58 protein-coding genes, 3 pseudogenes and 1 riboswitch (2 of these 62 cut by a window edge) are annotated in these 56,381 nt (G+C 58.3%); of the genes and pseudogenes, 56 read left to right on the top strand and 5 right to left on the bottom strand.

The genetic code is table 11. The annotated features are described in order from the left end of the window. Both RWM61_RS02680 and cobA read left to right on the top strand, forming a co-directional pair. Positions 1 to 162: the final stretch of a uroporphyrinogen-III synthase gene (locus RWM61_RS02680; RefSeq protein ID WP_313997096.1), read on the top strand. The gene continues 741 nt to the left of window position 1, outside the view; only the last 162 of its 903 coding nucleotides appear in the window; its start codon lies beyond the left edge, outside the window; it ends in the stop codon at positions 160 to 162. Between the two features lie 115 nt (positions 163 to 277). Then, positions 278 to 1,042: a uroporphyrinogen-III C-methyltransferase gene (gene cobA, locus RWM61_RS02675; protein WP_313997094.1), complete on the top strand. Its 765-nt coding sequence runs from the start codon at positions 278 to 280 to the stop codon at positions 1,040 to 1,042. 145 nt (positions 1,043 to 1,187) lie between these two features. Here cobA and RWM61_RS02670 read toward each other — a convergent pair whose 3' ends face one another. Continuing rightward, positions 1,188 to 1,391 (bottom strand): DUF2071 domain-containing protein, encoded by a 204-nt coding sequence (locus RWM61_RS02670; RefSeq protein ID WP_313997139.1) that lies wholly within the window; start codon positions 1,389 to 1,391, stop codon positions 1,188 to 1,190. A gap of 93 nt (positions 1,392 to 1,484) precedes the next feature. On the opposite strand from RWM61_RS02670, the pseudogene RWM61_RS20195 reads away from it, so the two are divergent. From RWM61_RS20195 to trxA, 9 genes and pseudogenes are all read left to right on the top strand, one after another. Beyond that, positions 1,485 to 1,638: pseudogene (locus RWM61_RS20195) on the top strand (helix-turn-helix domain-containing protein); the annotation flags it as partial. A 431-nt stretch (positions 1,639 to 2,069) separates the two neighbouring features. After that, a complete protein-coding gene (locus RWM61_RS02660; protein ID WP_313997090.1) occupies positions 2,070 to 2,828 on the top strand; it encodes an SMR family transporter in 759 nt (252 codons plus the stop codon). A gap of 7 nt (positions 2,829 to 2,835) precedes the next feature. Further along, complete coding sequence (locus tag RWM61_RS02655) at positions 2,836 to 3,159, top strand: multidrug efflux SMR transporter (protein WP_313997088.1); 324 nt, start codon at positions 2,836 to 2,838, stop codon at positions 3,157 to 3,159. A 299-nt stretch (positions 3,160 to 3,458) separates the two neighbouring features. After that, the gene (locus RWM61_RS02650) at positions 3,459 to 4,142 is read left to right on the top strand and encodes a hypothetical protein (RefSeq protein ID WP_313997086.1); all 684 of its coding nucleotides are present in this window, start codon (positions 3,459 to 3,461) and stop codon (positions 4,140 to 4,142) included. Positions 4,143 to 4,808: 666 nt separating this feature from the next. Next, positions 4,809 to 5,573, top strand: a complete 765-nt coding sequence (locus RWM61_RS02645; RefSeq protein ID WP_313997084.1) for a class III extradiol ring-cleavage dioxygenase — start codon at positions 4,809 to 4,811, stop codon at positions 5,571 to 5,573. 146 nt (positions 5,574 to 5,719) lie between these two features. Next, the gene (locus RWM61_RS02640; protein WP_313997082.1) at positions 5,720 to 6,133 is read left to right on the top strand and encodes a DUF72 domain-containing protein; all 414 of its coding nucleotides are present in this window, start codon (positions 5,720 to 5,722) and stop codon (positions 6,131 to 6,133) included. A gap of 41 nt (positions 6,134 to 6,174) precedes the next feature. Next, positions 6,175 to 7,008: an aldo/keto reductase gene (locus tag RWM61_RS02635; RefSeq protein ID WP_313997080.1), complete on the top strand. Its 834-nt coding sequence runs from the start codon at positions 6,175 to 6,177 to the stop codon at positions 7,006 to 7,008. Between the two features lie 85 nt (positions 7,009 to 7,093). Then, positions 7,094 to 7,519, top strand: a complete 426-nt coding sequence (locus RWM61_RS02630) for an Rrf2 family transcriptional regulator (RefSeq protein WP_313997077.1) — start codon at positions 7,094 to 7,096, stop codon at positions 7,517 to 7,519. A 90-nt stretch (positions 7,520 to 7,609) separates the two neighbouring features. Further along, on the top strand, positions 7,610 to 7,921 hold the full coding sequence (gene trxA, locus RWM61_RS02625) for a thioredoxin (RefSeq protein WP_313997075.1): 312 nt from the start codon (positions 7,610 to 7,612) through the stop codon (positions 7,919 to 7,921). A gap of 187 nt (positions 7,922 to 8,108) precedes the next feature. Here trxA and RWM61_RS02620 read toward each other — a convergent pair whose 3' ends face one another. Together RWM61_RS02620 and RWM61_RS02615 are read right to left on the bottom strand one after the other, a co-directional pair. Next, entirely contained in the window at positions 8,109 to 8,264 is a 156-nt protein-coding gene (locus RWM61_RS02620; RefSeq protein WP_313997073.1) for a hypothetical protein, read from the bottom strand. 154 nt (positions 8,265 to 8,418) lie between these two features. Then, positions 8,419 to 8,757 carry a L,D-transpeptidase gene (locus RWM61_RS02615; protein ID WP_313997071.1) on the bottom strand — a complete coding sequence of 113 codons (339 nt, stop codon included), beginning with the start codon at positions 8,755 to 8,757 and terminating at the stop codon, positions 8,419 to 8,421. Between the two features lie 107 nt (positions 8,758 to 8,864). Here RWM61_RS02615 and ychF point away from each other — a divergent pair, with 107 nt between their 5' ends. From ychF to glyA, 10 genes are all read left to right on the top strand, one after another. Continuing rightward, the gene (gene ychF, locus RWM61_RS02610; RefSeq protein WP_313997069.1) at positions 8,865 to 9,965 is read left to right on the top strand and encodes a redox-regulated ATPase YchF; all 1,101 of its coding nucleotides are present in this window, start codon (positions 8,865 to 8,867) and stop codon (positions 9,963 to 9,965) included. Between the two features lie 1,150 nt (positions 9,966 to 11,115). Beyond that, entirely contained in the window at positions 11,116 to 12,198 is a 1,083-nt protein-coding gene (gene prfA / locus RWM61_RS02605; protein ID WP_313997137.1) for a peptide chain release factor 1, read from the top strand. A gap of 34 nt (positions 12,199 to 12,232) precedes the next feature. Then, positions 12,233 to 13,399: a HemK/PrmC family methyltransferase gene (locus tag RWM61_RS02600; RefSeq protein ID WP_313997067.1), complete on the top strand. Its 1,167-nt coding sequence runs from the start codon at positions 12,233 to 12,235 to the stop codon at positions 13,397 to 13,399. Positions 13,400 to 13,504: 105 nt separating this feature from the next. After that, a complete protein-coding gene (spoIIR, locus tag RWM61_RS02595; RefSeq protein WP_313997065.1) occupies positions 13,505 to 14,173 on the top strand; it encodes a stage II sporulation protein R in 669 nt (222 codons plus the stop codon). Positions 14,174 to 14,306: 133 nt separating this feature from the next. Further along, positions 14,307 to 15,407: an L-threonylcarbamoyladenylate synthase gene (locus tag RWM61_RS02590; protein WP_313997063.1), complete on the top strand. Its 1,101-nt coding sequence runs from the start codon at positions 14,307 to 14,309 to the stop codon at positions 15,405 to 15,407. A gap of 231 nt (positions 15,408 to 15,638) precedes the next feature. After that, a complete protein-coding gene (locus tag RWM61_RS02585; protein ID WP_313997061.1) occupies positions 15,639 to 16,211 on the top strand; it encodes a manganese efflux pump in 573 nt (190 codons plus the stop codon). 82 nt (positions 16,212 to 16,293) lie between these two features. Continuing rightward, positions 16,294 to 16,896, top strand: a complete 603-nt coding sequence (locus tag RWM61_RS02580; RefSeq protein ID WP_313997059.1) for a low molecular weight protein arginine phosphatase — start codon at positions 16,294 to 16,296, stop codon at positions 16,894 to 16,896. 38 nt (positions 16,897 to 16,934) lie between these two features. Continuing rightward, positions 16,935 to 17,015, top strand: a riboswitch (ZMP/ZTP riboswitch). Positions 17,016 to 17,109: 94 nt separating this feature from the next. Then, complete coding sequence (rpiB, locus tag RWM61_RS02575) at positions 17,110 to 17,568, top strand: ribose 5-phosphate isomerase B (RefSeq protein WP_313997057.1); 459 nt, start codon at positions 17,110 to 17,112, stop codon at positions 17,566 to 17,568. Positions 17,569 to 17,579: 11 nt separating this feature from the next. Further along, on the top strand, positions 17,580 to 18,176 hold the full coding sequence (locus RWM61_RS02570) for a TIGR01440 family protein (protein WP_313997055.1): 597 nt from the start codon (positions 17,580 to 17,582) through the stop codon (positions 18,174 to 18,176). 38 nt (positions 18,177 to 18,214) lie between these two features. Then, positions 18,215 to 19,462 carry a serine hydroxymethyltransferase gene (gene glyA, locus RWM61_RS02565; protein ID WP_313997053.1) on the top strand — a complete coding sequence of 416 codons (1,248 nt, stop codon included), beginning with the start codon at positions 18,215 to 18,217 and terminating at the stop codon, positions 19,460 to 19,462. 106 nt (positions 19,463 to 19,568) lie between these two features. Here glyA and RWM61_RS02560 read toward each other — a convergent pair. Next, a pseudogene (locus tag RWM61_RS02560) lies at positions 19,569 to 19,952 on the bottom strand (ethanolamine ammonia-lyase light chain EutC); the annotation flags it as partial. 5 nt (positions 19,953 to 19,957) lie between these two features. Between RWM61_RS02560 and RWM61_RS02555 the strand changes: the two are divergent. The 33 genes and pseudogenes from RWM61_RS02555 (at position 19,958) to murA (ending at position 52,298) form a co-directional block, all read left to right on the top strand. Further along, a complete protein-coding gene (locus RWM61_RS02555; RefSeq protein WP_313997051.1) occupies positions 19,958 to 20,329 on the top strand; it encodes a sensor histidine kinase in 372 nt (123 codons plus the stop codon). A 9-nt stretch (positions 20,330 to 20,338) separates the two neighbouring features. After that, positions 20,339 to 20,470 (top strand): ANTAR domain-containing protein, encoded by a 132-nt coding sequence (locus RWM61_RS02550; RefSeq protein WP_313997135.1) that lies wholly within the window; start codon positions 20,339 to 20,341, stop codon positions 20,468 to 20,470. Between the two features lie 174 nt (positions 20,471 to 20,644). Next, complete coding sequence (upp, locus tag RWM61_RS02545; protein ID WP_313997049.1) at positions 20,645 to 21,274, top strand: uracil phosphoribosyltransferase; 630 nt, start codon at positions 20,645 to 20,647, stop codon at positions 21,272 to 21,274. Positions 21,275 to 21,307: 33 nt separating this feature from the next. Beyond that, positions 21,308 to 22,450 carry a non-hydrolyzing UDP-N-acetylglucosamine 2-epimerase gene (gene wecB / locus RWM61_RS02540; RefSeq protein WP_313997047.1) on the top strand — a complete coding sequence of 381 codons (1,143 nt, stop codon included), beginning with the start codon at positions 21,308 to 21,310 and terminating at the stop codon, positions 22,448 to 22,450. Between the two features lie 206 nt (positions 22,451 to 22,656). Continuing rightward, positions 22,657 to 22,878, top strand: coding sequence for an AtpZ/AtpI family protein (locus RWM61_RS02535; protein WP_313997045.1), 222 nt, complete (start codon positions 22,657 to 22,659; stop codon positions 22,876 to 22,878). Further along, positions 22,871 to 23,251 (top strand): ATP synthase subunit I, encoded by a 381-nt coding sequence (locus RWM61_RS02530; protein ID WP_313997043.1) that lies wholly within the window; start codon positions 22,871 to 22,873, stop codon positions 23,249 to 23,251. Before RWM61_RS02535 ends, RWM61_RS02530 begins: the two co-directional genes overlap by 8 nt. Positions 23,252 to 23,260: 9 nt before the next feature. Further along, entirely contained in the window at positions 23,261 to 24,058 is a 798-nt protein-coding gene (gene atpB, locus RWM61_RS02525; RefSeq protein ID WP_313997041.1) for a F0F1 ATP synthase subunit A, read from the top strand. Positions 24,059 to 24,152: 94 nt separating this feature from the next. Beyond that, a complete protein-coding gene (atpE, locus tag RWM61_RS02520; protein ID WP_036583039.1) occupies positions 24,153 to 24,368 on the top strand; it encodes a F0F1 ATP synthase subunit C in 216 nt (71 codons plus the stop codon). Between the two features lie 151 nt (positions 24,369 to 24,519). Continuing rightward, entirely contained in the window at positions 24,520 to 25,005 is a 486-nt protein-coding gene (gene atpF, locus RWM61_RS02515) for a F0F1 ATP synthase subunit B (protein WP_313997038.1), read from the top strand. Next, a complete protein-coding gene (locus tag RWM61_RS02510; RefSeq protein WP_313997036.1) occupies positions 25,002 to 25,550 on the top strand; it encodes a F0F1 ATP synthase subunit delta in 549 nt (182 codons plus the stop codon). Before atpF ends, RWM61_RS02510 begins: the two co-directional genes overlap by 4 nt. Before the next feature lie 15 nt (positions 25,551 to 25,565). Then, positions 25,566 to 27,074, top strand: coding sequence for a F0F1 ATP synthase subunit alpha (atpA, locus tag RWM61_RS02505; RefSeq protein WP_313997034.1), 1,509 nt, complete (start codon positions 25,566 to 25,568; stop codon positions 27,072 to 27,074). An 88-nt stretch (positions 27,075 to 27,162) separates the two neighbouring features. After that, a complete protein-coding gene (atpG, locus tag RWM61_RS02500) occupies positions 27,163 to 28,029 on the top strand; it encodes an ATP synthase F1 subunit gamma (protein ID WP_313997032.1) in 867 nt (288 codons plus the stop codon). Positions 28,030 to 28,101: 72 nt separating this feature from the next. Next, positions 28,102 to 29,505, top strand: a complete 1,404-nt coding sequence (atpD, locus tag RWM61_RS02495; RefSeq protein ID WP_313997030.1) for a F0F1 ATP synthase subunit beta — start codon at positions 28,102 to 28,104, stop codon at positions 29,503 to 29,505. A 25-nt stretch (positions 29,506 to 29,530) separates the two neighbouring features. Next, entirely contained in the window at positions 29,531 to 29,935 is a 405-nt protein-coding gene (locus tag RWM61_RS02490; RefSeq protein ID WP_313997028.1) for a F0F1 ATP synthase subunit epsilon, read from the top strand. A 779-nt stretch (positions 29,936 to 30,714) separates the two neighbouring features. Next, positions 30,715 to 32,931 carry a methyl-accepting chemotaxis protein gene (locus tag RWM61_RS02485; protein WP_313997026.1) on the top strand — a complete coding sequence of 739 codons (2,217 nt, stop codon included), beginning with the start codon at positions 30,715 to 30,717 and terminating at the stop codon, positions 32,929 to 32,931. Between the two features lie 101 nt (positions 32,932 to 33,032). Further along, entirely contained in the window at positions 33,033 to 33,500 is a 468-nt protein-coding gene (locus RWM61_RS02480; RefSeq protein ID WP_313997024.1) for a DNA starvation/stationary phase protection protein, read from the top strand. A gap of 308 nt (positions 33,501 to 33,808) precedes the next feature. After that, complete coding sequence (locus tag RWM61_RS02475) at positions 33,809 to 34,687, top strand: DUF4878 domain-containing protein (protein WP_313997023.1); 879 nt, start codon at positions 33,809 to 33,811, stop codon at positions 34,685 to 34,687. 180 nt (positions 34,688 to 34,867) lie between these two features. Next, complete coding sequence (locus RWM61_RS20190) at positions 34,868 to 35,389, top strand: VanZ family protein (protein ID WP_399537722.1); 522 nt, start codon at positions 34,868 to 34,870, stop codon at positions 35,387 to 35,389. A 187-nt stretch (positions 35,390 to 35,576) separates the two neighbouring features. After that, positions 35,577 to 37,050 (top strand): annotated as a pseudogene (locus tag RWM61_RS02470) (ABC transporter ATP-binding protein); the annotation flags it as partial. A gap of 219 nt (positions 37,051 to 37,269) precedes the next feature. Beyond that, positions 37,270 to 37,641, top strand: a complete 372-nt coding sequence (locus tag RWM61_RS02465; protein ID WP_313997021.1) for an NADH-quinone oxidoreductase subunit A — start codon at positions 37,270 to 37,272, stop codon at positions 37,639 to 37,641. Next, positions 37,626 to 38,144, top strand: coding sequence for an NADH-quinone oxidoreductase subunit B family protein (locus tag RWM61_RS02460; RefSeq protein ID WP_313997019.1), 519 nt, complete (start codon positions 37,626 to 37,628; stop codon positions 38,142 to 38,144). The genes RWM61_RS02465 and RWM61_RS02460 overlap by 16 nt, the downstream gene beginning before the upstream one ends. After that, positions 38,141 to 38,806 carry an NADH-quinone oxidoreductase subunit C gene (locus tag RWM61_RS02455; protein ID WP_313997017.1) on the top strand — a complete coding sequence of 222 codons (666 nt, stop codon included), beginning with the start codon at positions 38,141 to 38,143 and terminating at the stop codon, positions 38,804 to 38,806. The genes RWM61_RS02460 and RWM61_RS02455 overlap by 4 nt, the downstream gene beginning before the upstream one ends. A gap of 4 nt (positions 38,807 to 38,810) precedes the next feature. Continuing rightward, the gene (locus RWM61_RS02450) at positions 38,811 to 39,911 is read left to right on the top strand and encodes an NADH-quinone oxidoreductase subunit D (protein WP_313997015.1); all 1,101 of its coding nucleotides are present in this window, start codon (positions 38,811 to 38,813) and stop codon (positions 39,909 to 39,911) included. Further along, a complete protein-coding gene (gene nuoH / locus RWM61_RS02445) occupies positions 39,911 to 40,927 on the top strand; it encodes an NADH-quinone oxidoreductase subunit NuoH (protein WP_313997013.1) in 1,017 nt (338 codons plus the stop codon). The genes RWM61_RS02450 and nuoH overlap by 1 nt, the downstream gene beginning before the upstream one ends. Before the next feature lie 14 nt (positions 40,928 to 40,941). Continuing rightward, the gene (gene nuoI, locus RWM61_RS02440) at positions 40,942 to 41,391 is read left to right on the top strand and encodes an NADH-quinone oxidoreductase subunit NuoI (RefSeq protein ID WP_313997011.1); all 450 of its coding nucleotides are present in this window, start codon (positions 40,942 to 40,944) and stop codon (positions 41,389 to 41,391) included. Positions 41,392 to 41,394: 3 nt separating this feature from the next. Next, positions 41,395 to 41,913 (top strand): NADH-quinone oxidoreductase subunit J, encoded by a 519-nt coding sequence (locus tag RWM61_RS02435; protein ID WP_313997009.1) that lies wholly within the window; start codon positions 41,395 to 41,397, stop codon positions 41,911 to 41,913. Between the two features lies 1 nt (position 41,914). Next, the gene (nuoK, locus tag RWM61_RS02430; RefSeq protein WP_313997007.1) at positions 41,915 to 42,217 is read left to right on the top strand and encodes an NADH-quinone oxidoreductase subunit NuoK; all 303 of its coding nucleotides are present in this window, start codon (positions 41,915 to 41,917) and stop codon (positions 42,215 to 42,217) included. A gap of 3 nt (positions 42,218 to 42,220) precedes the next feature. Beyond that, on the top strand, positions 42,221 to 44,101 hold the full coding sequence (gene nuoL / locus RWM61_RS02425; protein WP_313997005.1) for an NADH-quinone oxidoreductase subunit L: 1,881 nt from the start codon (positions 42,221 to 42,223) through the stop codon (positions 44,099 to 44,101). Beyond that, a complete protein-coding gene (locus RWM61_RS02420) occupies positions 44,101 to 45,726 on the top strand; it encodes an NADH-quinone oxidoreductase subunit M (RefSeq protein ID WP_313997003.1) in 1,626 nt (541 codons plus the stop codon). The genes nuoL and RWM61_RS02420 overlap by 1 nt, the downstream gene beginning before the upstream one ends. Before the next feature lie 4 nt (positions 45,727 to 45,730). Further along, positions 45,731 to 47,323: an NADH-quinone oxidoreductase subunit N gene (locus RWM61_RS02415; protein ID WP_313997001.1), complete on the top strand. Its 1,593-nt coding sequence runs from the start codon at positions 45,731 to 45,733 to the stop codon at positions 47,321 to 47,323. Positions 47,324 to 47,632: 309 nt separating this feature from the next. Beyond that, positions 47,633 to 50,419: a S8 family serine peptidase gene (locus RWM61_RS02410; RefSeq protein WP_313996999.1), complete on the top strand. Its 2,787-nt coding sequence runs from the start codon at positions 47,633 to 47,635 to the stop codon at positions 50,417 to 50,419. A 10-nt stretch (positions 50,420 to 50,429) separates the two neighbouring features. Further along, complete coding sequence (locus RWM61_RS02405; protein WP_313996997.1) at positions 50,430 to 50,669, top strand: DUF1146 family protein; 240 nt, start codon at positions 50,430 to 50,432, stop codon at positions 50,667 to 50,669. A gap of 207 nt (positions 50,670 to 50,876) precedes the next feature. Then, entirely contained in the window at positions 50,877 to 52,298 is a 1,422-nt protein-coding gene (murA, locus tag RWM61_RS02400) for a UDP-N-acetylglucosamine 1-carboxyvinyltransferase (protein ID WP_313996995.1), read from the top strand. 553 nt (positions 52,299 to 52,851) lie between these two features. On the opposite strand, the gene RWM61_RS02395 is transcribed toward murA, so the two are convergent. Continuing rightward, positions 52,852 to 53,862 carry an IS1595 family transposase gene (locus tag RWM61_RS02395; RefSeq protein ID WP_313996993.1) on the bottom strand — a complete coding sequence of 337 codons (1,011 nt, stop codon included), beginning with the start codon at positions 53,860 to 53,862 and terminating at the stop codon, positions 52,852 to 52,854. Between the two features lie 548 nt (positions 53,863 to 54,410). On the opposite strand from RWM61_RS02395, the gene spoIID reads away from it, so the two are divergent. Next, positions 54,411 to 55,592 carry a stage II sporulation protein D gene (gene spoIID, locus RWM61_RS02390; protein ID WP_313996991.1) on the top strand — a complete coding sequence of 394 codons (1,182 nt, stop codon included), beginning with the start codon at positions 54,411 to 54,413 and terminating at the stop codon, positions 55,590 to 55,592. A 66-nt stretch (positions 55,593 to 55,658) separates the two neighbouring features. Continuing rightward, positions 55,659 to 56,381, top strand: the 5' portion of a protein-coding gene (locus tag RWM61_RS02385; protein ID WP_313996988.1) for a M23 family metallopeptidase. It continues 12 nt past the right edge of the window; only the first 723 of its 735 coding nucleotides appear in the window; the start codon lies at positions 55,659 to 55,661; the stop codon falls past the right edge of the window.

Here is a 56,381-nt window from a genome sequence, read left to right as displayed (position 1 = left end):
TTTCCGGAGGAGGAGCGGATGGGCAGCATGGTGGTCGCCATGTCCCGCCATTTCGGCGGGGCGTTGTCCGAGGAGGACGCCGCGAGCGCGTCCGCGACCGGCCTATGCGCAAACGCCGGTACGGATGAGGTTTTGAAGCCGGACGGGGCGAAGGCGGACTAGCGCGGTTGTAACGGCGTATGTTAAATGGCCGATGGTCTGCAGCGGGCTTGCGAAGGTCCGTTGACGGGCCGGCTTTAGCTGACGATTACAACGTTGGGAGAAAGGGTGGTTGCGGATGGGCGGCAAAGGATTCGTCTTTTTGACCGGCGCGGGTCCGGGCGACCCGAAGCTGATCACGGTGCGCGGGCTGGAGTCGATCCGGCTGGCGGATGTGCTGATCTATGACCGGCTGGTGTCGGAGGAGCTCGTGCGGGAGGCCTCGCCGCAAGCCGAGCTGCTGTATGTCGGCAAAGCGTCAGGCCGCCATACGATGAAGCAGGACGACATCAACGCGCTGATCGCCGACCGGGCGCTGCGCGGGCTGACCGTGACGCGCCTGAAGGGCGGCGATCCGTTCGTCTTCGGGCGCGGCGGAGAGGAGGCGGCGCATCTGACGGAGCTCGGCGTGCCGTTCGAGATCGTGCCCGGCATCTCGTCCTGCATCGCGGTGCCGGCCTATGCGGGCATTCCGGTGACGCACCGCACGCTGGCCGCTTCGTTCGCCGTCATCACCGGCCATGAATGCGTCGGCAAGGACGGCGCCTGCGTGGACTGGGCATGGGCGGCGGGAGCGGAGACGCTCGTGGTGCTGATGGGGCTGCAGCAGCTGCCGGTCATCACCGGGCGGCTCCTGGCGCACGGCAAGGACGCCTCCACGCCGATCGCGCTCATCCAGAGCGGCTCGCTGGGCGGCGAGCGGGTCGTGGCCGGCACGCTGGCCGACATCGCCGCGAACCCCGAAACCGTGCAGCTGCGCAGCCCGGTCACGATCGTCGTCGGCCCTGTCGTCGCGATGCGCGACCGGCTGGCTTGGCGCAAGATGGAGGCGTTGATCGGCTGACATGCCGCGCTGCAACGCCTGCCGGAAGAGGCGCGAGCAGGAAAAGGGCGGGGAATTCCCTGTCGCAGGCGAAAATAAAAGGCAGCCTTTCCTCTACCGAAAGGCTGCCTTTTATTTGCCCGCTTTTTTCCTTGCGTGCTTCAAATCATACTTTCGCCTGCTGCAAAGGCCAAGGCAGATGGTGGATGTCCACGATGTGAATGTTCCCGTTCTTGTCCGACGCGTACATGCAGTACCGTTCCGTCAGCCAATGCAGGAGCGTGCCGGGCTCCGCATGAAACACCTCGCCCTCCGTTGCCCTGTATGTGCCCGCAAACAATGCCGGCCGTCCCCTTCGGTCGGTTCTAATGTCACTTGAAAAGCAGGCCGGAGCGTGATATACTTTACCTAACTAATATTAGTTAGGGAGCGGAGGGCCGCTTCCGGGAGGATGCTTGCCCATATGACGGCCAATCGAATCAGGGAAGCCGCGCTTGCGATGTTTGCGGAGGCCGGCTACGACGGCGTGACGCTTGCCGAGATCGCCAAGGCGGTCGGCATCAAGACCCCTTCAATTTATGCGCACTTTGCCTCCAAAGAGCGGCTTTTTCTGGCGCTGTTCGAGGAAGCTGCGCGAAAGGAGACGGACCGGTTTGCGGCGTTTCTGGAAGCGCGGGCCGGAGGCTCGTGCGAGGCGGCCATGTTCGCGGCGTTCGGGTATTGTACCGATGAGGACCGGTCGACCGGCGGCCAAGCGTTTCTGAAACGGACGATGCTGATGCCGCCCAGGCATTTAAAGGCAAGGCTGCAGGAGCAGTTTATGCGCTACGAAGCCGCGGTCACCGAGCAACTGGCGCGCATGCTGGAAACCGGCATGGCTTCGGGCGAGCTGCCTCGGAGCGGGACGGCGGAGGCGGTTGCGGTTTTTTACGCGTTGGTTGACGGATTGCTGGTGGAGAGCCAGCTGTATAGTACGGAAGTCTATCGGGAAAGACAACGAGTGGCTTGGGCGGCGTTCTGGAAGGTACTGTCGGGAGGATGAGGCATCATGGCTTGGCTTTCGCTGCTGGTGGCGGGTTTGCTTGAGATAGGGTGGGCTTTCGGACTGAAGGAGTCCGACGGCTTCACGCGGCTGTGGCCGAGTGTGGCGACCGCCGCGGCTCTGGGCCTTAGCTTTTTTTTGTTCGCGCGGGCGATCCGCTCGATCGAAGTCGGAACCGCTTACGCCGTGTTTACGGGGATCGGGACGGCCGGGACCGTGGTCGTGGGGATCCTTTTTCTCGGGGAGCCCGTCGATTTGTGGCGGTTGTTCTTTGTGGCGCTGCTGATCGGCGGGATCGTCGGGCTGAAAATGATCGCCGCGGACGCGCCGAGGCCCGCGGTTGCGGGCGGTGAACCGGCGTCCGCGTGCGGTGAGCCGGCTGCGGCATGCGATGAGTCCGCGGGCAGCGACCGTGGTCTGCCTGCGGGCGGCAACGGTGGTCGGGCGGCGGGCAGCGTGCCGGAGGTAGGTGGCAGCGGTCCGGCGGTCGGTGGCGATGGGCCGGCGATCGGTGGTGTGCCGTCGGCATCGGACGGAAGGCTGGGTGAGACGGCGTTCGGTGGCGACGGGCCGAAGGTGGGCGGCAGTGGTCCGGCGGTCGGTGGTGTGCCGTCGGCATCGGATAGCAGGCCGGGTGAGACGGCGGTTGCCGGGGATATCCCGGCGGACAAGGCTCCGGCGGCAGAAGCGAAGCTTGAAACGGCGGCGCAAGATGGGGGAGCCCGGAACGAGCCCGTCGCGGCGGCGGGGAAGCGAAAGGAGTGACGGGGCGATGGCGTGGATCTTTTTGCTGATCTCGGGGCTCGGGGAAATCGGCGGCGTCACATTTTTGAAATTGTCCGAAGGGTTCACGAAATGGAAGGCGACGGTCGGGGCGGCGCTGTCCGGCTTCGTCAGCTTCTATTTCCTTTCTAGGGCGCTGCAGGACATTCCGATCAGCACGGCATACGGCATCTGGACGGGTATCGGCTCGGCGGGGAGCGTGCTGCTCGGCATGTTCCTTTTCCAGGAGTCCAAGGATATGCGCAAGCTGCTGTTCATCTCCATGATCATCGCTGGCGTCGTCGGGCTAAGAGTGGTCGGCGGCGGATCATGACGGGAAGCGGACAGGTCGGTTGCGTGGGGGGTTGACCTGTGTCAGATCGTCCGCCATGCAGCGCGGAAAAGCGCGTCGGCCGGGGGTTGATCTGTGGTCAGACCGTCGCGATGCCGCGCCGCAACGCGCGCCGGGACAGGCGGCAATCGCGGTTGGCCGGTAGTTGACGAAAACCCCCTATCTGCAAAGGATTTGTCATGCTATAATGATTGCAACGTGACGAAGAACGTCCCTTTTTATCCTGTCAAGGATGGAAGGGGCGTTTTTGCGTTGTGGAGCCTGACAAGGGGGGAGTTTTGATGAAGGAAAACCATTCTTTTGAAAAAGCCTATGCGGCTTTTATCCAGCGTCATCTGGAACGCCGTTCCGGTGAACGAAAAGGGCGGCTGGAACGGGGACACGGGCATGCCGAGCGGCTTTTTGCCGAGAATATCTGGTGGCCGTTGAAGGGCAACTTCGACGACCTCCATCCGGAGTTTGAGGTGTTTGACTTCCGCGGCAATTCTTACTTCGGTGACTACGGGTATCTGCCTGGATATTTGAAATTCATCTGGGAGGTGAAGGGGTTTGGCCCGCATGTGCGGGATATGGACCGGAAAAGCTACAGTAAAGAGTTGAATCGGGAGACGTTCTTGCAAGCGATGGGCTTTCGCGTTGTGTCTTTTGCCTATGACGATGTAGCCCCTCGCCCGGAAGTGTGCATTTCGCTGCTGCGGATGCTGCTTGGCCGCTACCAGCCGGCGGAAGCGCCGGTCGATCGCGCGGTGTTGGCTGAGAAGGAGGTGCTGCGGCTGGCCGTTCAGCTTGTGCGGCCGATTCGGCCGATCGATGTGGCGGCGCATTTCCGGTTGAATCATCGTACGGCGGTCGGTATGCTGCAATCGCTCTGCGCCAAAGGTTGGCTTCGGCCCGAGAGGAAGGGGAAAGAGGTCAAGGTGTTGGCGTATGAGCTCGTTCGGGGGGCGTGGGAATATATGGATTGACCTGCGATGATGTTGGTTGGCTCGGGCCGGTGGTGGAGGAAGTAGCTTGGTGAGGGGAGCTGAGACCGGTGGGTGGCGGGAAATTAGCTTGGTGGGGTAGCCGGCGCCGGTGGTGGCTGGAAAGTTGCTTGTTTGGGTAGCCGACGCTGGTGGGTGGCGGGAAGTAGCTTGGTGAGGGGAGCTGGCGCCGGTGGTAGTCTGCTAAGGTGCTCCATGCGATACCGTTCGACTACGCGCAAGGTAACAAGGTGCATTTCCTGCATCTTATTTAATTCGGACGGCGGAGATCAGTGATCAAGGTGCAAAAAATACACCTTGTTTCAGCATTTCGGGATAAAACCCGGATTTAGGGTCAACAAAGTGCAGGTTTTGCACTTGGATTGGTCAAAACGGGAGAAATGCTCAAAACAAGGTGCAGGTTTTGCACCTTGCGCCTCGCAACTTGTACAGTCGCCCCTCACGCCGCCGCCTACCTGCGCCCCCCCCCCCGCCGCCGCAGCTCACGCCGTCGCCCCCAACGCGCCCGCTCCCGCCTAACGGCATCACAAGCTGAGCGAAGGGGTAATGGCTAAAAGGCAGCCAGCCCCTTGACTACTCGCATAACTAATTATATATTTACTTACATAAAGTAACCTAATGCAAAATAAACAGGAGGTCCACCCGCCTATGATGCCGTCTCTTTTTCTCGCCCACGGTTCACCGATGCTGGCCATCGAGGAAACGCCGTATACCGATTTTCTGCGCAAGCTCGGCAAGACGTACCGGCCGAAGGCGATCGTCATATTCACCGCCCATTGGGAAAGCCGGGTGCTGACGGTTTCTTCGACCGACGACGTATATGAAACGATTTACGATTTCGGCGGTTTCCCGCCGGAGCTGTACGCGGTCACCTACAATGCCAGGGGCTCCGTCAAGCTGGCGAACGACGTCCGGGAGCGCTTCGCGCAAAATGGCATCGAAACGCTCGCCGACACCAGGCGGGGTCTCGACCACGGCTCCTGGACGCTGCTTCACCGGATGTATCCGGAAGCGGATATTCCGGTTGTGCAGATTTCCGTGCATCCCTTCCTCCCGCCGGCTGAGCAGTTCAGAATCGGCCAGGCTCTAAGCGGTTTGGGCGAGCAGGACATCCTGGTCATCGGCAGCGGCGTGACCGTGCACAATTTTGCCGAGATTCATTGGGGGCAGAGCGCGGTCGAGCCTTGGGCCGAGGAATTCGATCAGTGGCTGATCGACCGGATCGCCGAGAACGATTGCGACGCGCTTTTCCGCTATAAGGAATTGGCGCCGCATGCCCGCCGGGCGGTACCGCGGGAAGAGCATTTCGTGCCGCTGTTCATCGCGCTCGGAGCCGGTCAGGGCGGAGGGAAGCCGATTTACCGCAGCTATGACATGGGAACGCTCAGCTACCTGTGCATGTCCTTTGCCTGAACAGCAATCCCCGCACGCCGGCACGGAGAATAACACGGCAGCCTGAAAGACCGATTCGGAGTTCACGCCCCGGGCCGGTCTTGTTCTGTTTTCTTTTATCCTCTTGATTTGCTATTGTAGGAGTGGAGGTGTTCCGGACGCCATGATTGCGATCGGGCTTGCGGGTTGGCGATCACGATACGCTTTATCCCGATTCCGCCGCGGCCAGAAACAAGCTGAAAACATACGGCGAATGGTTTCGGACGGTGGAGGTGGACAGCTCGTTCTACGCGGTGCAGCCGATCCGGAACATGGAGAAATGGACGGCCGAAACGGCTGCCGGGTTTCATTTTATCGTGAAGGCGTATCAGGGCATGACGGGACACGCGCGCGGCGGCATTCCGTTCGAGACCGTTCCGGCCATGTTTGACGCGTTCCGGGCGTCCCTGGAGCCGATGGTCGCGGCGGATAACGCCAAGCGGATGATGGCCCTTCTGGGGCAAGTGCCGCCCCGCGGGACGTTCGATACGGGTGAATCCGCGGAGCAGCTGGACCTGTTTGGCGATCCTGGCGAGTGGTAATGAGGAAAGACGGACAATATGGGATTGGGAGGCATGGCGGAATGGTACATTTGGGCAGCATCTCCGATAAAATCGAACTGAACAACGGCGTGCAAATTCCGTGGTTCGGACTGGGCGTCTGGCAGTCGAAGGAAGGCCGGGAGGTGGAGCATGCGGTTGAAGCCGCGCTCCAAACGGGCTACCGGCTGATCGACACTGCCGCCGTGTACGGCAACGAAGAAGGCGTCGGCCGTGCGGTCAAGGAGAGCGGCATCGGCCGCGGCGAGATTTTCATTACGACGAAGGTTTGGAATACGGACCAGGGCTACGACAGCACGCTGCGGGCATTCGAGGCCAGCCGCCGCAGGCTCGGCCTGGATGTCGTCGACCTGTATTTGGTCCACTGGCCGGTGGCGGGCAAATACAAGGACACGTACCGCGCCCTCGAGAGGCTGTACAGGGACGGGCAGGTCCGTGCGATCGGCGTCAGCAATTTCCAGGCACACCATCTGGAGGATCTGCTGCAAACATGCGAGGTCGTCCCGGCGGTCAATCAGGTGGAGTTCCATCCCCTGCTGACCCAGCGCCAGCTCCGCGCCTACTGCGACAAGTCGAACATCAAGCTGCAGGCGTGGAGTCCGCTGATGCAGGGCAATCTCGACGTTACACTGTTGAACGAGCTGGCCGAGAAGTATTTCAAGACGCCGGCCCAAATCGTCCTGCGCTGGGATTTGCAGCACGGCGTGCTGACGATCCCGAAATCGGTCAAGGCGGAGCGGATCAAGGAGAACGCTGATATTTTCGATTTCGAGCTGACGGAGACCGAAATGGCAAGCATCGATGAGCTGGACCGCCATCATCGATTCGGCGCGGATCCGGATAATTTCAATTTCTAGAAGGTACACTACCGGTGGACGGACGGCAGCCGTTGACAAAGGTAACTGTAACTGATAAAATTACAGTACAAAGCGGGGTGCCGTAATGAACAGCGAATTCACCATAGCCGTCCACAGTCTAGTCCTTCTCGCCCATTTGCCGGAAAAGATGGCGTCCAGCGACACGATCGCGGAGAATGTAATGACGAATGCCGCCCGGGTCCGCAAAGTCATGGGCGTGCTCCGGAAGAGCGGTTTCGTCGAGACGCGGGAAGGCACGCGCGGGGGATACCGGCTCACCATCGATCCGGAGACGGTGACGCTTGGCGCGGTTTACCGGGCGATGGCGCAGGGCTCGCTCATGCCGAGCTGGTGCTCGGGCGATCCGGATATGGATTGCGTCGTCGGCTCCAATATGCGTTCCGTCATGGACGGCATTTTCTGCGCGGCGGAGAAACGGCTTGAGGATTATTTTGACGGCATCACGATTTCCGCTGTGCTGGGCCAAATTCAAGCGTGCGAACCATGCTGAGCGGCAGGCGAACCGGTTTGATTGCAGCTGGTGTGACGGGTTTACCCTTAACATAGCAAGTGATTATACAAATAGGAGAGGATGATTCCCATGGCAGTAACCTTGACGAAAGAAAATTTCTCGCAAAGCATCGAGAGCGGCGTAACGCTCGTAGACTTCTGGGCGCCTTGGTGCGGACCTTGCAAAATGCAGCTTCCGATCGTAGAGGAGCTCTCGACCGAGCTTCAAGGTCAAGCGACGATCGGCAAAATCAACGTCGACGAAGAGCCTGAGCTCGCTTCCCAGTTCGGCGTCATGAGCATCCCGACGCTGATCCTGTTCAAAGACGGACAGCCGGTCGACAAAATGGTCGGTCTGCAAAGCAAAGAAGCGCTCAGGACGAAAATCCAGGGCCAAGCTTAATCCCTGCCTCATCGCCGAAACCGCAGGCGCGTATCCGACAACGGACCGCAGCCTGCGGTTTTTTCCGTCCGGAATCAGCAAAGCAGTTTTCTTGTGGGACGGGTGATCGTTGCGCGGAACGTGATATGTAAAAAGACGGATCAGGCCGCGCAGGGCAGCCGTCCGTCTTTTTTGCGCAAACAGGGTGTCACTCTTTGCCGAATTGGTCCGTTCTCTTCTTGCCTGTAAAGTTGCTGACGGATTTCGTGTCCTCTATCGTATCGTTGACGAACGCCATGTCCTGATTTTTCGCGTGCATCGCGGTTGTTCCTTTATAGTTTCCTTTATGTTCCTTGTTCTCCACTGCAGTGCGCCTCCTTATGGGTTGCATGCCGATTGTTTGCCGCCTGAGCCGCGCGATGATGATGGCATGTTGTCATGCGGTATCAAAAGTATTATGTCGTGTCGCGCTTCCGGTCATACTTTGTCGGGAGGAAAGGCAGGATGCGCCGACGATGTCAGGGACGTATCGTGACCCGTGTGCGGATCGGCACGAGCGCGGCCAGGGCAAGAACGTCCCGGTTATACATCCGGATGCAGCCGCGTGAGACTTCGCGTCCGATCGAGGACGGGTCATTCGTTCCATGGATGCCGTAGTGAGGCTTCGACAGGCCGAGCCAGAACGCTCCGTAAGGGCCGCCGGGATTGGCCTGTTTGTTCACGACGGTGAACTCTCCGGTCGGGGTGCGGCTGAGCATTCTCCCGATTCCGACGGGAAATTGGCGGACGACGGTGTTGCCGTCGAGCAAATATAATTTTCGATCCGACAGATCGACGATGATGCGGTATATCGGCATATGGCCGTCAACTCCTTTGCCTTATGATATGTGAGCCGGGCTTTCAATGTTTTTGCGCATCGGGTATAATGGCGTAAGATTATCCAGAGGTTAAGGAGTTGTCATAGATGGCTTTGAAAGCAGGGATAGTCGGCCTCCCCAACGTGGGAAAGTCGACGCTTTTTAATGCAATTACGCAAGCGGGCGCGGAATCCGCGAACTATCCGTTTTGCACGATCGATCCGAACGTAGGCGTTGTGGAGGTGCCGGACGAGCGGCTGGACAAGCTGACCGAGCTGGTGGTGCCGAACCGCACGGTGCCTACCGCTTTTGAATTCGTGGATATCGCGGGCCTGGTGGCCGGCGCGAGCAAAGGCGAAGGGCTGGGCAATAAATTTCTCGCGCATATCCGCGAGGTGGATGCGATTGTGCACGTGGTGCGCTGCTTCCAGGATGAGAACATCACGCACGTCGCGGGCAAGGTGGACCCGCTCAGCGATATTCAGACGATCAACCTGGAATTGATCTTGGCGGACCTCGATTCGGTCGAGAAGCGGATCGAGCGCAGCCGCAAGAACATGAAGGGCGGAGACAAGAAATACGCGCAGGAGGTCGAAGTGCTGGAACGCATCAAGGAAGCGTTGTACAACGACATGCCGGCGCGCAGCGTGGAGCTTGGCGAGGAAGAGCGGCTTATCGTGCGGGATCTGCATCTGCTGACGATCAAGCCGGTGCTTTACGCGGCGAATGTCAGCGAGGCCGAGGTGGCGGACACGGACAACAACCCTTATGTGCAGAAGGTTCGCGAATTCGCCGCGGCCGAGAACGCGGAGGTTGTGCCGATCAGCGCGAAGGTGGAAGCCGAGATCGCCGAGCTGGAGGGCGAGGACAAGGCGATGTTCCTGGAGGAGCTCGGGCTGGAAGAGTCGGGCTTGAACCGGTTGATCAAGGCGGCGTACAAGCTGCTCGGCTTGTACACGTACTTTACGGCCGGCGTTCAGGAGGTCCGGGCCTGGACGATCCGCAAAGGGATGAAGGCGCCGCAGGCGGCGGGTGTCATCCATACCGATTTCGAGCGCGGCTTCATCCGCGCGGAGGTCGTTTCCTACGAGGATCTGGTGGCGGCCGGATCGATGAACGCGGCCAAGGAGAAAGGCCAGCTTCGGCTGGAGGGCAAGGAATACGTCGTGCAGGACGGCGACGTTATGCATTTCCGGTTTAACGTATAGAAGCAACTGCGGTGAAAAGGGCGCTGTCAGCGTCCTTTTTCCGTTCCCGTGGACATTGGGCTGCTGGTCAGTTGCGTCTTGGGGGGGTTGAACCGCCTTATGGTCACTATCCCGTCGGCTCAGTTGAGGTGTTTGAACCGCCTTACGGCCACTATCCCCTTCGCTCAGCACAAGCGGCATCGTTCGGCAACGCGCACGGTGCAAGGCGGGAGGTGCCAGGTGCAGGGTGCAGGGTGCAGGGTGCAGGGTGCCAGGTGCCAGGTGCAAGGTGCAAGGTGCAGGGTGCAAGGCGGGAGGTGCCAGGTGCAGGGTGCAGGGTGCAGGGTGCAAGGTGCAAGGTGCAAGGCGGGAGGTGCAAGGTGCAAGGTGCAAGGCGGGAGTTGCCAGGTGCAGGGTGCAGGGTGCCAGGTGCAAGGTGCAGGGTGCAAGGCGGGAGGTGCAAGGTGCAAAACCTGCACCTTGTTTTCGCCGTTTCTCCCTTTTCGTCTAATCCAAGTGCAAAACCTGCACCTTGTTGGCCCCAAATCCGGGGTTTTATCCGAAAACCGCGAAACAAGGTGTACTCCGTGCACCTTGATGTCCCATCGCCGCCGGCCGCATTTAACCAAGTGCATAAAATGCACTTTGTTAGGTTAGTCAACTTATAGCCGCCCTCACTCCAGCTCAAAGCCACTTTTCCAGCACGCGGCGACGCCGATCCGACTACCAGTCCGCTAGGAAGCATAGTAGCCTATGCTATTTTCTTGCGGTCTTTCTCAAGCGGGGTGTTGAGGGGGCGCTTCAAGGTCGTGTTCTGAGCGGAGGGGATAGTGGCTAAAAGGAGCGTGGGAGCAGGGTCTGAGTGATGGGGATAGTGGTTAAAAGGAGCGTGGAGCGGGATCCTGAGCGGACGGGATATTGGCTAAAAGGAGTGTGGGAGCAGAGTTCTGAGCGGACGGGAGAGTGGTTAAAAGGAGCGTGAGAGTAGGGTTCTGAGCGGACGGGATAGTGGTTAAAAGGAGCGTGGAGCGGGGTCCTGAGCGGAGGGGATAGTGGCTAAAAGGAGCGCGGGACGGACGGTTGCGCCGGTATTTTTTTGGCAAGGGACGAAACCGCGCGGATTGTGGTATAATAATAGGACGGAATTTTTTATTTAGGGGTGTTATGTATGATGTTGGACCGTTTGCAAGCGCTGGCGGACCGATACGAAAAGCTGAGCGAACTGCTCTGCGACCCGGACGTCGCCGCCGACCCGAAGAAGCTGCGCGACTACTCCAAGGAACAATCCGATCTTCAGGACGCTTACGCGGCTTACACCGAATATAAAAATACGATCGAACAGCTCAACGACGCCAAGGCGATGCAGGCAGAGAGGCTGGACGATGAAATGCGCGAGATGGTCAAGCTGGAAATCGAGGAGCTGACCGCCCGCCAGACCGAGCTGGAAGAGCGCATTCGCGTGCTCATGCTGCCGAAGGATCCGAACGACGACAAGAACGTGATCGTGGAGGTGCGCGGCGCGGCGGGCGGCGATGAGGCAGCTTTGTTCGCGTCCGACCTGTACCGGATGTATACCCGCTTCGCGGATTCGCAGGGCTGGCGCGTCGAGCTGCTCGATGCGAACGAGAACGATCTGGGCGGCTTCAAGGAGGTTATTTTCATGATCTCCGGCAAAGGCGCTTACAGCAAGCTGAAATACGAGAGCGGCGCCCATCGGGTGCAGCGGATTCCGGTGACTGAGTCCGGCGGACGCATTCATACGTCGACGTCGACCGTCGCGGTGATGCCGGAGGTGGAAGACGTCGAAATCGAAATTCTCGATAAAGACATCCGCGTCGACACGTTCTGCTCCAGCGGCGCCGGCGGGCAGTCCGTCAACACGACGAAGTCGGCGGTGCGGGTGACGCACATCCCGACAGGGATCGTCGCCACTTGCCAGGACGGCAAGTCGCAGAACGATAATAAGCAGAAGGCGCTGCAGGTGCTGAGAGCCCGGATTTTCGATATCAAGCGGCAGGAAGAGGAGGCGAAGTATGCCGGCGAGCGCAAAAGCAAAGTCGGAACCGGCGACCGCAGCGAGCGGATCCGGACGTATAATTTTCCGCAAAGCCGCGTGACCGACCATCGGATCGGCTTGACGCTGCACAAGCTGGACGCCGTGATGAACGGCGACATGCAGGAAATCGTCGATGCGCTGACGCTGGCGGAGCAAACCGAGCTGCTGGAGCGGGAAAACGCGACCGCGGGCGTATAACACCGGCGGGTATAGTAAGGCGAGCGTATCAAGAATGACATCAGCAAAAAAGCAATCGGCCGGCAAGGGGCGCTTTACGGAGCGCCAGTCTTGCCGGCCGTTTCTTGAGGGGAGCGTATCCGCGATGACTGAAGCCGGAGATAGACCGCTGCGGTTCGAACCGGTTCAAGGCCTCACGGTCGGAGAAGCCTGCCTGAAGGCCGCATCCTACTTGTCGGAGCAAGGCGTCGATGAGGGGCGGGCGAATGCGGAGCGGCTGCTGCAGCATTTGCTCGGAATAGAGCCCGCAGGATTGCTGCGCGACTGGCGCGATCCTTTTCCGGCCGAGCGGGGGGTGGAATGGACGGCGCTTGTGTCGCGCAAGGCGGCCGGCGAGCCTGTTCAATATATTGTCGGCGAACAATGGTTTTACGGCCTGCCGTTCACGGTAACGCCGGCGGTGCTCATCCCGCGCCCCGAGACGGAGCTGTTGGTTGAGGCGTTGCTGGCCGCGGCCGACCGGCTGTGGCCGGGCGCGGCCGGGCGTGAGCCCGCGCCCGGATCGCCTGCGCCGACCGTGGTCGACGTCGGCACGGGCAGCGGCGCCATTGCCGTGACGCTCGCCGCGCGGCGCCCGGCTTGGCGTGTGTGCGCGTCCGATCTGTCGAAGGACGCGCTCGCGGTCGCCCGCCTGAACGCAGCCCGTCACGGGGCGATAGCGCGTATGGCTTTCGCGCAGGGCGACCTGCTTAGGCCGTTCACCGCAAAGCCGGCGGGCGCCAAGCAAGAGGCGGCGGAAGATGGAACCGGCACACAGGGAGAGCCGCAGGCTGATGTCTCAGCGAGCCGGCGCGCACATGCCGAGCGCAATGTTCGCCCGCCTGCGCTGGAAACAGCCGGGCTGCGCATCGACGTGCTCGTGTCCAACCCGCCGTACATTCCGGCGGCGGACATCGAGGGGCTGCAGCGCGAGGTGCGCGACCATGAGCCCCGGCTCGCGCTCGACGGCGGCGAGGACGGTCTGGAGCCGTACCGGCGCATGCTTGCCCAACTCCCGGCGCTGGCCGCCATTCCGCGTATCGTCGCTTTTGAGCTCGGTCAAGGCCAAGCCCGGGAGGTGGCGCAGATGCTGCGGGATACAGGTTATGGGGATGAAGTCCGCATTATTGAGGACTACGCGGGTATCGAGCGCCATGTGATCGGTTTTAACCGAAGTTGTTGATAGATTGCGAGGTTTAAAGATTCGGATACCGGACATACTGGAGCTATGAACCGTTCCGGAACGCAAGCTGAGCGCCGACGGGCGCCCGAAAGAGGGGCTTGTGTCATGGTCATCCGCAATCATTTCTTTTATTCGTTTCCTTTTCGCGCGTCGTACGGCTATCTGTTTATCGCACTTATGCTGCTTGTGATGTCTTGGGAAAGCCTGCAGAAGGATGCTTCCTTGACCGGCGGCGTCATTCCCGAGCAGGCGATCCGTTTCCGCATTGTCGCCAATTCGGATTCGCCGGCCGATCAGGCCGTTAAACGACAAATACGCGACGCCGTCATGGCCGATTTGGGACGATTTGCGAACGGAGGTCAGCTGACGATTGAGGATGCGCGCCTGAAGCTCAAGGGCCGGCTGCCCGAAATCGAGCGGCTTGTCCGCAGCGAGCTGGCCGCACGGGGCTTCGATTACAGCGCCGAGGTCGAGCTCGGCGTCGTGCCGTTCCCGACCAAAATATACGGAAGCCGGCTCTATCCGGCCGGCGATTATGAAGCGCTGCGCATTACGCTGGGCGAGGGCGAGGGGCGGAACTGGTGGTGCGTGCTTTTCCCGGCGATGTGCTTCGCGGGTTCGGTGAACGGCGAAGAGACGGACGTGAAGACTGCCGCGGCAACGGTAGACGCTGCCCGGGAGGCGTCGCCGCTGCAGGAGGATCCGCAAGTGAAGTTTTACGTATGGGAGATGCTGAAGTCGATTGCCGAATTTTTCAAAAACCTGTTTCGCTAATCAGACGATCGCATAAACCGAAGCCGGAGAGGGCGCACCGCCGCACCGAGCTTCGGTTTTTTCGCTGCGCGCCTGCTTGTTGGCCGGCGGGATTGTGCTATAATGTGGCGAATGAAAAACGGAGCTGCGGGGTATGAAAGTGGAACGAGAGACGAAGGTTTGGACGATGCGGGAAGGGGACGGGCCTGCGGCCGAAAAAGCGATAGCCGAAGCCGCCGGCCTGCTGCGGCAAGGCGGCACGGTGGCGTTTCCTACGGAGACGGTATACGGGCTGGGCGCGGATGCGGCGAATACGGCGGCGGTTGAACGGGTTTTTGCGGCCAAGGGCCGCCCGTCCGATAACCCGTTGATTGTACATATAGCGGACCGCTCGCAGCTGGAAGGGATCGTGCTTCCCTATGGCGAGATTGCCCGGAAGCTGATGGAACGTTTCTGGCCCGGCCCGCTCACGCTTGTGCTGCCCGCCCGGCCGGGCGCCGTATCGCCGCGCGTCACCGCCGGGTTGGACACGGTCGCGGTGCGGATGCCCGCCCATCCGATCGCGCTGCGGCTGATTGCGGCGGCGGGCTGCCCGGTCGCGGCGCCGAGCGCGAACCGCTCGGGCCGTCCGAGCCCGACGCGCGCCGAGCATGTGCGGGGCGACCTGGCCGGTCGGATCGACGGTCTGGTCGATGGCGGCGCGGCCGACGTGGGACTGGAGTCGACCGTCGTGGAAATCGACGACGGCCGCATCCGCGTTCTGCGGCCCGGCGGGGTGACGCCGGAGGCGCTGCGGCAAGCGGCCGGCTGCGAGGTCGAGCTGGACGAGTCGCTTCGGGCGCCGCTCGACCCGCAGTTTGGCGAAGCGGGAGCGGCGTCGGGTGCGCCTCGCTCGCCCGGCATGAAGTATGCGCATTATGCGCCGCGCGGCGAGATGGTGCTCGTTGCGGGGGAACCGGAAGCGGTCCGCCGTTATATCGAAGCGCAGGAGGCGGCCGCCCGGCTGGCCGGCTGCCGGACCGGCGTGCTGACTTATGACGAGCGGGCGGCGGGCTTCCGGGCAGACGCCGTTCTGACGCTAGGGAGCGAGGCGCGGCTCGAAGCGGCCGCCCATCGGCTCTACGACGCGCTTCGCGAGTTCGACCGGCTCGGGGTGGAGCGCATTTGGGCGGAAGCCTGCGCCCCCTGCGGCATCGGGCTGGCGCTGATGAATCGGCTCGCCAAAGCGGCCGGCAACCGCCTCGTGCGCGTTTAGCCATGCTTCGGCACGCGATGCCGCTAAGCGAGCAACCGGCCGGGTGAACGCGCCGATTCGCCGGCCTTAGCGGCACGCGGTGCCGCTAAGGGTCCCTTTTGCCGTCGCAGCGGCCGATTAGCGGCACGCGGTGCCGCTAAACACCCGCCGGCGGCATTCCTCCTCCGGCATCAAATCCGACTTGTCCGCATAGAGTGGAAGAGAATGTCGCGGACACGGAGGGATTGAGGGATGCAGGTCGCAATAGTCGACGCAATGGTGGGCACGGGCCAACTGCTGACCGTACTGGTCATGGCGGTGGCGCTCGGTATGGACGCCTTTTCGCTCGGGGTCGGGATCGGCCTAAAAGGCATCCGGAAGCTCGACATCCTGAAGCTGAGCTTCATCATCGCGCTTTTTCACATTTTGATGCCGCTGATGGGCATGTACACCGGCCAATATATGAGCACCCTGCTGGGGGACGTGGCCGTGAAAGCGGGCGGCGCTTTGCTTGTGCTGCTCGGCGGGCATATGGTTTACAGCTCGCTTCGCGGCGAAGCCGTTCAGTCGCTGAATCATCGCACCGTCTGGGGAGTTTTGCTCTTTGCGCTGAGCGTGAGCATCGACTCGTTCTCGGTAGGCGTGTCGCTCGGCATGTTCGCCACGGACATTTTGTTCACCGTGCTGATGTTCGGTTTTTTCGGAGGGCTCATGTCCATCCTCGGGCTTCTGCTCGGGCGAAGGGCCGGCCAAAGCCTCGGGGAGTACGGCGAAGCTTGCGGCGGTGTGATTTTATTCGCATTCGGGGTGCTGTTTTTAATATAATAGAGTGTGGTAAGGGACAATAACCGATGGACGGGGCGCCGTCCGGCAACCGGGCTGGCGCCGAGGAAAGGGGAAATGCCGCGTGAAACGCGTCTTATTCGTCTGCACCGGCAACACTTGCCGCAGTCCGATGGCGGAAGCCATGCTTCGCGAGCGGGCCCGTGCCGGAGGAATCGCGCTTGAGGTCCGGTCGGCCGGCATATCGACCATGGACGGACTGCCGGTATCCGAGCATGCGCAGGAAACGCTGCGGGCCATGGACATCCGGCACGGCGGAGCATCCAGCGCCGTTACGGCCCACTTAGTGGAGTGGGCCGATATCATATTGGCGATGACGACCAACCATAAGCGCCATCTCATCGAACGGTTCCCCCAAGCGGTGGACAAAACCCACACGCTGAAGGAATACGTGGAGGATCGGTCCCAGGTGCTGGCCGATATCGAGGAGCTGGAGCAGCTCTACTCGGAGTGGCAGGTTCGCCAGGCGCTCGGCTCGAAGCTGACCGACGGGGAACGCGCCCGGCTGCTTGAGCTGGAGCAGCGCATCCCGAGCTTCGACATCGCCGATCCGTTCGGCGGTTCCTTGCAGCGCTACAAGCAGGTGGCCGATGAAATCGCCGAAGCGGTCGACCGATTGCTCGGGCAGCTCGAGAATCCGCGTCAAACGGGCGCAAAGAACGATTGATTTTCGCCGGGCAATCCGGTATGATGGTAGCAATAAGACGGATCCGATGTGACTGGCGACGGAAGTGGGCAACCACGGTGGAGCATCGGAACATACGGCCGGTCGCCTGGGCAAAGAGCAGCGTGCTATTCAGCGCGTCATGCTCTTTTTTCGTCTTTTGGGCAGGGATTGGGTATAATGGACATGACGAACAACCACGGGAGGTAGATGGTCATGAAAATCGCAATCGGCGCCGATCACGGAGGTTTTCGGTTGAAGGACGACATCGCGGCGCTCCTGAAGGAGCTCGGCCACGAGGTGGAGGATTTCGGCTGCGACTGCGGCCAGTCGGTCGATTATCCGGATTATGCGGTTCCGGTGTGCGATGCGGTGATGGAAGGCAAGGCGGACCGCGGCATTCTCATTTGCGGCACGGGAATCGGCATGTCGATTGCGGCCAACAAAATCCCGGGCATCCGCTGCGCGCTCGTGCACGATATGTTCTCCGCCCAGGCGACGCGCGATCACAACGATTCGAATGTGCTGGCCATGGGAGAGCGGGTTATCGGGCCAGGCCTTGCGCAGGAGATCGTGAAGATTTGGATCGGGACGGAATTTTCGCATGGCGAGCGGCACGTCGGGCGGCTGAACAAGGTGAGGGCGCTGGAAGAAAAATACACTTTGCATCCTTAAGAGGTGCGGCCATGAGCGATAATCGGTTTAGGGCGATTACGGCAGATGTGGAAAAAGTCGTTCGCGAGCTTGCGTCCGCTGCCCGCCTGCAGGCAGGCCGGCTGCTCGTCGTCGGGACGAGCACGAGCGAAGTGATCGGCAAGCGAATCGGCACGTCCGGCACGACCGAGGCGGCCGCCGCGATCTATGCGGGGGTCGAGGCCGCGCGGCGGGACATCGGCTTTCACCCGGTGTATCAATGCTGCGAGCATTTGAACCGCGCGCTTGTCACGACCCGCGAAGCGGCGGAACAGTATGCGCTCGAGGAGGTGTCGGCCGTGCCGATACCGGGCGCCGGCGGCTCCATGGCGGCGTACGCCTTCCGTCAGTTGACGGATGCGGTGCTGGTGGAGAGCGTGCAGGCGCATGCGGGCATCGACATCGGCGAAACGCTGATCGGCATGCATTTGCGCCCGGTAGCGGTGCCGGTCAGGCCGTCGATCCGCACGATCGGCGAAGCGCGCGTCACGATGGCGATAACGAGGCCGAAGCTGATCGGCGGAGCCCGCGCCGTCTACAAGCTGGAGGCCGAAGTGCCTGCCGGCGGGGGCAACGGGACGTGCGATTGAGTCCATAAGCACAAAAACTTGAGGAGGATCATGAATCCATGGAAAATCTGCGCAAGCAAGACCCGGAAATCGTCAAGGCGCTCGGCCTTGAGCTGCAGCGTCAGCGCGACAACATCGAGTTGATCGCATCCGAAAATATCGTCAGCGAAGCGGTGCTGGAAGCGATGGGCACCGTGCTGACGAACAAATACGCGGAAGGTTATCCGGGCAAGCGCTACTACGGCGGATGCGAATACGTCGACATCGCCGAGGATATCGCCCGCAACCGCGCGAAGGAGCTGTTCGGCGCCGATCATGCCAACGTGCAGCCGCATTCCGGCGCCCAGGCGAATATGGCCGTATACCTGGCGGCGCTCAAGCCGGGCGACACCGTGCTCGGCATGAATCTGGCCCACGGCGGCCATCTGACGCACGGCAGCCCGGTTAACGCTTCCGGGCTGCTGTACAACTTCGTCGCTTACGGCGTTGACGAGAACACGTTCACGATCGACTATGAAGAAGTGCGCAAAGCGGCGTTCAAGCACCGCCCCCGCTTGATCGTGGCGGGCGCCAGCGCCTACCCGCGCATCATCGATTTCGAGAAGCTCGGCCGAATCGCGCAGGACACGGGCGCGCTGTTCATGGTCGATATGGCGCATATCGCCGGCCTCGTTGCGGCCGGCCTGCATCCGAACCCGGTGCCGCACGCCCATTTTGTCACGACGACGACGCACAAGACGCTGCGCGGTCCCCGCGGCGGCCTGATCCTGTGCCGCCAGCCATGGGCGGCCGCGATCGACAAAGCCGTGTTCCCGGGCACGCAGGGCGGGCCGCTGATGCACGTTATCGCATCGAAGGCCGTCGCGCTCGGCGAAGCGCTGCAGCCGTCCTTCAAAACCTACGCGCAGAACGTCGTGAACAACGCGCGCGTGCTGGCCGAGTCGCTGCTCGCCGAGGGGCTGAACCTCGTTTCCGGCGGCACGGACAACCACCTTATGCTGATCGACACGCGCAACCTGAACATTACAGGCAAAGAAGCCGAGCATGTGCTCGATTCCGTCGCCATCACGGTCAATAAGAACGCGATTCCGTTCGATCCGACCAGCCCGTTCGTCACGAGCGGCATCCGCGTCGGCACGCCGGCCGTCACGTCCCGCGGCATGGACGAGAACGCGATGAAGACGATCGCGCAAGTCATCGCCATGACGCTCAAGAACCCGAAGGACGAAGGCGTCCTCGATAAAGCGCGCGGCATGGTCCGCAACCTGACGGCACAGTTCCCGCTGTACCCGGAAATGAAATATTAATCGATCATTGCGAAACAACGATCGCATGAAGAAAAAAAGCTGTTCGGCCATGTTGCCGGACAGCTTTTTTGCATGATGAGGCCTGTTATTTGAATATATACCGGGTTTACAAGATCAGATGGACGCCGCTCGTTTGTTGTTCGAGCATTTTGTGGAGCACCGTCCCGATATGGGCCGCGGCTTCCACGGGGGGAGTGCCTCCGCGGTGAATGTTGGAAATGACCATCCGGTCGGACTCTTTGGTTCCCTGCCGCAGCCGGTAACACATATAAGCGCTGAGGGAAGAAGCGCAGACGAGTCCCGGTCGCTCTCCGATCAGAAGAACGAACGCCTCGGGCTTCAGCAGTTCTCCTATGGCATCCATGCAGGCGACCCGTCCGCCTTTGACGAAGAAAGGGGTGCCGGTTTGCAGGCCGCATGCGGAGAGGGAGTCCATCAGCGCCGGGAAGACGTCCGCCAGATTGTCCCGAACGGCATTGGCGCTTAAGCCGCATTATGAGCATTGCTACCGTCCATGAGGTGTTGTCCTACAACGGAATCGAAAGCGTGGGGATGAGCCGGATCATCGGCAAGCTTTCCAAAATGCTGGTCTACGGGATTGCGGACTGCGACGTGAAGCTGGAGCTGGCCGTTGAGGATGTGGAGCTCGAATCCCATCAGGCGGTATCTTTGGCGCTTATCCTGACGGAGTTGATCCAGAACAGCCTCAAGCATGCTTTTATCGGCAGGACGCAAGGAACGATCGGCGTTGTTCTCCGCAGCGACGGCAATCAACTCGTGATGACGGTCGCGGATGACGGCGCCGGAGCGGACCGTATGGCAGGGTCCGATTCGTTGGGGCTCGAAATCGTGAAAAATTTGACTTAGGCGAAAGGCATCCTCATGCAGGTTTACCGATGGAGCGAGGAGGAGGCGACCAGGCGCCTGCAATCCTATTGCATGACTCACCGCATCAAAATGGAGCAGGCCGCCGATCGCATTTTGCTTCACGGGCGTCTGGACGATTAGCGCCTTTGTCGAAATCCTTATTGAAAATGTACGCCGCTCTTCCGGCGGACGCCCAACTGCAGCAAATCCGGTTGTGCAGACTTGTCTTCACAATGGTATAATATACGGGATTATGGGCCTGAACGGAGCGCCGGGCGGTCCCGGTACGCGAAGCCAGGGCAAGGAGGAGCACGCATGGGCAAACTGGTCATTTGCGACCATCCATTAATTCAGCACAAGCTGACGTTCATTCGCGACAGGAACACGATCACCAAAGATTTCCGCGAGCTGGTCGGCGAGGTGGCGACGTTGATGGCATACGAGATTACGCGCGAGGCGCCGCTCAAGCATATCACGATCGAAACGCCGGTTGCGAGGACGGAGAGCGCCGTGCTGTCCGGCCGCATGATCGGATTGGTGCCGATCCTGCGCGCGGGGCTGGGCATGGTCGACGGCATCCTGCAGCTGATCCCGTCCGCCAAGGTCGGCCACATCGGCCTGTACCGCAACGAGGAAACGCTTCAGCCGGTCGAATACTACATAAATCTGCCTACCGACGCGCAGGAGCGGATGCTGATCGTCATCGACCCGATGCTCGCGACCGGCGGCTCGGCGAATGCGGCGCTCACCGCGCTCAAGAACAGGGGCTGCGCGCATTTGAAGCTCATGGTGCTGATCGCAGCGCCGGAGGGCGTCGAAGCGGTGCGAGCCGCGCATCCCGACGTCGATCTGTACGTCGCCGCCTTGGACGAACGGCTGAATGAGCACGGCTATATCGTGCCGGGCCTCGGAGACGCGGGCGACCGGCTGTTCGGCACGAAGTAATCTTTTTCACAACTTGATTTAGGAGTGACTGTCTTGCATAAATTGAAGGTCATGACCGTATTTGGCACCCGTCCGGAAGCGGTGAAGATGGCGCCGCTCGTTCTCGAGCTGCAGAAGTACCCCGATGAGATCGACCCGATCGTTTGCGTAACCGCGCAGCACCGCGACATGCTGGACCAGGTGCTGCAATTTTTCGAAATCCGTCCGGATTACGATTTGAACGTCATGAAGGAGCGGCAGACGCTCACGGGAACGACGATCCGCGTGATTGAAGGCTTGGAGCCTGTGTTGACGGAAGCGAAGCCGGATATCGTGCTGGTGCACGGCGATACGCAAACGACGTTCCTTGCGAGCTACGCCGCGTTCCTGCAGCAGATTCAGGTGGGGCATGTGGAAGCGGGCTTGCGCACCTGGAACAAGCTGTCGCCGTATCCCGAAGAAATGAACCGCCAGCTGGCGGGCGTCCTGTCCGACGTACACTTCGCGCCGACGGACTGGTCCGCGGGCAATCTCCTTAAGGAGAACAAGCCGGAATCCCGCGTTTACGTAACAGGCAATACGGCGGCCGACGTTTTTCAATACACGGTCGACCCCTCTTTCTCCCACCCGGTGCTGGAATGGGCGCAGGGGAAGCGCCTGGTGCTGATGACGGCCCATCGGCGGGAGGCGATCGGCGAGCCTCACCGGAACATTTTCCGCGCGGTGAAAAGATTGGCGGACGAGTTCGAGGATGTCGCGTTCGTCTACGCCGTGCACCCGAACCCCGCCGTGCGCGAGCCGGCGAACGAGATTCTCGGCGGCCATCCGCGCATCCGGCTGATCGAGCCGCTCGACGTGTTCGAGTTCCATAACTTCTACCCGCACGCCTATATGATCATGACGGACTCGGGCGGCTTGCAGGAAGAAGCGCCGTCGTTCGGGGTGCCCACGCTGGTGCTGCGCGACACGACGGAACGGCCGGAGGGCATTGCGGCAGGCACGCTCGAGCTGGTCGGCACGGATGAAAACAACGTCTTCGAGGGCGCGCGCAAGCTGCTCACCGACCGCAACGCCTACGAGCGGATGAGCAAGGCGGCCAACCCTTACGGCGACGGGCGGGCATCGGAGCGGATCGTGCAGGCGATTCTGCATCATTTCGGACGCCGCAGCGAACGGCCGGATACGTTCTCGGTATAAGCGCGCCGGACACACAATGTTCACAGCTGTTCCGATAAAGTGAAAGAATACAGCATACAGTGGCACTGTATGGTTGAGTGTGTGGAAAAATCGAGCAGTATCAAGGGTTTGCGTTTGCCTGTTCACCAAATGTTTGATTTTATATCAATTGACAAAGGTTACGTCGCTTGGATAAAATAAATGAGGATTAACAGGAGTACAAGCCGATGAATAAGAAGCGCAGCGACGATAACCCCTGGCGCGCCGCCGGATTGGCGGGAGTCATGGGGCTGGATTTCGCGATATGCATCTTGTTGGGCTATTTTCTGGGGGATTGGCTTGGCGGAACCCGCGGATGGATCGTCGGCGGGATTCTGTTCGGTCTGGCCGCCGGTATACTTTCGTGCGTCATTTTGCTGAAGCGTGTACTGGGGGATGCCGATGGATGACATGTTGAAGAAGGCCGTACGCGCCGCGCTTTTTTTTATGTCCGCGCTGCTGGCGGCATGGGCGCTGGTGCCCGAAGGCAGGCCGGTTGCGGCCGGACTGATTCTGGGGACGTCGGCCAGTGTCGTGAATGCGTTTTTATTGCGCAGGCGGATCGAGTTCATCGGCAAGACCGCGGCGGAACATGGAGAGAGGAAAATGACGCTCGGCCTCGCCGGGCGGCTGGCGACCGTGCTTCTCGCCGTTATGACCGCTTACCGGTTTCCGGAACTTTTTGCATTGCCCGCTGCGTTGGCAAGTTGTTTTTTTGTTCAGCTCGCGGTTTTTTTTACAGCAATTACAAACAATAAAAATGGATCCGGTGGAAAGGGGTGAAATTACTGCATGCATTTTTTTCCGGTCGTTGAGCTCGGAGGCTTGAATTTCGACCTTTCTTCGATCATCGCGATTCTTGTCTCGTGCATCGTCGTGTTTGCGCTTGCGAGGGCGGCGGTCGGCAATCTGTCGGTCCATAATCCGTCCAAGATTCAGAACTTTATGGAATGGGTCGTCGAATTCGTGCACAACACGATTGCGAGCACCATGCCCTTGAGCAAGGTGAAGACCTATGTGTCGCTGGGCATGACGCTGATTATGTTCATTTTCGTCTCCAACCTGCTCGGGCTTCCGTTCGGTGTCGTGACGGAGCTGGACGATACGTACAAAGGGCCTGTGACCGTGCTCGGTATGGAAATCATGAGCGGGGAAGAAGTGGAGCGTCTGCACGAGGAAGGCAAACATATTTCTTTCGCCTGGTGGAAGTCGCCGACGGCGGACCTGTCCGTAACGGCCGGCCTGGCACTCATCGTGTTCGTGCTCGTGCATTACCTGGGATTGACCCGCAATACGAAGCATTACCTGAAGCACTATTTCGAGCCGTTTCCGATCTTCTTTCCGCTTAACGTGATGAAAGAAGCCGCAAAGCCGCTCACGCTGGCTCTTCGTCTATACGCCAACATTTTCGCCGGCGAGGTGCTCATTGCAACCATTCTGATGATGGGGTGGATCGGCCTGCCGCTTATGGCGGTATGGCAGGGCTTCAGTATTTTTGTAGGCGCCATTCAGGCGTTCCTGTTCACGATTCTGACGATGGTATACATTTCACAGGCTACCGTCCATGAACACGACGACGATCACCACTGATCGCTCCCCGTATTAACTCGGCGGCTCCTTGGGCGAACGGCCGGGATCGAACCATATAACAGACTACTACCCAATTATTGAGGAGGATTTACAAATGGAATTTTTGGCAGCAGCTTTGGCAATCGGTTTGGGCGCGCTCGGCGCAGGTATTGGTAACGGTATGATCGTCAGCAAGACAGTCGAAGGCATTTCCCGTCAGCCGGAACTCCGCGGTACGCTGCAAACGACGATGTTTATCGGCGTCGGTATCGTCGAGGTTGTACCGATCATCGGCGTCGTTATCGGCTTCCTGCTCTACTTCGGTGCGTAACAACTGAATCGGAACGAGCGCGGCGGGGAAGGCGTCAGCCCTCCACGCCTTCGTTTTGAGGGCTCCAAACCCAACTATTCAACAAATCGGGGAAGTCTCCTTCCCTTTCTGCCGCGAGCGCAAATCATTCAGTAAGAAAGGAGTGTCAGCCGTGGAATTTAATTGGGAAACGACAGTCATTACCATGATTGCTTTCTTGGGCTTATATTTGCTGTTGAATAAATATGCATTCGGTCCTTTGTTCGGAATAATGGAGAAGCGCAGAGAGCTTGTGAAAGAAGAGATCTCGGCCGCCGAAACGAGCCGCAAGGATGCGGAAAAGCTGCTGGAAGAGCAGAAGCAGGCGCTCCAGCAAGCGCGCAAGGAAGCGTACGAGATTATCGAGCAAGCCAGGGCGACGAGCTCCAGGCAGGCGGACGACATTCTGGCGGGAGCCAAGGCGGAATCGGTACGCCTGAAGGATGAAGCCGTTAAAGATATCGAGAACGAGAAGAACAAAGCGATCGCGGCTCTTCGCAGCCAGGTGAGCGGCATGTCCGTCCTCATCGCTTCGAAGATCATCGAGAAGCAAATCGACGAGAAGTCCCAGGAGCAGTTGGTCGACCAATACCTGAATGAAGTAGGGAAGTCGTCATGAGCCGGGAGTCCGTCGTAGCGAAACGTTACGCCAAAGCGCTGTTCGAGGTGGCCGGCGAGAGCAACGCGGTTGCCGACGTCGAGCAGGAACTGAAAGCGGTCGCCCTGGCGATCGGATCGGATGCGGAAATCGGAAAGTTTCTCGCTTTCCCGAACATCGAAACCTCCCGCAAGATCGCGATCCTGAAGCAAGCGCTGTCCGGCAAAGTGTCGGATGCGGTCCTGAATACGATCGAGCTGCTTGTGGAGCGCGGCCGTCAGGAAGATCTTGAAGGCGTATATAACGCCTATAAGAAAGTGGCGGGCGAGGCGCTCGGACAAGCGGACGCTATCGTATACACCGCCAAGCCGCTCGACGCTGACGAAATGACGAAAGTAGTCGCGCGTTTCAGTGCGGTCGCCGGCAAGGCGATCCGCGCGGAGCAAGTCGTGGAGCCTTCGCTGCTCGGCGGCATCCAGGTGCGGATCGGCGACCGTCTGTACGACGGCAGCTTGTCCGGCAAGCTGGCGCGGCTCGAACAATCGTTGAAATCTCAAGCACTGTAGATAGGGGTGAGCGAATTGAGTATCAGACCTGATGAGATCAGCACGCTGATCAAGCAGCAGATCGAACAATATAAATCGGAAATTCAAGTCGTCGACGTCGGCACGGTCATCCAAGTCGGTGACGGTATCGCGCGCGTGCACGGCCTGGAGAACGCCATGTCCGGCGAATTGCTCGAATTCGCCAACGGCGTTGTCGGCATGGCCCTCAACCTGGAGGAAAACAACGTCGGTGTCGTTATCCTCGGACCTTACACGGATATCCGCGAAGGCGACCAGGTGAAGCGCACCGGCCGCATTATGGAAGTGCCGGTAGGCGAAGCGCTGCTCGGCCGCGTCGTAAACCCGCTCGGCCAGCCGGTCGACGGCAAAGGCCCTGTGACGACGACGGAATTCCGTCCGGTGGAATCCCCGGCTCCGGGCGTATTCGCACGGAAATCGGTTCATGAGCCGATGCAAACCGGCATCAAAGCGATCGACTCGATGGTTCCGATCGGCCGCGGCCAACGCGAGCTCATCATCGGCGACCGCCAAACCGGTAAAACCGCGATCGCAATCGATACGATCATCAACCAAAAAGGCAACGGCGTGAAATGCATCTACGTCGCCATCGGCCAGAAGCAATCGACGGTGGCCAACGTCGTTGAAACGCTTCGCCGCCACGGCGCGCTCGATTATACGATCGTCGTAACCGCTTCGGCTTCCGAGCCGTCCCCGCTGCTCTTCCTGGCTCCTTACGCAGGCTGCGCAATGGGCGAATACTTCATGTACAAAGGCGAGCACGTGCTCGTTATTTACGACGACCTGTCCAAGCAGGCGGCCGCATACCGCGAGCTCTCCCTGCTGCTCCGCCGTCCGCCGGGCCGTGAAGCTTACCCGGGCGACGTTTTCTACCTGCACTCCCGTCTGCTGGAGCGCGCGGCGAAGCTGAATGACGAGCTCGGCGGCGGTTCCTTGACCGCACTGCCGTTCATCGAGACGCAGGCGTCCGACGTTTCGGCATACATCCCGACGAACGTGATCTCGATCACCGACGGCCAGATCTTCCTCGAGTCCGACCTGTTCTATTCCGGCCAGCGTCCGGCAGTCAACGTCGGCATCTCCGTCTCCCGCGTAGGCGGCGCGGCACAGATCAAAGCGATGAAGAAGGTTGCCGGCACGCTCCGTCTGGACCTGGCGGCATACCGTTCGCTCGCGGCATTCGCGGCGTTCGGCTCCGACCTCGACAAAGCGACGCAGGCACAGCTGACGCGCGGTGCCCGTACGCTTGAAATCCTGAAGCAAGGCGTCAACCAGCCGCTGCCGGTCGAGAAGCAGGTTATCTCCATCTTCGCAGCCGTTAAAGGGCACCTGGACGATCTGCCGGTTGACAAGGTCGGCCGCTTCGAGCAAGAGCTGCATGCTTACCTGGACTCGAACAATCCGGAAATCGCAACCGCGATCCGCGACTCCAAGGATCTGAGCGCCGATACCGAGAAAGCGCTGGCGGACGCCATCACGAAGTTCAAAAGAAGCTTCGCCGTCTGACAGGAAAGTTCTCTCCATACCATGAATACCGTGACCGGAACGTCCAACGGAAGCGGCTTACTGCAATACGAAGGCGGGTGAAACCACAATGGCTAAAGGCATGCGTGAAGTAAAAAGCCGGATCAAGTCGACCCAGAACACGATGCAGATCACCAAAGCGATGGAAATGGTCGCGGCGGCGAAATTGCGCCGTGCGCAAGAGGCGGCGACGGCTGCGCGCCCTTACGCGGATAAGATCAAAGAGGTCGTCGCGAGCATCGCGGCCGGCACGAAGGGCGTCAAGCATCCTTTGCTGCAAGCGCGCGAGATCAAGAAGACCGGTTATCTCATCATTACGTCCGACCGCGGTCTGGCCGGCGGCTACAACGCGAACATTCTGCGTAAAGTGTTCGTCACTATCCGCGAGCGTCACAAGTCGGCCGACGAGTATGAACTGTTCGTCATCGGCCGCAAAGGCCGCGACTACTTCCGCCGCCGCAACATGCCGATCCGGCAGGAAGTGACGGGCCTGTCCGACTCGCCGAGCTTCGCCGACATCAAGTCGATCGCAAACCAGGCGGTCACAGGCTTCGAAGAAGGCGTCTACGACGAGCTGTACTTGTACTACAACGAGTTCGTTAACGCGCTGACCCAGATTCCGACCGAGAAAAAGCTGCTGCCGCTGAGCGATGTCACCGCAGGCGCGGCGGTCGGCGTAACGAGCTACGAATATGAGCCTTCCGCGGAAGACGTGCTGAACGTTCTGCTTCCGAAGTATGCGGAAACGATCATTTACAGCGCGATGCTGGAAGGTAAAGCGAGCGAATTCGGCGCGAAGATGACCGCAATGGGCTCCGCGACGAAGAACGCGCAGAAGATGATCCAGAGTCTGACCCTGTCGTACAACCGGGCGCGCCAAGCGGCCATTACGCAGGAGATTTCCGAGATCGTCGCCGGCGCGAACGCACAAGGCTAAAGCGATTCCGGCGCTGCCGGACCGCTTGGGATATGAACGCAGTGTGAGATGCAGGAAACAGGAGGGAAAACCATGAAAAAGGGACGCGTGATATCCGTCACCGGTCCGGTCGTCGACATCGAGTTCGAACGCGGACAACTGCCGGACATCCTGAACGCGATCAAAATCGAACAAAAAGGCCGGCAAGGCGCGAAGGATCTCAGCCTGACGCTTGAAGTGGCCGTCCATCTCGGAGACAACATGGTTCGCGCAGTCGCCATGAGCTCCACCGACGGTCTGGTGCGCGGCATTGACGCGATCGACCTCGGCGGTCCGATCACGGTACCGGTCGGCACCGCAACGCTCGGCCGCGTATTCAACGTACTCGGCGAGCCGATCGACAACGAGCCGGCCCCGGCAGCCGAAGTCACGCTGCCGATTCACCGTCAGGCGCCGGCGTTCGACGAGCTGTCGACGCAAGCGGAAATCCTGGAAACCGGCATCAAGGTTATCGACCTGCTCGCGCCTTACGCCAAGGGCGGCAAGATCGGCCTTTTCGGCGGCGCAGGCGTAGGCAAAACCGTTACGATCCAAGAGCTTATCAACAACATCGCGCAGGAGCACGGCGGTATCTCCGTATTCGCCGGCGTGGGCGAGCGTACGCGTGAAGGGAACGACTTGTACCACGAGATGAAGGACTCCGGCGTTATCGGCAAAACGGCGATGGTGTTCGGACAAATGAACGAGCCGCCGGGTGCGCGCCTGCGCGTTGCCCTGACGGGTCTGACGATGGCCGAGTACTTCCGCGACGCGGAAGGCCGCGACGTTCTGCTCTTTATCGACAACATTTTCCGCTTCACGCAAGCGGGCTCCGAGGTTTCCGCCCTTCTCGGCCGGATGCCTTCCGCGGTAGGTTACCAGCCGACGCTGGCAACCGAGATGGGTCAGCTGCAGGAGCGTATCACCTCGACGAAAAAAGGCTCCGTTACGTCGATCCAGGCGATCTACGTGCCGGCGGACGATTATACCGACCCGGCTCCTGCCACGACGTTCGCCCATTTGGACGCAACGACGAACCTGGAGCGTAAAATTTCCGAGATGGGCATCTTCCCGGCCGTTGACCCGCTGGCTTCCAGCTCGCGGATTCTGACTCCGGAAGTCGTCGGGCAAGAGCACTATGACGTTGCGCAAGGCGTTAAGCGTATTCTGCAGCGCTACAAAGAGCTGCAGGACATCATCGCGATCCTCGGTATGGACGAATTGTCCGAGGAAGACAAGCTGACCGTTGCCCGCGCTCGTAAAATCCAGAATTTCCTGTCCCAGCCGTTCCACGTTGCGGAACCGTTCACGGGCCAGAAAGGGATCTACGTTCCGGTTAAGGAAACCGTGCGCAGCTTCAAGGAAATTCTTGAAGGCAAGCATGACGAGCTGCCGGAGCCGGCATTCCGTTATGTAGGCACGATCGAAGAGGCTGTGGAGAAAGCCAAAACGCTGTAAGGCGTAGGAGGCGGGAGGTATCCACGTGAGTACTTTTTTGCTGGAAATCGTTACGCCCGAGCGTAAAGTATACGCTGAGGACGTGAATATGGTCGTGGTCAGGGGCGTCGCGGGTGAGCTCGGCATTCTGCCGAACCACATTCCGCTGGTTACGCCGCTCAAGATCTCTTCGGTCAAGATCAAGCAGGGCAACAAGGAGCAGCTCGTTGCCGTCAATGGCGGCTTCGTGGAAGTCCGCAAGGAGAAGGTCGTCATTCTGGCCGAATCCGCCGAGCTTCCGGGCGACATCGACGTCGAACGCGCGCAGGCTGCCAAGCAGCGCGCCGAGCAGCGTCTGTCGGCCGCGAAGAAGGACGAAATCGACTTCCGCCGCGCGGAAATGGCGCTGCAGCGCGCCATGAACCGCCTGGACGTCAGCGACAAGAGGTAATAAGCAAGGTGAAAAAGCTGTCCTGTTGGTCTGCAAAAGACCGGTGGGACAGCTTTTTTTTCGATTAAGGGACAACGGTGCGATCGGGAACGAGAATTCTAGGTTGAGGATGGGTGGTGTCTAAACAGGCTGTTTGACGGGAAGTCCGGGGAAGTAATTCCCCGTCTTCCCTACGGTTTTCAGCGGCTTGCCGAATTCGGTTGACGCTTCCGACAATTCGTTGGATTTTATACAACGCAATATCAGCTGAAGCCTTATTCTCTCTGCTATATTGGATTCCCTCCAGCCAAATGAAGCAAGCTTATCGGTGCAGACGAGAAAGCAGCCGATTTCGTTGGACGCTTTCCAATATAATCCGGCTATTCAACGAAAAAAGGCCGATTGGTTGGAAAATATCCAACCAAGGGACACATGGCTACCGACGGTTCAGGCTCCATGTGTTGTGGTCCGGTACCGCGATCAGCGATGCCAAACCGGATTCATAACCGATGCACATGATCTAAAGACTGTGAGGGGTTCGACCGCGGTCGGCCCTTTTTCGTAATACAAGGGTCTGACCTTCCCAATAATGCAGGTGAAGCCGGGGTTTTTAGTTTCCGTTTACCGTACTCTTCCCTATGTTGATAACCGTCATTATCCTCTACTCCATTCATCTTCATGTTGAAAAACCTGACATCCATATTTAAAATCACACATTTTTCTTTGAAATCCGACCTTGTTCGCGTTACAATAACTACCACATACATAGATAGATATCAAGTTGGACGGGAGTGGTCGGAATGTTTGGATGGCTGGGTTGGCGGGAAGGGTACAAGCTGTGGTGGTCTTACCGGTTGAACCGGGAGATGAAGGAGGATGTCGAGGATATTTTTGAAGGCATCGCGGATACCCGCAAGCAGCTGCTGACATCGTGGACGTCGGAGTATTGGGGGCATCTGGAACGGCTCGCCGCCCAGCTTCATTCGCAAGCGGTGGATATTCGATTCGGCATCGAGGAATCGAGAGAGCTTCTGGACCATCTGTTCACATCCGCTTATACGCGGGGGGCCGATTTCACGGAGCTGTTCGTGCTGTCGGCGGACGGCAAGGTGGCGTATTCGACATGGAGGGCGCACGAAGGGCGGACATACGGCAGCGCCTCGCACATCTCGAATGGCCTTAACTACGCCAAGGACGCCGGTGGGCGCAAATGCCTGTTCGGCCCGTTCGCCGATGACCTTACGGTGACGATCGGACCGCGTTCCTCATCCTTTCACGACGAAATGACGCTGCTGTTCATTCAGCCGATCCTCGCGGGCGGCGAATGGGCGGGCGCGGTCTGCGGACGAGTGCCGAACGACGTGCTGGGCGATCTTATCCAGCGGGAGTCCGGTCACGTGTATCCCGATTCGGGCGATAATTATATTTTCATGGCGCAGCCGGGACTGAACAAGCACATTGAGCTCGGCACCGCGCTGTCCCGCAGCCGGTTCGAGGACCGCACGTTCACGCACGGCGACAATCTGAAGGACGGCGTCCGCACCGACTGGGGCATCGTATCGGTGAAGGAGCATACGGAGCTTGAGCTGACGTTCACCGACCCGGCGACGGGCGAGCTCCATCCGGGCGTTGCGAACACGATCCGGAACGGGAGCAATCTTTTCGTCGAATTCCCCGGCTACTCCGATTACCGCCATATTCCCGTCATCGGCAAGGGCGTTACGTTTCAATTGCCGCATTGTCCGGATGTATGGGGGATGATGTGCGAAGGCGATTTGGAGGAAGTGTACCGTATTCGCAGCGTCGCTTGGGCGGAGTGGCGCATGCAGATGCTGGCATTTGCCGGACTCGGCCTGCTGACGGGCATCCTCGTTTATCTGGTTGCTTCGCAAGCTTCGGCGCTTGCCACGGCCGTAGCGGCGATCGTTTTCAACCTGGCGTTCGGCTGGATCATGTCGGGCGTCGTGCAGCGGCGGACCGGGCGGCGGACCGTAGAGCAATTGCGCAAAATCAGCCGCTTCATCCGCGTGAACGCGGAGGGCAAGGGCGATCTGACGATGCGGCTGTCGCAGGACGATTTCCGGAACGACGAGACGCGCGACCTGGCCAAATGGATCAACAATATGATCGACTCGCTCGAAGGCATTATGCTGCAGGTGAAAATGGCGTCCGCCGACGTGCTCGACAGCCAGAAGCTGCTGAATCAATCGGCCGATTCGACGGCGGAGGCGACCGAGCGGATGGGTGCGCAGGTACACGATATGATCCGCAGCATCCGCAAGCAGCTGAAGGATATCGACATCGCCAAGGACGTGGCGGGCGAAATGCGGCTTACGCTCAATCAGCTGGAACGTCAGGCTTCCGAGCAGATCGCCGTGGCGGAGGGCGAGGTCGGGCGGATCGGGGACAAAATGAGCCAGATCACAGACAAGGTGGCCGAAACGAACGGCACGATCCGGGAGTTCATGCATACCGCCGAGGAAATCCGCAACGTACTGCAGGTCATAGAGGAAATATCGGCGCAGACGCAACTGCTTGCGCTCAATGCGTCGATCGAGGCGGCGCGGGTCGGCGAGCATGGGCGGGGGTTTGCGGTTGTGGCGGCGGAAATCCGCAAGCTGGCCGATTTGACCCGCCAGTCGACGGACGAGGTGCATGAAATCGTGCGTCACATCCGGCAGAACGCGCAGGCGGCCTATGCGTCGATGGAAGCGGGCACCCAGGTCGTCCGGGAGGGAGCGGAGCTTGTCGTGGCGGCGTCCGGGATACTGAGATCGGCCAAGGCGGAGGACACGCTGAAGACGCAGGTGGTCGAAGAGGTCGTGCGCTTGATGGAAAATGTGGCCGCCGTCAGCATCGAGAACCGCCAGGTTTCGGCCGAGGTTGAGGGACGGGTAAAAGAACTCGTTGACGGCATCCGGCATGTCCGCCATACGTCGCATTACGTCGAGGCGATTACCGCGTTTCTGCAGCAACTGGTCGGCCAATTCCATCTCACCGAAGCCCGCAGAAGGTAGCCCTTCGGGCGCCCGGCGGCTTGTTTGGCCTCCGGGGGGCACGGGTAATATCCGTCCAGCGGGACGGACAGTCCCGGTCCGACGGAAAGGAGCCGATTGGAATGGTGACAAAGAAAGAGTCTACAGCGACGAGGCCGGATATCAAAAAAGGGCTGAGCAAACTGGTGGCGGGCGGCAACGTGCTGTACGTCAAGCTGCACAATTTTCACTGGAACGTAAAGGGCCCGAACTTCTTCACGCTCCATGTGAAATTCCAGGAGTTCTATGAGGAAGTGACGCTGATGCTGGACGAGATTGCGGAGCGCATGCTCGCGATCGGCCAGCAGCCTCCGGCTACGATGAAGGAGTATCTGGAGCTGTCCTCGATCAAGGAAGCGAAGGGCGGAGAGGATCCGTCCATGATGATCGAAGCGCTCGCGGACGATTTTCAGTCCTGTGTGGACGAGATGAAGGAGATGGCGGAAGCGGCCGAGGAGGAAGGCGATCTGTCGACGCACGACCTGCTCGTCGGCTGGACGGAAAAGCTGCAGAAGCATATCTGGATGCTGGAGGCTTACCTCGGCAAGTAAGCCGTGCGCTTCACCTGTGGCCGCCGGCCGCGTCGATCGACGCGGCCGGCGGTTTTTTCTTCAAACGGCGATTTCTATAATAATTGCGTTGTGATCGAATCTAAGTGATATAGTGTTTTAGCCTAAACGAAGTATGAAATAGTATCGGTTGATTTTTTTTGGAGAAATTTGCAACCAAGCATTATGAAGCGGTGTTGTTATATATGTAAGGCACTCCACAAGAAAGGAGCTTACTTGTTAAGGACAAGTCATTTTCTTTTTTGTTTTATCATCAACACAAATACTTTAGATGGAGGTTGAGGTTTTCTATGAAAAATTTTAGGCTTACTCTACTTTCCCTAGTACTGGCATTAACGCTCCTACCATCAATGGCTTCCGCTGAAACAAACGCAGAACCAAGTTCACCAAAGCAGACTATTACGTCCTATCTCAAGGCAATTCAAGAAAATAATGTCGAAGAGATTATGAGCCTGGTCGTTGATCAGCGATATTCTTCACAAGAAGAGATGCAACATAGCTACGAGAATATGTTGCGGTATAAACGGAACCAGATTACCAAAACCAAAATCGAACAGGAGCTTTCAGCTTCTAATGGTGACGTAACGTACGTTGTCGAAATGACTGCGAACGATGGCAGTGTCCAAAGCTCCCCGTTCACTGTAAAGAACGTTGATGGGCAATGGAGGATTGTGGTCGAAGCCGGTAAAGATATGGAGAAGGACCCATTGTACGTCTTAAAGAAAAAGGCTACTGAAAAAGAGGACGTAAAGGCGGATGTGCAACTCACACCAGCGCCTTCAAACCCTAATGAAGTCTCTATTCAAGCACAGTTGATGAGCTATAATTTCTCGCAGCGCTTGGAAGGCACCAAATTCTACTCCATCCAGACCTTTGATTTTTCGCAAAATCAACTGATGCTTAACTATCGTCAATGGTGTGATTCAAATCTCGGTCGCCAAATTACAACAAATATCACCTATGCCGTTGTAATTGAAAAGTGGGGAGGGGACACATTCTGGGGCCAAGTTCAAGTGGTAGAAAATAATCAGAGTACCGCGAACCAAGTTTATATTTCCGGCAGCAACAATGGATTAAGTGGGGCAAAGCTTCGTTTCATTATTCCAAATTATTCCGGTCCGGATGAGGGCAAGGTATCGTTCTCCGGTTTCGGAGAACTATATACTTAACGTAATAGCAGAAGGGTCGTCTTAATTCGTTAAGACGACTCTTTCTATCAGAATTGAAGCAGTAGTTGGAAATATTCCTGATCATCTTATATAATGTGGTAGTGTGTAGGGTGGGGACTCGTATAGTTAATTGACCTGGAAGGAGAGATTATACTGGACAGGTTTGTCATCTACTGGAGAATGTTTAGCAAGTATCTTCCCTTTTTTATTTTCGGTTTGTTTACGATTATTCTCGTGTTTGCTTCTATCTATTTTTCGAGAATTAAGCGAGGACAACCAGAAAAAGCAACATTAAGAAAAACCTTTCAAGAATTTATGATCGCCTGTGTGGTTTTGGTAATGCTATTTGTCACGATAAGTCCATCCAATATGTATGCTACCTATCAATACAGCATTAAACTAAGATTAAGCCCTTTATTTCAAGGTGATGTTGAATATATGATCAATGTGCTAATGTACGTGGTGTTAGCGTTTTTTCTAACATTTCGTTTGAACGGACACATAAAAACCGTTCTCTTGTGCATGGGCTTTTCTTTGATTATTGAAGTGATGCAATATTTTTTACCTATTGGCAGAATGTTGAGTATCACTGATTTTGTACTCAACACATTTGGAACGCTCATAGGCTTCTTGTTGATTACTTCGTTACTTAGATATCGCAACAAGAAGCAAGGTGACAATTTGCAATTGAAAGGTACATAAGTCCATCAGCGTTTACATTGATGATACCGGGTCGACCTCAACTCTTCACTGGATCCAAGCTTACCTCTGGTTCCTCTAGCAAAAACCAGAGTCTTTACCCGATGCTCGTCCTGAAAAGGGCGAACATTTTCATATATGCGTCTATCGCGGGACCATGCCTTGACAGATACCGCAAATCTCTTTATTATGGGGGGAATTTCTTGCTCATCAACCTCTGGAAAATCATGTGCAGAAGCTTTCCTTCCGTTATTTCGACAATACGAAAACCGGCCATCTTCTATCCCGAATTACGAACGACTTGTTCGACATCGGCGAAATGGCCCATCACGGGCCCGAGGATTTGTTTATCGCGCTGATGACGTTCGCAGGCGCTTTCGGCATCGTGTGGACGGTGAACTGTGAGCTGTCGCTCATTATGTTCGCGGTCGTGCCGGTGCTGGTGTGGATGATCGCGTATTTCAACATGAAACTGAACCGTGCGGCAACGCAGATGTTCGCGAGCATCGCCAAGGTGAACGCGCGCGTCGAGGACAGCGTCTCCGGCATCCGCGTGGTGAATTCGTTCGGGAACGAAGCGCTCGAGATCGAACGGTTCGGCGCCGACAACGCCCGCTTCCGGCGGGCGAAGCTGCGCTCGTATCTCGCGTTCAGCGCGTCCGGCATATACATGCTGACGCGGCTGATCACGATCATCGTGTTGGTCTGCTGCGCGTGGTATGCTTTTCAAGGGTGCATCACGTACGGCGAGCTGGTCGGCTTCCTGCTGTATGTGAATATTTTTTCTGAAGCCAATCGACAAGATCAACGCCCCGAAGGAGATGTATCCGAAGGGCATGGCGGGTTTCCATCGATATTGCGAATTGATCGATACGGAGCCGGACGTTAAGGACGAGCCGGGGGCTGTGGAGGTCGGCGGACTGCGCGGCGATATCGAGTTCCGCAACGTCTCCTTCGGCTATGACCTGCACAACCGCGTACTGGATCGCGTAAACCTTTCCATTAGGGCGGGCGAAACGGTTGCGCTCGTCGGTCCTTCCGGGGCGGGCAAATCGACGGTATGCAGCCTGATCCCGCGGTTCTATGAGGCGGATGAGGGCGAAATTACGATCGACGGCATCGATATCCGGCGGATGACGCAGCGGTCGCTGCGGGCGCAGATCGGGATCGTGCAGCAGGATGTGTTTCTGTTCAACGGCACCATTCGCGAAAATATCGCGTACGGACGGCTGGGCGCCTCCGAAGCGGACATCCTGGATGCGGCGCGCCGGGCGCATCTGGAGGGGATGCTCGCCGGCCTGCCGGACGGTCTCGACACCGTGATCGGCGAGCGGGGGCTGAAGCTGTCCGGCGGACAGCGCCAGCGGCTGGCCATCGCGCGGATGTTCCTTAAAAATCCGCCGATCCTGATTCTGGACGAGGCGACGTCTGCGCTCGACATCGAGACGGAGAAGGTGATTCAGCAGGCGCTGGAGGAGCTGGCGGTGAACCGGACGACGCTGGTCATCGCCCATCGGCTGGCAACGATTCAGGGCGCCGATCGGATCGTCGTCGTGACCGAGGACGGCATCGCCGAGCAGGGCAATCATCATGAGCTGATCGCCCGGGACGGGGTATATGCGCGGCTGCATCGCGCCCAATTCGGGGCCGCCGTGCCTGTGTGACGTCCGTCACAATGTCGGGTCGACACTCGATTGTACACACAAGACGAACGCTTCCCCCGATCCGGGCCGGATCGCGGCGGGGCGTTTTTCGCATGACGGAGCGCTTCCGCAAGACAACTCCGTCATAGACGTCCCGGAATGCTTTTGCTATAATTGTGAAGGAATTTTGCATCGGAACCGGTGCGGCCGGGCCGATATCCTACGCACGGAGGCGATTGAATGGAGAAGTACATCAACAACTATGTGATCGTATCCATCTTCATCCTGCTCGGCATCCTGCTCCCCGTGACGGCGCTGACCATCGGCCGTTTTCTGCGGCCGAGCAAGCCGACGGAGGAGAAGCGGACGACGTACGAGAGCGGCAACGTACCGGTCGGCGAAGGGCAAGTGCGGTTTAATATCCGCTATTACCTGTTTGCGTTAATGTTTGTTATTTTTGATGTGGAAACCGTTTTCTTATATCCATGGGCCGTTGCGTATAAGCAGCTTGGCCTGTTTGTGCTTGTTGAAATGCTGATTTTCGTCTCCCTGCTGCTGGTTGGGCTACTCTACGCTTGGAAGAAGAAGGTGCTGAAATGGAATTCCGTTTAGAGTCGATTACGCCGGAGGAGCGGACGGAGCTGGAACGCAACGTGTTTATGGGGACGCTCGAGCAGCTCAAGGCATGGGCGCGAAGCAACTCGCTCTGGCCGCTGACGTTCGGCCTCGCCTGCTGCGCGATCGAGATGATGGGCACGGGCGCGTCCCACTACGATCTGGATCGATTCGGGGTGATGTTCCGCACCTCGCCGCGGCAGTCGGACGTCATGATCGTCGCCGGCACGGTGACGAAGAAGATGGGACCGCTGCTCCGCAGGCTGTACGACCAGATGCCCGAGCCCAAGTGGGTCATCGCCATGGGCTCCTGCGCGACGGCGGGCGGACCTTATGTGAAGTCGTACGCCGTTATGAAGGGCGTCGACCAGATCGTGCCCGTCGATGTGTACATACCGGGCTGCCCGCCGAACCCGGCGGCGCTGATCTACGGCATCAACAAGCTTCAGGAGAAAATCCGCTATGAAGCGAAGACCGGGAAGCGGGTGACGGGCCGGTGAGCGAAGAGAACAAGAAGAGCGGATCCGGCGATGAGCGGGAGCCGGTGAATCCGCCGCCTGCCGCCGAGGGCGCCGACGCCGACAAGCAAGCGAAGCTGAAGGCGGCTGCCGAGGCCCGCGCAGCCCGCGCCGCCGCGAAGGCGGCCGAAGAGGCGGCGGCTCCGGCGGAGCCGAAGGCGCCGTCGCCGAAGCAGCCGCTGCTTGACGAGGCGGTGGAGCTGATCAAGACGCTCGTGCATGCGGACGCGGTCGAGGAGGCTTCGATCAACGAGCTGAACGGCGATATGCCGACGCTCGTCATCCGTGCCGGGCATTGGCTCGCAACCGCCGAGCTGCTGAAGTCGCACGCCAAGCTGGGCTGCGACTATTTGCGGAACGTTTCCGGCGTCGATTACGAGACGCATCTGGAAGCCGTTTATCATCTCATTTCGCTCGATACGAAGCGCGAGTTCGCGGTGAAGGTGAAGACCGACCGCGACAACCCGTCGATCCCTTCGGTCGTGGCCGTGTGGAGCACGGCCAATTGGAACGAACGCGAAATCTACGATCTGCTCGGCATCGATTTTCCGGGCCATCCGGATTTGCGGCGCATCATGATGCCGGACGACTGGGTCGGCCATCCGCTGCGCAAAGACTACGTACCGCTCGATCCGGAGGTGTAAAGACGTGATCCGTACCGAAGAACTGCTGCTGAACGTCGGTCCTCAGCATCCGAGCACGCACGGCGTTTTCCGCATTATCGTCAAGCTGGACGGCGAAGTGATCACCGAGGCGATCCCCGTCATGGGTTATTTGCATCGGGGCACGGAGAAGCTGGCCGAGAATCTGAATTTTACGCAAATCATCCCTTATACGGACCGGATGGATTACGTGTCCGCGATGACGAACAACTATGTGCTGTGCCACGCGGTGGAGACGATGATGGGGCTCGAGGTGCCGGAACGCGCCGAGTTTCTGCGCCTTATCGTCATGGAGCTGCAGCGCGTCGCCAGCCATCTTGTCTGGTGGGGAACCTACCTGCTCGACATCGGCGCCATGAGCCCGTTCCTGTTCGCTTTCCGCGACCGCGAGATCATCGTCGACCTGTTCAATGAACTGTGCGGCGCGCGTCTCACCTATAACTACATGCGCGTAGGCGGCGTGAAGTGGGACGCTCCTCCGGGCTGGATCGACAAGGTGCGCGACTTTGTGCCTTACATGGAAAAAAAGCTGCTGGAATACCACGATCTGGTCAGCGGCAATGAAATTTTTCTTGCGCGGATCAAGGGGATCGGCGCGTACGATGCGCAGACCGCGATCGACTACGGCTTGTCCGGCGCGAATCTGCGCTGCACGGGCGTCGATTGGGACTTGCGCAAGGCCGAGCCGTACAGCCTGTACAGCCGGTTCGAGTTTGACGTGCCGACCGGAACGAACGGCGATTGCTACGACCGCTATGTGATCCGGATGGAAGAGATCCGCCAAAGCCTGCGCATCCTGAAGCAGGCGGTGGAGCAATTTCCTTTCGAAGGCGAGACGATGGGCAAGGTGCCGCGCGCCATCCGGCCGCCTGCCGGCGAGACGTATGTGCGCATCGAGTCGCCGCGCGGCGAGATCGGCTGCCACATCGTGTCCAAAGGCAAAGCCGAGCCTTACCGGCTGAAATTCCGCCGTCCCTCGTTCGTGAACCTGCAAATCTTGCCGAAGCTGCTCGTCGGCGAGACGATGACGAACCTGATCACTATATTGGGCGGTATCGATATCGTCGTCGGGGAGGTTGATTGCTGATGGGCGACAGATTATTGGAGCAGCTCACGTGGGGGAATGCTTTAATCTTCTTCCTGCTTGCTGTGGTCATGCTGGCCGTTGTGCTCGGCTTCGTGACTTACGCGATCTATTTCGAGCGCAAGGTGATCGGCTGGATGCAGTTCCGCAAAGGACCGAATCGGGTCGGCCCGCTGGGGCTGCTCCAGTCGTTGGCGGATATCGGGAAGCTGCTGCTGAAGGAGGATACGATTCCGCGCAAAGCGGACCGGGTCCTGTTCATTCTGGCGCCGGCGCTTTGCTACATTCCGGCGTTCGCGGTGCTCGCGGTGATTCCGTATACGAACCGATTGTATTTCGCCGACCTGAACGTCGGTGTGCTGTATTATGTGGCGCTGTCGGGCATCTCGACGCTCGCGATGGTGTTGGGCGGCTGGGCGTCGAACAACAAGTATGCGCTGCTCGGCGGCATGCGCTCGGCGGCTCAGATGATCAGCTATGAAGTGCCGCTCGTCATTTCCATCGTCGGGACGGTGATGCTGACGGGCAGTATGAGCCTGCGGTCGATCGTCGAGGGCCAGGGGGGCGGCTGGTTCTGGCAATGGAACTTCCTGCCGCAATTGATCGGGTTCGGCGTGTTTATCGTTGCGGCCGTGTCCGAGCTTAATCGTACGCCGTTCGACCTGCCCGAGGCCGAGTCCGAGCTGGTTGCCGGCTATCACGTCGAATACAGCGGATTCCGCTTCGCTTTCTTCATGCTTGCCGAGTATGTGTACGTCTTCGCAATCGCGTCGCTGACGACGGTGCTGTTCCTTGGCGGCTGGCATCCGCCGGCGCCGTTTCTGGACTTCGTGCCGGGCATTATCTGGTTCGCGCTCAAGTTTCTGTGCATCGTCTTTTTCCTCTTCTGGCTGCGCGCCACGTTCCCGCGCGTGCGGGTCGACCAGCTGATGGGCCTTGGCTGGAAGGTGCTGCTGCCGCTGGCGATCCTCAACATTTTCGTCACGGCCGCGTACATGGAGCTTTTCATTAAAAGGTAACGGGGGAGACGGAAATGAAAGGATTATTGAAGGGGCTGGGCGTCACTTTCAAATCGATGACGGCGAAGAAGGTTACCTATTCCTATCCGGACCAGCCGCTCGTTATGCCCGACCGTTTTCGGGGGATCCAATATTTCGAGCCGGATAAATGCATTGTCTGCAACCAATGCGCGCGCGTATGCCCGACGGAGTGCATCACGCTCACCGGCAAGCCGAATCCCGATCCGGAGAAGAAGGGCAAGGTCATCGACACCTACGACATCAACTTTGAAATATGCATCCTCTGCGATCTGTGCACCGAGGTCTGTCCGACCGAGGCGATCGTGATGACGAACAATTTCGAGCTGGCTGCTTACAGCCGCGACGATCTGTTCAAGGATATGGAATGGCTGAGCGGGAACGACACAAACGTGCGCAAGGACAACAACAACATCGGCGCGCCGCAAAAAGGGGGCGCCAAATAACCGATGTTCAACGTTGAACTGACGGGAGAGCTGGTTGCGTTTTTCGTGTTTGCGGTGATCATGATCGGCGGCTCCGTCCTGATGCTTACCCTGGCCAAGGTCGTGCATATGGTCGTCTCTTTGGCGGCGGTGTTTCTCGGACTGGCCGGCATGTTCGTCGTGCTGGAGGCCGAATTCGTCGCCTTCGTCCAGGTGCTTATCTACGCGGGCGCCGTTTCGATTCTGATGATTTTCGGCATCATGATGACCAGGCATGAAGCCGTGCAGGAGGAGCCGGTACGGCCCGTGCAGGAAATCGTGTCGGCGATCGGCGCGCTCTGCCTGTTCGGCATCCTGTTCTACGCGATCCGCGTGACGACTTTTCCGGAGCCGAACGCCGCATTGACGGCAGGCGCGGACAATACGATGGAAATCGGCAAGCGGCTTTTTACCCAATACGTCATTCCGTTCGAGCTTGTGTCGGTGCTGCTCACCGTCGCGTTTATCGGCGCGATCGTTCTGGCGAGGAAGGAGGCGGAATGAGATGCTGCCGTCCTATTTGACTATGGCCGCCATTCTTTTCTGCATCGGGCTTTACGGCGCGCTGACGAAAAGGAATGCGGTGATCGTGCTCATCTCGATCGAGCTGATGCTGAACGCGGTCAATCTCAATTTGGTCGCGTTCTCCAAATACGGCGTCGTTCCCTCGCTCACCGGCCAAATTTTCTCGCTGTTCACGATTTCGGTGGCAGCCGCGGAGGTGGCGGTCGGCATCGCCGTTCTGATCGCACTGTTCCGCGCGCGCGGCACGGTCAACGTCGACGAGTACAATGAGATGAGGAGGTAAGCGATGGAACCCGTTACCGTATATTCGCAATACGCATGGCTTATCCCGGTTTTCCCGCTCCTCTCGTTTCTTGTGCTGACGGCTTTCGGCCGCGGCATGCGTTCGGCGGGAACGCTCGTGGGAACGCTGGGCTCGCTCGCGGCGCTTGTTTTGTCCGTGTTGGTGCTTTTTGAGCGGATGACGGCCGGCGATTCGGCCGAGTACAACTACAGCTTTGACTGGATCACGATCGGCAGCTTCCAGCTGAACGCCGGCTATGATGTGACGAATCTGTCGGCGCTCATGCTGTTCGTCGTCTCTGTCGTCGCATTCCTCGTTAATCTGTATTCGGTCGGCTATATGAAAGAGGACGAGCGGATTACCGTTTTCTTCGGCTACGTGGCGCTGTTCACGTTCTCGATGCTCGGCCTGGTGCTCGCCGATAACCTGCTGACCTTGTATATTTTCTGGGAGCTTGTCGGCGTCTGTTCGTTCCTGCTGGTCGGCTTCTGGTATGCGAAGCCTGAAGCGAGAGCGGCGGCGAAGAAGGCTTTTATCGTCACCCGGATCGGGGACGTCGGACTGCTCATTGCCGTGCTTCTGTTGTTCTGGTATATGCCGGAGCATGATCTGAGCTTTGCCGCGATCCAGAACGTGTTCGGCCAGACGGGGACGATCACGGAAGGCATTACGACGCTGATCGCCATCCTGATTTTCGTCGGGGCCGTCGGCAAGTCCGGCCAGTTCCCGCTCCATGTCTGGCTTCCGGACGCGATGGAAGGCCCGACGCCGATCAGCGCCCTGATCCATGCCGCAACGATGGTTGCCGCCGGGGTGTTCCTCGTGGCCCGCACGTACAGCATTTTCGAGGCCTCGCCGGCCGCTATGGACACCGTTGCTTACGTGGGCGCGTTCACCGCTATTTTCGCGGCGACGATCGGGCTTGTGCAGAACGACATCAAGCGTATTCTGGCTTATTCCACCGTCAGCCAGCTAGGCTATATGATGCTTGCGTTGGGCGTCGGATCGCTGACGGGCGCCATTTTCCACCTGTTCACGCATGCGTTCTTCAAGGCTCTGCTTTTTCTTGGGGCAGGCAGCGTCATTCACGGTGCACACACGCAGAACATCCAGGAGATGGGCGGCTTGGGCCGCAAAATGAAAGTCACCGCCTGGACGTTCGCGATCGGCGCGTTGGCGTTGTCCGGCATTCCGCCGTTCTCCGGCTTCTGGTCGAAGGACGCCATCCTGGCAGCGGTGCTGGAGTCAAATCCGTTCCTGTTCGTGGTCGGCATCGTGGCGGCATTATTTACGGCCTTATATATGGCCCGCCTGTTCTTCCTCGTGTTCGCGGGGAAATCGGCAGCCGCGGACAAGGCGCATGAATCGCCGGCCGTCATGACGATTCCGCTGATCGTGCTGGCCGTGTTCGCCGCTCTGGCGGGCTTCGTCGAGCTTCCTTGGGCGGGCATGGGCTTGCTGGGAGAATGGTTGACGGGGGAAGAAGCCGCACACGCCAGCAGCGGGCTGGTGCTCGTCGTATCGACGGCGATCGGCCTGCTGGGCATCTATCTCGGATGGCTGGTCTACGTCAAGGGAACGATTTCCCGCGACGCCTTTGCTTCCAGGGTGCCGTGGCTCGTCCGGTTGCTGGAGCGCAAGTATTATATCGACGAGATGTATCATGCGGTGTTTACCGCGGGCCTGCGGGCGGCCGCCCGGGCGCTTGACGCATTCGATACGTATGTCGTCGCGGGCGCCGTCCGGCTCGTAAGCGGAGCCGCGTTATGGGTCGGACGCGCCGGCATTCGCATGCAGAACGGCCAAATGCAAACCTACGGCTTATGGACCGTAGTCGGACTGCTTGCGCTCATCTTGGCGATCGCCGGAAGGAGGTTTTGGTAATGCCCGAACAGATTCCATGGCTGACCGTGCTTACCTTCTCGCCCCTGATCGGCATATTGGTGCTGCTCTTTCTGCCGAAAGCGAACAGCCGCTCGCTGAGAACGGCGGCGCTGGTGACGACGCTTGTGCCGCTCGCATTGTCTCTGTGGCTGTTTGCCCAGTATGATCCGAGTGCGGAGCCGAGCGGGGTATACGTCGAGCAAGCCGCGTGGATCCAGGCCGCGCTTAACAGCGAAGCATTGAACGGTGTGACCTCCTACGTGTATGAGTTCCAGTATCGTCTGGCTGCGGACGGGCTGTCGCTTCCGCTGGCGGTACTGGCGGCGCTGGTGACGACCATGGCCGCGCTCGCGTCGGTGCATATCAAAAAGCGCTGGAAGGCGTTCTATATCTGGTTTCTGCTGCTGGAAACGGGCATGCTCGGTGTGTTTCTGGCCCGCGACCTCATCTTGTTTTTCCTGTTTTTCGAGCTTACGCTCATCTCGTTGTTTTTCCTGATCGCCATTTGGGGCTTCTTCAATCGGGAAAAAGCCGCGAACACGTTCCTGATCTACAACGGCATCGGCTCGGCGATTATGCTGATCGCGTTCGTGCTGCTGATCGTGAACGCGGGATTCCAGTCCGTTCAGGACGGCGAGACGTTACGATTGGTTTACAGCGGCAATTACGAAACGATCCTGGCGAACCTTGCCGATCCTTCCGCGTACGTCAATCTCCCGGATGAGCAGATGAATGGGGACAATCCGTTTTTCATGTCGGAAGGCATGCGCTGGACCGTATTTATTCTGATTTTTGCCGCATTTGCGATCAAGCTGCCCGTGCTGCCTTTCCATACCTGGATGCTGCGCGTCCATGCCGAGGCTCCGCCGTCGGTCGTCATGATTCACTCCGGCGTCCTGCTCAAAATGGGCGCGTACGGCCTGCTTCGCTTCGGCGTCTTTCTATTCCCGCAGCAGGCGGACGATGCGGCGTTCGTTATTGCGCTGCTGGGCGCAGCGAACATTTTGTACGGGGCTATCGTGGCTTTCGTCCAAAATGAATTCAAGCTCGTGCTCGCCTATTCCTCGATCAGCCACATGGGCATCGTGCTGCTGGGGATCGCCTCGCTTAACGAAATCGGCCTGCAGGGAGCGGTGTTCCAGCTTGTGTCCCACGGCCTGATCTCGGCGCTGCTGTTCCTCATTGTTGGCAGCCTGCATGAGCGAACCGGCACGACGGAGCTGCAGGAGCTCGGCGGACTCGCCCGCTCGCTGCCGTTCATGAGCGGCGTTTTGTTGACGGCCGGAATGGCCTCGCTCGGTTTGCCCGGCCTGTCGGGCTTCGTCGGCGAATTCCTGTCGTTCCTCGGCCTGTTCGATTCCATGAAATGGCTGACGGCCATTGCCGCGATCGGCGTTATATTGACGGCCGTTTACATACTGAGGAGCGTGTTGAAAATTACGTTCGGCCCGCTGCCGGATCGTTATGCCGCGCTTAAGGATGCCCGCTTGATCGAAGCGGTTCCGATGATTGCGCTGCTGGCTTTCATTCTGCTGCTCGGCGTTTACCCGTCGATCTTGACCGATTCGCTGCAGTATGGATTTGACCGGCTTTTTGAACAATTGAATTCCAGGGTTGGGGGGTAGGCGCATGGATCAGGCACAGGCTTTGACAGGATTAACATGGAACGATGCGGCTTACCTTCTCCCTGAAATGACGCTGGTGGCAGTGGCGATTATCATCACGCTGCTTGATCTTGCGGTTCCAAGCAGGTACAGCCGCAGCTTCACAGGCTGGCTGTCGCTTGCGGGGGTTGTCCTGTCCCTCTTCTTCGTCGTGCTGCAAATGATTGCGATGAATCCGTTGGACGGCTCGCCCGGTACGGAGGTTGTTCGGCTGCTCGGCGACAGCTACCGGGTCGACGACCTGGGGAATATACTCAAAATCGTCCTGCTAACCGCATCCGCCCTTATTATTCTCATGGGGATCCAATCGGTTAATCGGGACGATGCGATCGCGGACAAGGGCGAGGTTTACACGCTGCTGCTTCCCGCGGCGGCGGGGGCGCTGATCCTGAGCTCGACCGCTGATCTGATTACCCTTTACGTCGGCCTGGAGCTGCTGAGCATCTCCACCTACGTGCTGGTGGGCATCCGCAAACGGTCTGTGAAATCTTCCGAAGCGGCGTTCAAGTACGTCGTGCTCGGCGGTATTTCATCCGCCTTTATCCTGTTCGGCATGTCCTATATCTACGGGGTAACGGGAACGACGAACTTTGGCGGCATAGCCGCGGCGCTGGGCTCCGCTTTGACGGATTACGAAGCGCTGCTCTATCTGGGCTTCTTCTTCGTGCTCGGAGGCTTCGCCATCAAAATCGCGGCCGCGCCTTTCCACGCATGGGCGCCGGACGTTTACCAAGGCGCTCCCGCTCCGATTACCGCCTTCCTTGCCGTCGTATCCAAGGGTGCGGCGCTGGCGGCCATGCTGCGCCTGTTTCATTCGACCGTATTGTTTCAGACGGAGATGTTCACCGGCGGGAAGGCGCCCGATGTCAGCGACGCGGTGAGGAATTTTGGGCCTGATCTGTTTTTTGCGATGAAGGTTCTGGCGGCGGCAGCGATGATTGTCGGCACGACGGCTGCCCTCAGGCAGCGCAATTTGAAGCGGCTGATGGCTCTGTCCGGCGTGGCGAATGCGGGCGATCTGCTGGTCCCGATTGCGGTCGGTATGACTCCTCTGCAAACGAGCAATATCGGCGAGTTTATGTTTTACTTGATCGCGTACGTCTTCATGAATATCGGCGTTTTCGCGGTTCTGTCCGTCGTCGGCCGTTCGGCCGGACACGATGAGTTGAAAGGTTATGCGGGACTGTACTACAGGGCGCCTTGGACGGCTGCGGCGATGATCGTTCTGCTGCTCTCGCTGGCAGGATTGCCGGTGTCCGGGGGCTTCTTCGGAAAGCTGTTCATTCTGCTGAGCGCGGCGGGCCACGAAGATTATTGGCTTGCTGGCATCATGATCGTGACCAGCGTGATCTCTTATTACTTTTATTTCTCGATCATCCGGCAGATGTTTCTCCGCACGGGCGATGCCGGGGAGCCGATCCGGATGCCGGTATCGGCCGGATTGACGCTGTGGATCTGCGCGGCGGCTACGCTTGCGCTCGGCTTGTTTCCGAGTCCGGTGATGGAATGGATTCAATATACCGTATCGCTGCCGGCCGATTTGTTCATATTCCAATAGCAAAGGCGCCATAATCCCTGATAGTCGAAGCCGGTCCCGGGAAGGGCCGGCTTCCGCTTTTTCGAAGGGCGCCTTAAATTTAAAAAAACATTATAGAGAACGGCAAGCCGCTGTATCGTATAATAGGAGTGGAGCGGAACCGCGAATCGTTTCATACGGGAATCCAACGGTTAAAGGCTGAATAGAATGAAAAATATTTTTCGTTTTTCAAGATCGTTTACGACGTCGGAACAACTGAATAAGGGGGAAAAGCGCCGTTGTCGTCTAGGCCTTAAGATGCCTGGAATCGCCGGGAGACTCGTATGTCTTTTGCTGGCGGCGACTCTCCCGATCCCGCCGGCGGCGGCAGCGGCTGTACCGCCGGATTCTGAAATCGCGGCGGTCGCGTCGGGCGAGCGGACGAAGAGCTGGCTGCTGAAGTGGGAGACAACCGGGGATGCCCGTAAGCTGCCCGGCACAACGGTTCTGCACCGCCAAGAGCAAACGAACGTGGAGGTCGTGCGGCCGAATCCGGGTGTCGACCTTGGACTATGGCTCGCTCAGCTTCGCAAGACGGACGGAGTCGAGTATGTGCAGCCGAATGGGACGGTGCGGCTGTTGGCCGCCAACGACGAGCCTAACGATCCGGAGCTCGACAAGCAGGCCTATTTACGGCAAATCCGCGCGGACAAGGCATGGACGTTGACAGACAAACGAACGGATATCACGATCGCGCTTGTGGACACCGGTGTCGATCTGGACCATCCCGACCTTCAGGCTAATTTGGTCGCGGGGACAAATCTTGTGGAGCCCGGCAAACCGCCCGAGGACGACAACGGCCACGGGACGAATGTTGCCGGCGTTGTGGCCGCTATCGGGAACAACGGGATCGGGACGGCGGGCATTCTTTGGAAGGCCGGCATTATGCCGATCAAAGCGCTGGACAACCGCGGCTTTGGAGACGAGGATCGCCTTGGGGAAGCGATTTTGTACGCCGTCAACCGTGGCGCCAAAATCGTCGTATTGTCGGTCGGTTTATACCGCTACTCGCCTTACATGCGGGATATCGTTCAATACGCCGAGAGCAAAGGAGTGCTTCTTGTGGCAGCCGCCGGCAATGACGGTGAACTGCTCGGCAGCAAAGCCGCGGTGAAATATCCGGCCGCTTATCCGACAGTGCTCGCCGTCTCCGGCGCAACGGCGGGCGGAACACCGGAGAAACGCTCGAACCCGGGTCCCGAAATCGATGTGGCTGCTTCTTGGAATGTTTACACGACGGCCTTGGGCGGGGGATATACAAGTCAAGAAGGGACTTCGATGGCGGCTCCGCAAGCGGCGGCCGCAGCTGCGTTGGTATGGATGAAATATCCGGACTTCAAGCCTTATCAGGTGCTGGAATTGCTGAAGCAAACGGCTAAGGATATCGGAATTGCCGGTCGTGACGAGCGCAGCGGATACGGGCTGCTCCAGCTTGATGCAGCGCTCACGGCGAAGCTGAAGGACGATGTGTTTGAACCGAACAATAGCCGGCAAACAGCGGGTCCGCTGCCTTTGAACGACCGGAATGCAGCTGCGCTGAACGGTGGCGCCGACCGCGATTGGTACAAAATTAATGCGCCTTATGATGGGACTTTGGTCTTATCCTTTCAAGGACTTGCGGATCCCGGAACGCCGTTGCCGCCCGTACGAATCAGTCAATACGACGCGGAGCGGGTCAAGGGGGAGACAGACGTCAAGATAGGTAATAAGACCGTGGAATGGCAGGTTAGGAAAGGCGTAAACTATGTAAACGTGCAGTTCACCGATGCCAAACGGGAGGGCGTTATCCCGTATCTGATTACAGCTGAATTTCGTATGGCGGAAGACGGCTACGAGCGGAATGACAGAAATTACGAGGCCTTTACTTTGGCGCCGCAGACACAGGCCGTTGCAGGCAACTTCCATCAAACCGGCGACAAGGATTGGTATACCGTGACGTTCACGCAAGCCGGTTCCTTCAAGGTCGAGCTTGAGACCGATACCGTCCGTATCGATCCTGCGTTCACGATTCAAAAAACGGGGGAAGCGGAAGTTTATGTGGATGATTATGGGGACGGTGAGAGCGAACGATCACCGACTATAACGGTTACGCCGGGCAGCAAATATTACATTCGGGTACATAATGCGTCTGCGGCGGAAGCTAGCCCGGTACCCGGCGCTTACAAGCTAAGCCTGCTTGTACAGACACGATATGTCGATCCGAACGAACCGAACGATCGCGCGTTTGCCTCGACGCCCATATCTCCCGGAACGGAGTACGTCGGCGTAATCAGTAAACCGGGCGATCAGGATTGGTTCCAGTTGAGGCTGAACAAACCGTATATCTTGACCATGACGTTATCTGATATTGCAGGAGCCAAGGCCATGAGGTTCGAGGTGTATGACAAAAGGCAAAAGCTGTTGTATGCCGTCCAGCCTGAAGCAGGCTCGAACGAGGCATCGACGGACCGTTTGTTCGAACCCGGAACTTATTATGTGAAAGTAACCGCAGACATGCCGTTCGATAACCGGTATTACCGATTCAAGACCGAAGCGGATCTGCTGGTAGCCGGCTACCGCGACATCGACAAGCATTGGGCCCAGGCTGCCATCATATCTCTTAACCAAAGAGGTATCGTCGGAGGAACCGGCGATTACCGTTTTGAGCCGGATAAGGGTATTTCGAGAGCCGAGGCGGTCGCGATTGTCGTACGGGCTTTTGGCAAGGGAACCAAGCGATCCGCCGCTTCATTTCCGGATGTGCCGAAAGGATATTGGGCCGGCGGTTCGATTGCGGCTGCGGAAGCCCAGGGATGGCTTGCCGGCTTGCCGGACGGCACGTTTGCGCCGCAGAGACTGATTTCCAGAGCGGAAATCGCCGTGATGCTGGGCCGGGCGCTCGGCATGAAACCACTTGCCGTCAGCGGCGCGCCATTCGCCGATTTGGACCGTGACCATTGGGCGGCGCCGATGCTTTACCGGCTGCGGCAAGCCGGTGTTATCGGCGGCTACCCGGGGAACACGGTGAAACCGGATGAAACTGCAAGCCGGGCGGAATTCAGTTCAATGATTTACAGGGCGCTCGCCGGAAAGGATTGAAGGGAAGCGGATGGAATTCGATTCGCTCGGATTTAACGGACTGTTGTCGATAGCGGTGACGTTATTAAGCATTTATTTGGCTTGGGTGGTGCTTCAGGAGTTGAAGCTGGAGCCTTTTCTCAAACGGCCCAAAAGCCCGCAAGCCAAAATGCTGCAAGTCATGTTGGCGATTGTACTGGGTCACGGGTTCGCCCGATTTATTCTGGACTACCTGAACTGGTCTCAGATGCTGCGCTACCTTGTCGAATAAGCCGGACGAAAAAAGTCAACAATGGGTAATACATGACGGACCGAAAAGTTTGAACACAGACGAAAGATGTAGAATGGCCTTCCAAATTATGTGGGATCTGTAACCAATTATCGGCAAGCCTAGCAAATTTAAAAATAGTTCTTGTCGATTTGTGTAAGGAAATGTTAAGATGTGAAATGGAAATTACAGCGCGCGGGGGGACCAAAGATGAGTAAAATAATCGTCCGCGGTGGTCGGCGGCTATCGGGTACGGTAAGAGTTAACGGAGCAAAAAATTCCGTACTCCCGATACTTGCGGCATCATTATTGGCTCAAGAAGGCGAAAGTGTAATAATCGACGTTCCTCTTTTGGACGATGTCATCACTCTTCATCAAGTATTGGCGTCTTTGGGCGCGGCCATTACGTTCGACACGGACACGGCCCGCATTGACGCGTCCAAGCTTCATGCCGTTGAAGCACCATATGAGTTTGTGCGCAAGATGAGAGCTTCATTCCTGGTGATGGGTCCGCTGCTGGCACGTTTGGGCCGTGCGCGTATATCCCTGCCTGGCGGCTGTGCCATCGGCACAAGGCCTATCGACCAGCACTTGAAAGGCTTTGAAGCGATGGGAGCGGAAATTACGCTTGGCCATGGTTTTATCGAAGCGAGCAGAAACGACGGACGTCTTAAAGGCGCGAAAATATATTTGGATGTGGCCAGTGTCGGCGCTACCCAAAACATTATGATGGCCGCCACCTTGGCCGAGGGAACAACGACGATCGAGAATGCGGCGAAAGAGCCGGAAATCGTCGATCTCGCCAATTACCTGAATGCCATGGGAGCCAAAGTGCGCGGCGCCGGTACCGGCATGATCCGTATCGAAGGCGTCGACGCTTTGAAAGGCACGGCGCATAACGTTATTCCCGATCGTGTGGAAGCGGGTACGTACATGGTAGCGGCTGCCATTACGGGCGGTGACGTCTACATTGAAAATGCAATTGCCGACCACCTGGCCCCTGTCATCTCCAAGCTGCAGGAAATGGGTGTGACGATCGAAGAAGGCGAGAACGGTATTCGGGTCGTGACCGATCGGCCGTTGAAGGCGGTCGACGTTAAGACGCTGCCGCATCCGGGTTTCCCTACCGATATGCAATCCCAGATGATGGCGCTTCTGATGGTCTCCGAAGGAACCAGCGTCGTTACCGAGACCGTTTTTGAAAACCGTTTTATGCATGTCGAAGAATTTAAGAAGCTGAATGGGCAAATTAAGGTTGAGGGACGTTCGGCAATCGTTTCAGGCGGAACAGGCCTTAAGGGTGCGAACGTGTGCGCAACGGATCTTCGCGCGGGAGCCGCACTGATTTGTGCCGCCTTGCGGGCGGAAGGCGTCTCCGAAATTACCGGTACGCATCACATTGACCGCGGTTACGTCAGCATTACGCAGAAGCTGGCGGCACTCGGTGCGGACATTCGGCGCGAAGAGCTTGTTCCGGTTGAAACGGAGGAAATGGTGGCTGCCGTCAACGCCGCAGCAATCGAACTGAACCTGGAGGAGAACCTTAGCGAAGCTGAAGAGGTGGAAGCCGCATCCGCATTCTCACGCGACAAAGAAGTAGCCCGGCTAAAAATTCAACCGACCTGGGCATAAAAAGATAGGAGCAGGAGAGGACAGCCGTCCTCTCTTTTTGCGTTTAAGGACTCCCGTGCTTTCCTCGGCGCACCGAGTTGCTGCTATCGCCGCCTTTTAGCCACTCACCCATCGGCTCAGAAGTCGTGGGTGGCGGCGCCTTACTTTCCGGCAAGCCGTCGCTGTTTTCCGTTCCTTTTAGCCACTATCCCCTTCACTCAGAAAAATGTCGCTCCGACAAATGTGTCGCTCAAGAAACTGCCGCTCAAGAAACTGTCGCTCAAGAAAAATGCCGCTCAAGAAACTGCCGCTCAGAAAAATGGCAATTTATGCTCGTATCGGCGTCATGGTTTCCAATTACGAAGTAGGTGCAGAGGTTGTGGGACAGGGGTGAGTCAAGTACGGCTTGCCGGTCTCCGTTGCCATTGGGAATCCACAGATGGGAACAATGCTCGCACTGTGTCCATCCCCTACTACCCCCATGATTCCTAAAAGGAAGGCCGATTGAATCCCGATCTGTTACAGGCATCTCCGCTGCGAAAGAAAGCCGGTTGTACATTTGGACGCCTTCGGTTCATGCCAACGCGGCAGGTTGTGAGGAGTTCTTATCAATAAATCCGATGGCATTTGTATATTTGGCATACCACTTGATAAAATGCGGCCGCAGTTCTTCGTAACCGGCAGGTATGGCAGGTGGCTGGTAAAGGAAACTAAATGCCGGTCCGCGATTGATAAGTGATTTGTAGGTTATGACGGCCGTCGTGGCGCACATTCGGCATAAACGCACAAAAGGGTTATGGCCTTGGAATGATTGATTTATACGAAAGCAGTAATCGTCCAGATAAGCCTGCAGGTGTTTGGCGCCCAGACCGTGAAAAGTATCGTTTAGCCACCGGTAAGCTTGCTTGCACAAATCCAGCAAAGGACGGCAGCGGTTGGGGTCGTATTTGCCGGTAATGCAGACGAGATCCGTCGTTTGAGGATGGACATGCTGGGATATAAATGCTTGTCCGCCATGTTTGCTCACCGACAAGCCGGCAATATAGCAATCGGGAGCCTGCTTCATTTTCACATAAGTAAAATGGCCGTCTGGATGCAGAGTGGCCCCCGCAAGCAGGGGGTGTTCCTCCGGAAGCCGGAATACGGTAGGATTCAACTTGCTTCCGTAGGTCGACGTGTTCACACGGACGATTCCCGATAGCGGTACGCTTTTGTCTGCGTTGGTCACGGCATGTCTCAATTTGTGCAAAATTAACCATGCGGTTTTGTATGTGACCTCAATATCCGAAGCCAATCTAACCGCATTGGTTCCTCCGGGCGCGGCAAAAAGAAACATTGAGCGGAACCATTTCACCAGAGACGTGCGGCTGCCTTCCATAACGGTTCCGGCCGTGGCGGACGTCTGGTGGCGGCAAGATTTGCAATCGAACAAAGGCAAGCGACGACTGCGAATAACGTAGGCTTCCCGGCCTTCGCACTTGGGGCAAACGAAGCCGTTCGGCCACTTCGCATCGACAAGAGCGCGGACGCAAGCTTCTTCATTGTCGAATCGGTCACAAAAAGCGGCTAAGGACAGTTCCCCCATGGCCCAAACTCCTTTTAAGAACATTTGTTCGAAATTATTGTACCAAACGTTTGTTCGTTTTTCAATAGGGAATTGAAATGTTTCATCCAGTTTTTTGAAGGTTCGATTCAAGGCGGCTTACCGTTTGCCATTCTCAAGGGCCAGTGTCGGACGGAAAAATCGCGTTCTCTTGCCGACCATGGCATCCGGGCCTGGACGATAACGGTTAAACGCCGGGTAAATCGTATGCTGAGCCGACGGGATAGTGGTTAAAAGGTCTGGAAAAGACAGCAGGCTGAGCCGACGGGATAGTGGTTAAAAGGGCCAGAAAAACACCGTATGCCAATCCCCCTGGATAGTGGTTATTAGGGGCGGATGACAGGGACACCGGCATCAAGTCATTGCGGTCGACAGAGGTGCTTAAAGTGCTTTATGCGGTACTTTCGACTCAATGGGATAGCGGCTAAAGGCGCGTTCTATCCTACCATTTGCGCTCATAGAATGGAGTACGTCCCGAGGTAAGAGATTCCGGGAATTCATCGCGCAAACGGAAGGAGCAGGACGGGCGCATGGCAGCATTCAGCAGGTGGCGAGGCCGGAGATTCCGGCACCGGCAAAAAGGTCGCAGCAAAGGCGGAAGCGGAAGCACCTTTCTTTGGTGGGTCTCGTTCGGCTGCGGCGCGTTTCTGTCGATATTGGTATGGCTGCCGGGGTTGACTCTGTGGGACATTCCGGGTGACAAAGGAGAGCAACCGCAGCAAACGGAAATGCCCGTCGACGCAACTTCGGGCGGCACAAACGGCACAGGCGATGAACGGTTCGTGCCGGAAGCACCGGCCGCCCGGAAAAGCGGGCCGTCGGTCTCGCAGCTCCCCGACGAGGGGGAGAGCTCGCCAATCGATCGAGTAACCGTAAATGTGCTGGTTACGGACGAGCAGAGGGTAGAGACCGTGCCGATCGAAGCGTATGTAAGAGGAGTGGTGGCAGGGGAAATGCCGGCGGATTTCGAACCGGAGGCGCTGAAAGCCCAGGCGATCGCGGCGCGCACGTATATCGTCCGCAAGCTAAGGCTTAACGCCGGGAACGCCGGGAACGCCGGAGAAGCGTCTCCCCGGTACGATGTGACCGATGCGACGGAGGATCAGGTTTATATCCCGGCGGAGAGGCTGAAAAAGCTGCGGCAGACCGGGGCGGAAGCAAAGCTGGGCGCCATAGAGCGTGCGGTGGAGGCTACCAAAGGTCTTATTGTGACGTATGACGGGGAGCCGATTCAAGCGGCATTTTTCTCGACGAGCAGCGGCTACACGGAAAACTCGGAGGACTATTGGGATCAGCCGCTGCCGTATTTGCGGAGCGTGCCCAGCCCTTGGGACAAAGCGGTGTCTCCCCGCTACAAGCAGGAAGTGGAGATGTCCCTTCAGGAGTTTTACGCAAAGCTGGGCATCAAGAAAAAGAAGAAGATGCCGCTTCGCGTGACGGGTCTCACGGAAGGGCGCCGTGTCCGGGAGTTTGCTGTCGGGGCCTATACGTTCACGGGCAGGGATACAAGGGAGAAGCTGGGACTTCCTTCCTCCAAATTCACTTGGGTTGTAACCGGGGACCGGATTGTTTTTACGACTTACGGCTACGGACACGGGGTCGGAATGAGCCAGTGGGGCGCCAACGCTTTGGCGAAGGCAGGCAAGACGGCGGAACAAATTCTGCAATACTATTACACCGGCGTCCGAATCGAACAAGCTTCAAATCTATAAAATTATGAATCGCCTCACGTATAAACGACGGCTATCTGGCAACAATGGCTAGTGAGGTGATAAGAAATGAATGACCAAGACAAAAACAAGCAGTCAAATGAAGAAGCCCCCAAATTGAACCGGGGCCAGGAAACCGTCGCACCGTCGGCATGGAAAAGGATGTTGTCGAAAAAATGGGTATCTCCGGCAGCATTCATGGCAGCGGCGGCAATCATCGTAACGTTAATGTGGATCTATCAGGGGGCGGACACAACCGAGACGACTACCAAGAATGCCGATCCTGCCGGAGCCAACATCAGCGCCGATGGAAAGACCGACGCTCAGGACGAAGACGCGCTCCAAGTCGCAAGCTTGAATGAAGTCATGCAATGGCCTGTCGTCGACCGCGGCCAAGTGGAAGTGTCGCTTCCGTTCTACGACGAGCAAGCTTCCGCTAAGGAACGCGAGCAGGCGATGCTGGTTTCCGGCACGACGTTCACGCCGCACATGGCGCTTGATCTAGCGAAAGCGGATAACGGCGCATTCGATGTGACGGCGGCAATGAGCGGCAAGGTGACGGTGGCCGAGCAGCATCCGACCAACGGTTATACGGTTGAAATCACGCACGGCGACAACCTGGTGACCGTGTACCAAAGCCTCAGCGACTTAAAAGTCAACGTGGGCGACGAAGTGAAGCAAGGCACGATCATCGCGAAAGCGGGGCGCAGCGAGCTGGAGAAGGATCAGGGCGTGCATGTGCACTTCGAGGTGCGCGAGGACGGCAAGCCGATCAATCCCAACCTGCTGCTG

This window comes from uncultured Paenibacillus sp. (genome assembly GCF_963515335.1).
Classification (GTDB): Bacteria; Bacillota; Bacilli; order Paenibacillales; family Paenibacillaceae; genus Paenibacillus_I.
This window is presented reverse-complemented; position numbering and strand designations above follow the sequence as displayed.

Excerpts from the sequence above, each read along its gene's own strand:
- RWM61_RS02650 (WP_313997086.1), top strand. The coding sequence starts at position 3,459 with ATGAAGGAAAACCATTCTTTTGAAAAAGCCTATGCGGCTTTTATCCAG.
- murA (WP_313996995.1), top strand. The coding sequence starts at position 50,877 with ATGAGTAAAATAATCGTCCGCGGTGGTCGGCGGCTATCGGGTACGGTA.
- nuoH (WP_313997013.1), top strand. The coding sequence starts at position 39,911 with ATGGGCGACAGATTATTGGAGCAGCTCACGTGGGGGAATGCTTTAATC.
- RWM61_RS02530 (WP_313997043.1), top strand. The coding sequence starts at position 22,871 with ATGGATGACATGTTGAAGAAGGCCGTACGCGCCGCGCTTTTTTTTATG.
- nuoK (WP_313997007.1), top strand. The coding sequence starts at position 41,915 with ATGCTGCCGTCCTATTTGACTATGGCCGCCATTCTTTTCTGCATCGGG.
- RWM61_RS02635 (WP_313997080.1), top strand. The coding sequence starts at position 6,175 with ATGGTACATTTGGGCAGCATCTCCGATAAAATCGAACTGAACAACGGC.
- RWM61_RS02590 (WP_313997063.1), top strand. The coding sequence starts at position 14,307 with ATGAAAGTGGAACGAGAGACGAAGGTTTGGACGATGCGGGAAGGGGAC.
- trxA (WP_313997075.1), top strand. The coding sequence starts at position 7,610 with ATGGCAGTAACCTTGACGAAAGAAAATTTCTCGCAAAGCATCGAGAGC.
- RWM61_RS02600 (WP_313997067.1), top strand. The coding sequence starts at position 12,233 with ATGACATCAGCAAAAAAGCAATCGGCCGGCAAGGGGCGCTTTACGGAG.
- RWM61_RS02585 (WP_313997061.1), top strand. The coding sequence starts at position 15,639 with ATGCAGGTCGCAATAGTCGACGCAATGGTGGGCACGGGCCAACTGCTG.
- RWM61_RS02570 (WP_313997055.1), top strand. The coding sequence starts at position 17,580 with ATGAGCGATAATCGGTTTAGGGCGATTACGGCAGATGTGGAAAAAGTC.
- RWM61_RS02395 (WP_313996993.1), bottom strand. The coding sequence starts at position 53,862 with ATGGGGGAACTGTCCTTAGCCGCTTTTTGTGACCGATTCGACAATGAA.
- RWM61_RS02660 (WP_313997090.1), top strand. The coding sequence starts at position 2,070 with ATGGCTTGGCTTTCGCTGCTGGTGGCGGGTTTGCTTGAGATAGGGTGG.
- atpG (WP_313997032.1), top strand. The coding sequence starts at position 27,163 with ATGGCTAAAGGCATGCGTGAAGTAAAAAGCCGGATCAAGTCGACCCAG.
- RWM61_RS02460 (WP_313997019.1), top strand. The coding sequence starts at position 37,626 with ATGGAATTCCGTTTAGAGTCGATTACGCCGGAGGAGCGGACGGAGCTG.
- RWM61_RS02630 (WP_313997077.1), top strand. The coding sequence starts at position 7,094 with ATGAACAGCGAATTCACCATAGCCGTCCACAGTCTAGTCCTTCTCGCC.
- nuoL (WP_313997005.1), top strand. The coding sequence starts at position 42,221 with ATGGAACCCGTTACCGTATATTCGCAATACGCATGGCTTATCCCGGTT.
- RWM61_RS02480 (WP_313997024.1), top strand. The coding sequence starts at position 33,033 with ATGGTGACAAAGAAAGAGTCTACAGCGACGAGGCCGGATATCAAAAAA.
- RWM61_RS02405 (WP_313996997.1), top strand. The coding sequence starts at position 50,430 with ATGGAATTCGATTCGCTCGGATTTAACGGACTGTTGTCGATAGCGGTG.
- RWM61_RS02555 (WP_313997051.1), top strand. The coding sequence starts at position 19,958 with ATGAGCATTGCTACCGTCCATGAGGTGTTGTCCTACAACGGAATCGAA.
- atpE (WP_036583039.1), top strand. The coding sequence starts at position 24,153 with ATGGAATTTTTGGCAGCAGCTTTGGCAATCGGTTTGGGCGCGCTCGGC.
- RWM61_RS02415 (WP_313997001.1), top strand. The coding sequence starts at position 45,731 with ATGGATCAGGCACAGGCTTTGACAGGATTAACATGGAACGATGCGGCT.
- RWM61_RS02465 (WP_313997021.1), top strand. The coding sequence starts at position 37,270 with ATGGAGAAGTACATCAACAACTATGTGATCGTATCCATCTTCATCCTG.
- RWM61_RS02535 (WP_313997045.1), top strand. The coding sequence starts at position 22,657 with ATGAATAAGAAGCGCAGCGACGATAACCCCTGGCGCGCCGCCGGATTG.
- rpiB (WP_313997057.1), top strand. The coding sequence starts at position 17,110 with ATGAAAATCGCAATCGGCGCCGATCACGGAGGTTTTCGGTTGAAGGAC.
- RWM61_RS02475 (WP_313997023.1), top strand. The coding sequence starts at position 33,809 with ATGAAAAATTTTAGGCTTACTCTACTTTCCCTAGTACTGGCATTAACG.
- RWM61_RS02615 (WP_313997071.1), bottom strand. The coding sequence starts at position 8,757 with ATGCCGATATACCGCATCATCGTCGATCTGTCGGATCGAAAATTATAT.
- upp (WP_313997049.1), top strand. The coding sequence starts at position 20,645 with ATGGGCAAACTGGTCATTTGCGACCATCCATTAATTCAGCACAAGCTG.
- spoIIR (WP_313997065.1), top strand. The coding sequence starts at position 13,505 with ATGGTCATCCGCAATCATTTCTTTTATTCGTTTCCTTTTCGCGCGTCG.
- glyA (WP_313997053.1), top strand. The coding sequence starts at position 18,215 with ATGGAAAATCTGCGCAAGCAAGACCCGGAAATCGTCAAGGCGCTCGGC.
- RWM61_RS02655 (WP_313997088.1), top strand. The coding sequence starts at position 2,836 with ATGGCGTGGATCTTTTTGCTGATCTCGGGGCTCGGGGAAATCGGCGGC.
- RWM61_RS02645 (WP_313997084.1), top strand. The coding sequence starts at position 4,809 with ATGATGCCGTCTCTTTTTCTCGCCCACGGTTCACCGATGCTGGCCATC.
- nuoI (WP_313997011.1), top strand. The coding sequence starts at position 40,942 with ATGAAAGGATTATTGAAGGGGCTGGGCGTCACTTTCAAATCGATGACG.
- RWM61_RS02485 (WP_313997026.1), top strand. The coding sequence starts at position 30,715 with ATGTTTGGATGGCTGGGTTGGCGGGAAGGGTACAAGCTGTGGTGGTCT.
- prfA (WP_313997137.1), top strand. The coding sequence starts at position 11,116 with ATGTTGGACCGTTTGCAAGCGCTGGCGGACCGATACGAAAAGCTGAGC.
- RWM61_RS02510 (WP_313997036.1), top strand. The coding sequence starts at position 25,002 with ATGAGCCGGGAGTCCGTCGTAGCGAAACGTTACGCCAAAGCGCTGTTC.
- RWM61_RS20190 (WP_399537722.1), top strand. The coding sequence starts at position 34,868 with ATGTTTAGCAAGTATCTTCCCTTTTTTATTTTCGGTTTGTTTACGATT.
- ychF (WP_313997069.1), top strand. The coding sequence starts at position 8,865 with ATGGCTTTGAAAGCAGGGATAGTCGGCCTCCCCAACGTGGGAAAGTCG.
- cobA (WP_313997094.1), top strand. The coding sequence starts at position 278 with ATGGGCGGCAAAGGATTCGTCTTTTTGACCGGCGCGGGTCCGGGCGAC.
- RWM61_RS02420 (WP_313997003.1), top strand. The coding sequence starts at position 44,101 with ATGCCCGAACAGATTCCATGGCTGACCGTGCTTACCTTCTCGCCCCTG.
- RWM61_RS02435 (WP_313997009.1), top strand. The coding sequence starts at position 41,395 with ATGTTCAACGTTGAACTGACGGGAGAGCTGGTTGCGTTTTTCGTGTTT.
- atpB (WP_313997041.1), top strand. The coding sequence starts at position 23,261 with ATGCATTTTTTTCCGGTCGTTGAGCTCGGAGGCTTGAATTTCGACCTT.
- atpD (WP_313997030.1), top strand. The coding sequence starts at position 28,102 with ATGAAAAAGGGACGCGTGATATCCGTCACCGGTCCGGTCGTCGACATC.
- spoIID (WP_313996991.1), top strand. The coding sequence starts at position 54,411 with ATGGCAGCATTCAGCAGGTGGCGAGGCCGGAGATTCCGGCACCGGCAA.